The sequence below is a fragment of the Vibrio cidicii genome (assembly GCF_009665415.1).
Classification (GTDB): Bacteria; Pseudomonadota; Gammaproteobacteria; order Enterobacterales; family Vibrionaceae; genus Vibrio; species Vibrio cidicii.
On record NZ_CP035921.1, the window covers coordinates 1,323,606 to 1,381,276 of the forward strand.

At 49.9% G+C, this 57,671-nt stretch carries 43 protein-coding genes, 4 tRNA genes and 6 rRNA genes (2 of these 53 cut by a window edge); 12 read left to right on the forward strand and 41 right to left on the reverse strand.

Annotated features, from left to right (window positions below; translation table 11 throughout):
• The 3 genes from EWA64_RS07025 to EWA64_RS07035 all read left to right on the forward strand — a co-directional run.
• Positions 1–1,102 carry the 3' portion of a cation:proton antiporter gene (locus EWA64_RS07025; protein ID WP_061894901.1) on the forward strand. Its footprint begins 179 nt before the window's first position, so the window shows 1,102 of its 1,281 coding nt (coding positions 180–1,281); the start codon falls outside the window, past its left edge; its stop codon occupies positions 1,100–1,102.
• A 175-nt stretch (positions 1,103–1,277) separates the two neighbouring features.
• The gene (locus tag EWA64_RS07030) at positions 1,278–2,450 is read left to right on the forward strand and encodes a GGDEF domain-containing protein (RefSeq protein WP_061894902.1); all 1,173 of its coding nucleotides are present in this window, start codon (positions 1,278–1,280) and stop codon (positions 2,448–2,450) included.
• A 261-nt stretch (positions 2,451–2,711) separates the two neighbouring features.
• Positions 2,712–2,915: a transposase gene (locus tag EWA64_RS07035; protein WP_439655063.1), complete on the forward strand. Its 204-nt coding sequence runs from the start codon at positions 2,712–2,714 to the stop codon at positions 2,913–2,915.
• Between the two features lie 68 nt (positions 2,916–2,983).
• On the opposite strand, the gene EWA64_RS07040 is transcribed toward EWA64_RS07035, so the two are convergent.
• The 17 genes from EWA64_RS07040 to dusA all read right to left on the reverse strand — a co-directional run bounded on the left by EWA64_RS07040 (position 2,984) and on the right by dusA (position 21,320).
• Positions 2,984–3,060, reverse strand: a tRNA-Asp gene (locus EWA64_RS07040).
• A 58-nt stretch (positions 3,061–3,118) separates the two neighbouring features.
• A 5S ribosomal RNA gene (rrf, locus tag EWA64_RS07045) occupies positions 3,119–3,234 on the reverse strand.
• A gap of 106 nt (positions 3,235–3,340) precedes the next feature.
• Positions 3,341–6,226 (reverse strand): 23S ribosomal RNA (locus tag EWA64_RS07050).
• 346 nt (positions 6,227–6,572) lie between these two features.
• A tRNA-Val gene (locus EWA64_RS07055) sits at positions 6,573–6,648 on the reverse strand.
• A gap of 63 nt (positions 6,649–6,711) precedes the next feature.
• Positions 6,712–6,787: transfer RNA gene (locus EWA64_RS07060), tRNA-Lys, on the reverse strand.
• A gap of 1 nt (position 6,788) precedes the next feature.
• Positions 6,789–6,864: transfer RNA gene (locus tag EWA64_RS07065), tRNA-Glu, on the reverse strand.
• A gap of 67 nt (positions 6,865–6,931) precedes the next feature.
• Positions 6,932–8,476, reverse strand: a 16S ribosomal RNA gene (locus EWA64_RS07070).
• A gap of 362 nt (positions 8,477–8,838) precedes the next feature.
• Positions 8,839–8,954, reverse strand: a 5S ribosomal RNA gene (gene rrf, locus EWA64_RS07075).
• A 106-nt stretch (positions 8,955–9,060) separates the two neighbouring features.
• Positions 9,061–11,947 (reverse strand): 23S ribosomal RNA (locus EWA64_RS07080).
• A 299-nt stretch (positions 11,948–12,246) separates the two neighbouring features.
• Positions 12,247–13,789, reverse strand: a 16S ribosomal RNA gene (locus EWA64_RS07085).
• Together the 16S, 23S and 5S rRNA genes with 4 tRNA genes alongside form the textbook arrangement of a ribosomal RNA operon.
• 580 nt (positions 13,790–14,369) lie before the next feature.
• Positions 14,370–15,143, reverse strand: a complete 774-nt coding sequence (locus EWA64_RS07090; protein WP_061895847.1) for a phosphoadenylyl-sulfate reductase — start codon at positions 15,141–15,143, stop codon at positions 14,370–14,372.
• Positions 15,136–16,869: an assimilatory sulfite reductase (NADPH) hemoprotein subunit gene (cysI, locus tag EWA64_RS07095; protein WP_061895846.1), complete on the reverse strand. Its 1,734-nt coding sequence runs from the start codon at positions 16,867–16,869 to the stop codon at positions 15,136–15,138. The genes EWA64_RS07090 and cysI overlap by 8 nt, the downstream gene beginning before the upstream one ends.
• Positions 16,869–18,722: an assimilatory sulfite reductase (NADPH) flavoprotein subunit gene (locus tag EWA64_RS07100; RefSeq protein ID WP_170320365.1), complete on the reverse strand. Its 1,854-nt coding sequence runs from the start codon at positions 18,720–18,722 to the stop codon at positions 16,869–16,871. The genes cysI and EWA64_RS07100 overlap by 1 nt, the downstream gene beginning before the upstream one ends.
• A gap of 90 nt (positions 18,723–18,812) precedes the next feature.
• A complete protein-coding gene (locus EWA64_RS07105) occupies positions 18,813–19,043 on the reverse strand; it encodes a hypothetical protein (protein ID WP_039423273.1) in 231 nt (76 codons plus the stop codon).
• 158 nt (positions 19,044–19,201) lie between these two features.
• Positions 19,202–19,864, reverse strand: a complete 663-nt coding sequence (locus tag EWA64_RS07110; protein WP_061895844.1) for a TIGR04219 family outer membrane beta-barrel protein — start codon at positions 19,862–19,864, stop codon at positions 19,202–19,204.
• 98 nt (positions 19,865–19,962) lie between these two features.
• Positions 19,963–20,181: an envelope stress response protein PspG gene (gene pspG / locus EWA64_RS07115; RefSeq protein WP_045569742.1), complete on the reverse strand. Its 219-nt coding sequence runs from the start codon at positions 20,179–20,181 to the stop codon at positions 19,963–19,965.
• A gap of 158 nt (positions 20,182–20,339) precedes the next feature.
• Positions 20,340–21,320: a tRNA dihydrouridine(20/20a) synthase DusA gene (gene dusA, locus EWA64_RS07120; protein WP_061895843.1), complete on the reverse strand. Its 981-nt coding sequence runs from the start codon at positions 21,318–21,320 to the stop codon at positions 20,340–20,342.
• A 302-nt stretch (positions 21,321–21,622) separates the two neighbouring features.
• On the opposite strand from dusA, the gene zur reads away from it, so the two are divergent.
• Complete coding sequence (gene zur, locus EWA64_RS07125; RefSeq protein ID WP_061895842.1) at positions 21,623–22,072, forward strand: zinc uptake transcriptional repressor Zur; 450 nt, start codon at positions 21,623–21,625, stop codon at positions 22,070–22,072.
• 25 nt (positions 22,073–22,097) lie between these two features.
• The gene (locus EWA64_RS07130) at positions 22,098–22,559 is read left to right on the forward strand and encodes a chemotaxis protein CheX (protein ID WP_045569744.1); all 462 of its coding nucleotides are present in this window, start codon (positions 22,098–22,100) and stop codon (positions 22,557–22,559) included.
• 116 nt (positions 22,560–22,675) lie between these two features.
• On the opposite strand, the gene pgi is transcribed toward EWA64_RS07130, so the two are convergent.
• Positions 22,676–24,328, reverse strand: a complete 1,653-nt coding sequence (gene pgi, locus EWA64_RS07135; protein ID WP_061895841.1) for a glucose-6-phosphate isomerase — start codon at positions 24,326–24,328, stop codon at positions 22,676–22,678.
• A gap of 314 nt (positions 24,329–24,642) precedes the next feature.
• Between pgi and EWA64_RS07140 the strand changes: the two genes are divergently transcribed.
• On the forward strand, positions 24,643–25,071 hold the full coding sequence (locus EWA64_RS07140) for a secondary thiamine-phosphate synthase enzyme YjbQ (RefSeq protein ID WP_061895840.1): 429 nt from the start codon (positions 24,643–24,645) through the stop codon (positions 25,069–25,071).
• Between the two features lie 18 nt (positions 25,072–25,089).
• On the opposite strand, the gene EWA64_RS07145 is transcribed toward EWA64_RS07140, so the two are convergent.
• From EWA64_RS07145 to EWA64_RS07155, 3 genes are read right to left on the reverse strand one after another with little or no spacing between them, the layout of a single operon-like run.
• Positions 25,090–26,313, reverse strand: a complete 1,224-nt coding sequence (locus EWA64_RS07145; protein WP_065860348.1) for a BamA/TamA family outer membrane protein — start codon at positions 26,311–26,313, stop codon at positions 25,090–25,092.
• 2 nt (positions 26,314–26,315) lie between these two features.
• On the reverse strand, positions 26,316–27,401 hold the full coding sequence (gene alr / locus EWA64_RS07150; protein WP_197467450.1) for an alanine racemase: 1,086 nt from the start codon (positions 27,399–27,401) through the stop codon (positions 26,316–26,318).
• A gap of 4 nt (positions 27,402–27,405) precedes the next feature.
• The gene (locus EWA64_RS07155; protein ID WP_061895839.1) at positions 27,406–28,800 is read right to left on the reverse strand and encodes a replicative DNA helicase; all 1,395 of its coding nucleotides are present in this window, start codon (positions 28,798–28,800) and stop codon (positions 27,406–27,408) included.
• 173 nt (positions 28,801–28,973) lie between these two features.
• Here EWA64_RS07155 and EWA64_RS07160 point away from each other — a divergent pair, with 173 nt between their 5' ends.
• Positions 28,974–29,732: a DUF481 domain-containing protein gene (locus EWA64_RS07160; RefSeq protein WP_061895838.1), complete on the forward strand. Its 759-nt coding sequence runs from the start codon at positions 28,974–28,976 to the stop codon at positions 29,730–29,732.
• Between the two features lie 100 nt (positions 29,733–29,832).
• Here EWA64_RS07160 and rplI read toward each other — a convergent pair whose 3' ends face one another.
• From rplI to pilM, 13 genes are all read right to left on the reverse strand, one after another.
• On the reverse strand, positions 29,833–30,285 hold the full coding sequence (gene rplI / locus EWA64_RS07165; RefSeq protein ID WP_061895837.1) for a 50S ribosomal protein L9: 453 nt from the start codon (positions 30,283–30,285) through the stop codon (positions 29,833–29,835).
• A gap of 33 nt (positions 30,286–30,318) precedes the next feature.
• A complete protein-coding gene (gene rpsR, locus EWA64_RS07170) occupies positions 30,319–30,546 on the reverse strand; it encodes a 30S ribosomal protein S18 (protein ID WP_000090472.1) in 228 nt (75 codons plus the stop codon).
• 296 nt (positions 30,547–30,842) lie between these two features.
• On the reverse strand, positions 30,843–31,214 hold the full coding sequence (gene rpsF / locus EWA64_RS07180) for a 30S ribosomal protein S6 (RefSeq protein ID WP_061895836.1): 372 nt from the start codon (positions 31,212–31,214) through the stop codon (positions 30,843–30,845).
• A 542-nt stretch (positions 31,215–31,756) separates the two neighbouring features.
• Complete coding sequence (gene rpe, locus EWA64_RS07185) at positions 31,757–32,425, reverse strand: ribulose-phosphate 3-epimerase (protein WP_039423032.1); 669 nt, start codon at positions 32,423–32,425, stop codon at positions 31,757–31,759.
• Positions 32,426–32,538: 113 nt separating this feature from the next.
• Complete coding sequence (locus EWA64_RS07190) at positions 32,539–33,366, reverse strand: Dam family site-specific DNA-(adenine-N6)-methyltransferase (RefSeq protein ID WP_061895835.1); 828 nt, start codon at positions 33,364–33,366, stop codon at positions 32,539–32,541.
• A gap of 79 nt (positions 33,367–33,445) precedes the next feature.
• Positions 33,446–34,951, reverse strand: a complete 1,506-nt coding sequence (locus EWA64_RS07195; protein ID WP_061895834.1) for an AAA family ATPase — start codon at positions 34,949–34,951, stop codon at positions 33,446–33,448.
• 51 nt (positions 34,952–35,002) lie between these two features.
• Positions 35,003–36,094: a 3-dehydroquinate synthase gene (gene aroB, locus EWA64_RS07200; RefSeq protein WP_061895833.1), complete on the reverse strand. Its 1,092-nt coding sequence runs from the start codon at positions 36,092–36,094 to the stop codon at positions 35,003–35,005.
• A gap of 32 nt (positions 36,095–36,126) precedes the next feature.
• On the reverse strand, positions 36,127–36,645 hold the full coding sequence (gene aroK, locus EWA64_RS07205) for a shikimate kinase AroK (RefSeq protein ID WP_039423021.1): 519 nt from the start codon (positions 36,643–36,645) through the stop codon (positions 36,127–36,129).
• A gap of 209 nt (positions 36,646–36,854) precedes the next feature.
• Positions 36,855–38,612, reverse strand: coding sequence for a type IV pilus secretin PilQ (locus EWA64_RS07210; RefSeq protein WP_425315143.1), 1,758 nt, complete (start codon positions 38,610–38,612; stop codon positions 36,855–36,857).
• 48 nt (positions 38,613–38,660) lie between these two features.
• The gene (locus EWA64_RS07215; RefSeq protein ID WP_039438951.1) at positions 38,661–39,173 is read right to left on the reverse strand and encodes a pilus assembly protein PilP; all 513 of its coding nucleotides are present in this window, start codon (positions 39,171–39,173) and stop codon (positions 38,661–38,663) included.
• Positions 39,163–39,753 (reverse strand): type IV pilus inner membrane component PilO, encoded by a 591-nt coding sequence (locus tag EWA64_RS07220; protein ID WP_061895831.1) that lies wholly within the window; start codon positions 39,751–39,753, stop codon positions 39,163–39,165. Before EWA64_RS07220 ends, EWA64_RS07215 begins: the two co-directional genes overlap by 11 nt.
• Positions 39,746–40,333: a PilN domain-containing protein gene (locus EWA64_RS07225; RefSeq protein ID WP_061895830.1), complete on the reverse strand. Its 588-nt coding sequence runs from the start codon at positions 40,331–40,333 to the stop codon at positions 39,746–39,748. The genes EWA64_RS07220 and EWA64_RS07225 overlap by 8 nt, the downstream gene beginning before the upstream one ends.
• The gene (gene pilM, locus EWA64_RS07230; RefSeq protein WP_061895829.1) at positions 40,317–41,336 is read right to left on the reverse strand and encodes a type IV pilus biogenesis protein PilM; all 1,020 of its coding nucleotides are present in this window, start codon (positions 41,334–41,336) and stop codon (positions 40,317–40,319) included. Before pilM ends, EWA64_RS07225 begins: the two co-directional genes overlap by 17 nt.
• Before the next feature lie 138 nt (positions 41,337–41,474).
• Here pilM and EWA64_RS07235 point away from each other — a divergent pair, with 138 nt between their 5' ends.
• On the forward strand, positions 41,475–43,991 hold the full coding sequence (locus tag EWA64_RS07235; RefSeq protein ID WP_061895828.1) for a penicillin-binding protein 1A: 2,517 nt from the start codon (positions 41,475–41,477) through the stop codon (positions 43,989–43,991).
• Positions 43,992–44,064: 73 nt separating this feature from the next.
• Here the strand turns inward: EWA64_RS07235 and oxyR are convergent, their stop codons facing one another.
• Complete coding sequence (gene oxyR, locus EWA64_RS07240) at positions 44,065–44,958, reverse strand: DNA-binding transcriptional regulator OxyR (protein ID WP_039436568.1); 894 nt, start codon at positions 44,956–44,958, stop codon at positions 44,065–44,067.
• A gap of 170 nt (positions 44,959–45,128) precedes the next feature.
• Here oxyR and EWA64_RS07245 point away from each other — a divergent pair, with 170 nt between their 5' ends.
• Complete coding sequence (locus EWA64_RS07245) at positions 45,129–45,386, forward strand: DUF3624 domain-containing protein (protein WP_061895827.1); 258 nt, start codon at positions 45,129–45,131, stop codon at positions 45,384–45,386.
• A 160-nt stretch (positions 45,387–45,546) separates the two neighbouring features.
• Here the strand turns inward: EWA64_RS07245 and argH are convergent, their stop codons facing one another.
• The 4 genes from argH to argC form a co-directional block, all read right to left on the reverse strand.
• Entirely contained in the window at positions 45,547–47,421 is a 1,875-nt protein-coding gene (gene argH / locus EWA64_RS07250) for an argininosuccinate lyase (RefSeq protein WP_039462497.1), read from the reverse strand.
• Positions 47,422–47,731: 310 nt separating this feature from the next.
• Positions 47,732–48,946 carry an argininosuccinate synthase gene (locus EWA64_RS07255; RefSeq protein WP_045569765.1) on the reverse strand — a complete coding sequence of 405 codons (1,215 nt, stop codon included), beginning with the start codon at positions 48,944–48,946 and terminating at the stop codon, positions 47,732–47,734.
• A gap of 89 nt (positions 48,947–49,035) precedes the next feature.
• A complete protein-coding gene (gene argB, locus EWA64_RS07260; protein WP_061895826.1) occupies positions 49,036–49,824 on the reverse strand; it encodes an acetylglutamate kinase in 789 nt (262 codons plus the stop codon).
• Positions 49,825–49,846: 22 nt separating this feature from the next.
• Positions 49,847–50,851: an N-acetyl-gamma-glutamyl-phosphate reductase gene (gene argC, locus EWA64_RS07265; RefSeq protein WP_061895825.1), complete on the reverse strand. Its 1,005-nt coding sequence runs from the start codon at positions 50,849–50,851 to the stop codon at positions 49,847–49,849.
• A 148-nt stretch (positions 50,852–50,999) separates the two neighbouring features.
• Here argC and argE point away from each other — a divergent pair, with 148 nt between their 5' ends.
• From argE to EWA64_RS07280, 3 genes are all read left to right on the forward strand, one after another.
• A complete protein-coding gene (argE, locus tag EWA64_RS07270; protein ID WP_061895824.1) occupies positions 51,000–52,136 on the forward strand; it encodes an acetylornithine deacetylase in 1,137 nt (378 codons plus the stop codon).
• Positions 52,137–52,365: 229 nt separating this feature from the next.
• Complete coding sequence (gene ppc, locus EWA64_RS07275; protein ID WP_061895823.1) at positions 52,366–54,999, forward strand: phosphoenolpyruvate carboxylase; 2,634 nt, start codon at positions 52,366–52,368, stop codon at positions 54,997–54,999.
• A gap of 521 nt (positions 55,000–55,520) precedes the next feature.
• Complete coding sequence (locus tag EWA64_RS07280) at positions 55,521–56,060, forward strand: PadR family transcriptional regulator (RefSeq protein ID WP_039440771.1); 540 nt, start codon at positions 55,521–55,523, stop codon at positions 56,058–56,060.
• Positions 56,061–56,241: 181 nt separating this feature from the next.
• Here EWA64_RS07280 and metF read toward each other — a convergent pair whose 3' ends face one another.
• Complete coding sequence (gene metF / locus EWA64_RS07285; RefSeq protein WP_039440769.1) at positions 56,242–57,135, reverse strand: methylenetetrahydrofolate reductase; 894 nt, start codon at positions 57,133–57,135, stop codon at positions 56,242–56,244.
• A 232-nt stretch (positions 57,136–57,367) separates the two neighbouring features.
• Positions 57,368–57,671 carry the 3' portion of a bifunctional aspartate kinase/homoserine dehydrogenase II gene (locus EWA64_RS07290; protein ID WP_061895822.1) on the reverse strand. 2,108 nt of this gene lie beyond the right edge of the window, so the window shows 304 of its 2,412 coding nt (coding positions 2,109–2,412); its start codon lies off the right edge, out of view — the gene reads right to left on this strand; the stop codon is at positions 57,368–57,370.

The window sequence follows — 57,671 nt, forward strand, 5'->3', positions numbered from 1 at the left end:
TCAAACGGTATCGAGCATCAACTTTGAAGATTTCCTGCTCAAGGGGATCCTCGGTTTCCTTCTGTTTGCTGGCGGGCTAGGCATTAAGCTTCCCAACCTCAAAGATCAGAAATGGGAAATTACCGTACTGGCTTTAGGTGCAACGCTGTTTTCTACCTTCTTTATTGGCTTTGTACTTTACGGAACGTGCCAGTTAATCGGTATCCAATTTGACCTGATCTACTGCTTACTCTTTGGCGCTCTGATTTCCCCAACCGACCCCATTGCTGTACTGGCGATCGTCAAAAAGCTGAACGCACCAAAACGCATTTCGACGCAAATTGAAGGCGAATCGCTGTTTAACGACGGCTTTGGTCTGGTAATTTTCGTTACACTGTTCACCATCGCTTTCGGCAGCGAAGCACCAACTGTCGGCAGCGTGACCATGCTGTTTATCCAAGAGGCGATCGGCGGAATCGTCTACGGCTTCGCTTTGGGTCTGCTGTTCCACTATCTGATCTGCGCGACCGATGACCATTCGATGGAACTGCTACTGACTATCGGCGTCCCCACCGCAGGCTATGCCTTTGCTGAAGTAATCCACGTTTCGGGTCCACTGGCAATGGTGGTCTCCGGCATAATGATGGGCAACTGGACACGATTCATCGGCTTTTCTAAAGAGAGTGAAGACCACTTGGATCACTTCTGGGAACTGGTGGACGAGTTCTTAAATGGGGTGTTGTTTCTGCTGATCGGCATGTCGATGTTGCTGTTTAAGTTCCATCAGGAAGACTGGATCATGATGGCGATTGCGGTGCCTTTGGTATTGCTCGCACGTTATTTGAGTGTCTTTATCTCATACATTGGCTTTAAACGCTTTCGAACCTACAATCCTTGGTCAATTCGTATTTTGACCTGGGGTGGCTTGCGCGGCGGCCTAGCGCTGGCCATGGCGCTTTCAATCCCAAGTGGCATCTGGGTGATTGAAGACAAGCTGATTGACGTTAAAGAGTTTATTCTTGTTATGACTTATGCGGTTGTGGTTTTCTCCATTTTAGTCCAAGGGTCAACCATCACCCCTATGATTGAAAAAGCCAAGAAAGTAGATGCAGATTACCAATAAAAGCATCCAAAATACGTAGACAACAAAATGCCAATCGCTAAATATCTATCATTGATATGATGCTATTGGCATTTTGATAGATTTGTCTTGTTCTTTTGCATAAAGCTGGGTAAAACTCAGTGTTGCTATCAGCCAATGCGATGGCTTTTGAACAGAACAAAGTCTAGGTAATGGAATGGAAAGCCTCACTTTAGATATCAGAACGTTAAACATCATTATTGTGCTCTTTTCATTGCTTTATGCAGTCGGACTTTTCATTTACCAAACCACTCAACAAAAATCGTCTGGCCTTAAACCACTTGCAGCGGGCATTTTTCTTATCGGTGTCGGACCTTTTCTCATAGTCTTTCGCGGAATCGCTCCAGACTGGTTAACCATTGTCGTTGCCAATAGTTTTATCCACCTTGGATTTCTCTGTACATTCTACGGCATCAGCCTGATACGTAACTTCAAAAGTCACATCATCCACGTGCTTCTGCTTGGCTTTGTTATCAGTGTTGGCGCGCTGTACTTTTTCACCTACCCGATACCCTCGATCAATTTCAGAATCGCCATTGTCAGTGCCTACATGAGCGCAACCTCGTTCGCTACCTTTTGGGCCTTAATCAAAGGCAAGCATGACGATGCCAAACTACCAGTTCTATTGATGGCTATTCCTTTTCTCAGCCTCAGTATCATGATGTTCGTACGGATATTTTATGGCTTATATGAACCTCAATTAACGAACTATCTGATGGCAGGAAAGATGCACGCATTCAGTTATGTTCATGTGTTAATTCTTTTGGTCAGCATTAGCCTCAGCATGCTGTGGCTGTTTAATTCAAGACTGGTTAAATCGATTCACCACCTATCGCTCAAAGATCCGCTAACTGGCTTGTATAATCGACGAGTCATGGACAACGTGATACCGAATTTAGTTGCTAGAGCTAAAGAACGTAAAAACTCTGTCAGTTTGATTATGACCGACATAGACAATTTCAAAGCGATTAACGATGAATTCGGCCATATCGTTGGTGACGATACAATCGAAAAAGTCGCCAAAGTGCTCACACAGTCTGCAGCGAATTCCGAGAACATCTATATTGTCCGCTTCGGTGGTGATGAATTCATGATTTTACTCCTCGAAAGCGACATCAATAACGCATATGAGTACGCTGAAAATCTTCGCAAGCAACTTCTCTCCGATGTTTCCGTCAGTCTTAACGGACACCCTTGTACTATGAGCTTTGGCGTCGCAGAGCTTGGGCTGGACGATAATCTTGATGAGCTGCTGGAAAATGCAGATAGCGCGCTCTATCAAGCGAAAAATCTCGGTCGTAACCAAGTTGTCTCCAACTCTTCCATGTAGCACTTTGTCGCAATTTAATGATAAATACAGATTGTTTGACAACGAAGAAAGATTGAAGGGACAAATATCGATTGCTGATATAAATAAAAATAGCTCTCGAAGAGTCTATTATGACGACATTGCATAGAAAGTGCCTCTTGCATGGAATCGCTTTTTGAAACGTACCGATAGAATGAAAACAATATGCTCAACAAAACACAACAACACGATTATGGCCAGAGAAAGGGACACGTCTCAGAGCCGTGAAGCAATGTCTGTATCATCAAGCTCCCGCCTTATTCACCAGAGCTCAACCCGCTAGAACAAGTGTGGAGTTGGCTCAGACAACACTGTCTTGCCAATCAGAGTTTTACCGATGATGACGATATCGTGGAGAAAGTGTGCAAGGCTTGGAACCGATTCTTGGACAGTACAGATAGGGTTAGAAAAATGTGCACAAGGGACTGGATTAACCTGACCAGTTAATTTTACAGATTGGTATAATACAACAGATACAAAAAGACCCCAGCATTTCTGCTGAGGTCTTAAATAAGTGGCGGAGCGGACGGGACTCGAACCCGCGACCCCCGGCGTGACAGGCCGGTATTCTAACCAACTGAACTACCGCTCCACACGGTGTCTATTTTAAGTCTTACCTTTTCAGCGCTTCAAATAAACGGATGTTCAAAGCCTGGCGATGTTCTACTCTCACATGGGGAAGCCCCACACTACCATCGACGCTGTTTCGTTTCACTTCTGAGTTCGGGATGGAATCAGGTGGGTCCAAAACGCTATGGTCGCCAAGCAAATTCTTTCTCTCTATTTCTAGAGAATAATCTGGAAAGCTGTTTTCTGTTCTCTACACATTCAATGTTCTTACATCGAGTCCACCAAAACCCTTTGGGTGTTGTATGGTTAAGCCTCACGGGCAATTAGTACAGGTTAGCTCAACGCCTCACAGCGCTTACACACCCTGCCTATCAACGTTCTAGTCTCGAACAACCCTTTAGGACAGTTAAACTGTCAGGGAAGACTCATCTCAGGGCTCGCTTCCCGCTTAGATGCTTTCAGCGGTTATCGATTCCGAACTTAGCTACCGGGCAATGCGTCTGGCGACACAACCCGAACACCAGAGGTTCGTCCACTCCGGTCCTCTCGTACTAGGAGCAGCCCCCTTCAATCTTCCAACGCCCACGGCAGATAGGGACCGAACTGTCTCACGACGTTCTAAACCCAGCTCGCGTACCACTTTAAATGGCGAACAGCCATACCCTTGGGACCGACTTCAGCCCCAGGATGTGATGAGCCGACATCGAGGTGCCAAACACCGCCGTCGATATGAACTCTTGGGCGGTATCAGCCTGTTATCCCCGGAGTACCTTTTATCCGTTGAGCGATGGCCCTTCCATTCAGAACCACCGGATCACTATGACCTGCTTTCGCACCTGCTCGAACCGTCATTCTCGCAGTTAAGCGGGCTTATGCCATTGCACTAACCTCACGATGTCCAACCGTGATTAGCCCACCTTCGTGCTCCTCCGTTACTCTTTGGGAGGAGACCGCCCCAGTCAAACTACCCACCAGGCACTGTCCGCGACCCCGATAAGGGGCCAACGTTAGAACATCAAACATACAAGGGTGGTATTTCAAGGACGGCTCCAACGCAACTGGCGTCACGTCTTCAAAGCCTCCCACCTATCCTACACATGTAGGTTCAATGTTCAGTGCCAAGCTGTAGTAAAGGTTCACGGGGTCTTTCCGTCTAGCCGCGGGTACACTGCATCTTCACAGCGATTTCAATTTCACTGAGTCTCGGGTGGAGACAGCGTGGCCATCATTACGCCATTCGTGCAGGTCGGAACTTACCCGACAAGGAATTTCGCTACCTTAGGACCGTTATAGTTACGGCCGCCGTTTACCGGGGCTTCGATCAAGAGCTTCGCTTACGCTAACCCCATCAATTAACCTTCCGGCACCGGGCAGGCGTCACACCGTATACGTCATCTTACGATTTTGCACAGTGCTGTGTTTTTAATAAACAGTTGCAGCCACCTGGTATCTGCGACTCTCGTCAGCTCCATCCGCAAGGGACTTCACCATCAAGAGCGTACCTTCTCCCGAAGTTACGGTACCATTTTGCCTAGTTCCTTCACCCGAGTTCTCTCAAGCGCCTTGGTATTCTCTACCCGACCACCTGTGTCGGTTTGGGGTACGATTCCATCAAATCTGAAGCTTAGAGGCTTTTCCTGGAAGCATGGCATCAATGACTTCACTACCGTAGTAGCTCGACGTCGTGTCTCAGCCTTAGAAAGAGCCGGATTTACCTAACTCTTAAGCCTACGCACTTGAACCTGGACAACCGTCGCCAGGCCCACCTAGCCTTCTCCGTCCCCCCATCGCAATTTGATCGAGTACGGGAATATTAACCCGTTTCCCATCGACTACGCCTTTCGGCCTCGCCTTAGGGGTCGACTCACCCTGCCCCGATTAACGTTGGACAGGAACCCTTGGTCTTCCGGCGGGGAGGTTTTTCACCCCCCTTGTCGTTACTCATGTCAGCATTCGCACTTCTGATACCTCCAGCATGCTTTACAACACACCTTCAACGGCTTACAGAACGCTCCCCTACCCAATGTTCAAAGAACATTGCCGCAGCTTCGGTTTACAACTTAGCCCCGTTACATCTTCCGCGCAGGCCGACTCGACTAGTGAGCTATTACGCTTTCTTTAAATGATGGCTGCTTCTAAGCCAACATCCTAGCTGTCTAAGCCTTCCCACATCGTTTCCCACTTAGCTGTAATTTGGGACCTTAGCTGGCGGTCTGGGTTGTTTCCCTCTCCACGACGGACGTTAGCACCCGCCGTGTGTCTCCCGGATAGTACTTACTGGTATTCGGAGTTTGCAAAGGGTTGGTAAGTCGGGATGACCCCCTAGCCTTAACAGTGCTCTACCCCAGTAGTATTCGTCCGAGGCGCTACCTAAATAGCTTTCGGGGAGAACCAGCTATCTCCGAGTTTGATTGGCCTTTCACCCCTAGCCACAAGTCATCCGCTAATTTTTCAACATTAGTCGGTTCGGTCCTCCAGTTGATGTTACTCAACCTTCAACCTGCCCATGGCTAGATCACTCGGTTTCGGGTCTAATGCTAGCAACTATACGCCCAGTTAAGACTCGGTTTCCCTACGGCTCCCCTAGATGGTTAACCTTGCTACTAACATTAAGTCGCTGACCCATTATACAAAAGGTACGCAGTCACACCACGAAGGTGCTCCTACTGCTTGTACGTACACGGTTTCAGGTTCTATTTCACTCCCCTCACAGGGGTTCTTTTCGCCTTTCCCTCACGGTACTGGTTCACTATCGGTCAGTCAGGAGTATTTAGCCTTGGAGGATGGTCCCCCCATATTCAGACAGGATAACACGTGTCCCGCCCTACTCGATTTCACTGAACATGCGCCTATAACTACGGGACTATCACCCGGTATCGTTGGCCTTTCCAGACCATTCGTCTAACGCATGTAAAGCTTAAGGGCTAATCCAATTTCGCTCGCCGCTACTTTCGGAATCTCGGTTGATTTCTTTTCCTCGGGGTACTTAGATGTTTCAGTTCTCCCGGTTCGCTTCGCTGCACTATGTATTCATGCAGCGATACTGGCTTATGCCAGTGGGTTTCCCCATTCGGAAATCGGTGACTCAAGTGGCTCTTACTGCCTCATCACCGCTTATCGCAAGTTAGTACGTCCTTCATCGCCTCTGACTGCCAAGGCATCCACCGTGTACGCTTAGTCACTTAACCATACAACCCGAAAGGGTCTTTACGTTAAACAACCAAGGTTGCTATCTCATTATTTGAATGAGCGAGATAGCTTTGATTTGCCGGACTCAATTTTGAATCGTCACTGTAAGTGACATTCCCAAGAACACTTGAATGTGTTTTGTTGGTGCTTGTCTTAAAGACAAACATTGAGAACTTTACAAGCAATCTATCCATAAAGATAAATTACTTTGTCAGCTTTCCAAATTGTTAAAGAGCAATGTCATTTCTCGATGAGAAACCACTTTTTAAAGACTTTCAGCGTCGGAAAATCGACCATCCACATGAAGGGGAGGCTGAATTAAGTAACACAAAAATATTTAAAGAGTGGTGGGCGATACCGGGTTCGAACCAGTGACCCCCTGCTTGTAAGGCAGGTGCTCTCCCAACTGAGCTAATCGCCCACAGTTTGTTTGTCTCCACTTTTGAAAAAGCAGAAGCAAAACAAGATTCCCTGTGGTAGGAAATGGTGGGTCGTGCAGGATTCGAACCTGCGACCAATTGATTAAAAGTCAACTGCTCTACCGACTGAGCTAACGACCCGTGGTATCCCGTAGGGGAGTCGAACCCCTGTTACCGCCGTGAAAGGGCGGTGTCCTAGGCCTCTAGACGAACGGGACACTAAGATACTCTAAACTTTCTAAACCATATCAATCTGTGTGAACACTCATCGCAATAATCATCATATAAGGAGGTGATCCAGCGCCAGGTTCCCCTAGCGCTACCTTGTTACGACTTCACCCCAGTCATGAACCACAAAGTGGTGAGCGTCCTCCCCGAAAGGTTAAACTACCCACTTCTTTTGCAGCCCACTCCCATGGTGTGACGGGCGGTGTGTACAAGGCCCGGGAACGTATTCACCGTGGCATTCTGATCCACGATTACTAGCGATTCCGACTTCATGGAGTCGAGTTGCAGACTCCAATCCGGACTACGACGCACTTTTTGGGATTCGCTCACTTTCGCAAGTTGGCCGCCCTCTGTATGCGCCATTGTAGCACGTGTGTAGCCCTACTCGTAAGGGCCATGATGACTTGACGTCGTCCCCACCTTCCTCCGGTTTATCACCGGCAGTCTCCCTGGAGTTCCCACCATTACGTGCTGGCAAACAAGGATAAGGGTTGCGCTCGTTGCGGGACTTAACCCAACATTTCACAACACGAGCTGACGACAGCCATGCAGCACCTGTCTCAGAGCTCCCGAAGGCACTCCAGCGTCTCCGCCAGATTCTCTGGATGTCAAGAGTAGGTAAGGTTCTTCGCGTTGCATCGAATTAAACCACATGCTCCACCGCTTGTGCGGGCCCCCGTCAATTCATTTGAGTTTTAATCTTGCGACCGTACTCCCCAGGCGGTCTACTTAACGCGTTAGCTCCGAAAGCCACGGCTCAAGGCCACAACCTCCAAGTAGACATCGTTTACGGCGTGGACTACCAGGGTATCTAATCCTGTTTGCTCCCCACGCTTTCGCATCTGAGTGTCAGTATCTGTCCAGGGGGCCGCCTTCGCCACCGGTATTCCTTCAGATCTCTACGCATTTCACCGCTACACCTGAAATTCTACCCCCCTCTACAGTACTCTAGTCTGCCAGTTTCAAATGCAATTCCCAGGTTGAGCCCGGGGCTTTCACATCTGACTTAACAAACCACCTGCATGCGCTTTACGCCCAGTAATTCCGATTAACGCTCGCACCCTCCGTATTACCGCGGCTGCTGGCACGGAGTTAGCCGGTGCTTCTTCTGTAGGTAACGTCAAATGATAGCGCTATTAACACTACCACCTTCCTCCCTACTGAAAGTGCTTTACAACCCGAAGGCCTTCTTCACACACGCGGCATGGCTGCATCAGGCTTGCGCCCATTGTGCAATATTCCCCACTGCTGCCTCCCGTAGGAGTCTGGACCGTGTCTCAGTTCCAGTGTGGCTGATCATCCTCTCAGACCAGCTAGGGATCGTCGCCTTGGTGAGCCCTTACCTCACCAACTAGCTAATCCCACCTGGGCATATCCTGACGCGAGAGGCCCGAAGGTCCCCCTCTTTGGCCCGTAGGCATCATGCGGTATTAGCCATCGTTTCCAATGGTTATCCCCCACATCAGGGCAATTTCCCAGGCATTACTCACCCGTCCGCCGCTCGCCACCCGAGAAACAAGTTTCTCTGTGCTGCCGCTCGACTTGCATGTGTTAGGCCTGCCGCCAGCGTTCAATCTGAGCCATGATCAAACTCTTCAATTAAAAGTTTTTTGAAGCTTTCGCTTCGGCTCAATGAATACTGATAAGTTTCTAGTCCCTAGAAGCTAGTTACTAGAAAACTTGAATTGACTGTGCTCGATACCGAAGTATCAAATTGGTCACTCAGTTCATTGATAAATCTTTTGCGATTATCATCAACGAGTGCCCACACAGATTGATAGGTTTATATTGTTAAAGAGCTTTGCCTTCAGCGCCTTAGCACTTAAGCAGGACGCGTATAATACGCGACTGACTTTGTAAGTCAACATAAAACTCTAATTTTTTAGAACTTTATGGTGACTCGTCTATTGCTAGACCAGTCGGACCTTTTGTCTTCACTTTTAAAAAAGTGAAAATAAATAGGAGCCTGGCGATGTTCTACTCTCACATGGGGAAGCCCCACACTACCATCGACGCTGTTTCGTTTCACTTCTGAGTTCGGGATGGAATCAGGTGGGTCCAAAACGCTATGGTCGCCAAGCAAATTCTTTCTCTCTATTTCTAGAGAATAATCTGGAAAGCTGTTTTCTGTTCTCTACACATTCAATGTTCTTACATCGAGTCCACCAAAACCCTTTGGGTGTTGTATGGTTAAGCCTCACGGGCAATTAGTACAGGTTAGCTCAACGCCTCACAGCGCTTACACACCCTGCCTATCAACGTTCTAGTCTCGAACAACCCTTTAGGACAGTTAAACTGCCAGGGAAGACTCATCTCAGGGCTCGCTTCCCGCTTAGATGCTTTCAGCGGTTATCGATTCCGAACTTAGCTACCGGGCAATGCGTCTGGCGACACAACCCGAACACCAGAGGTTCGTCCACTCCGGTCCTCTCGTACTAGGAGCAGCCCCCTTCAATCTTCCAACGCCCACGGCAGATAGGGACCGAACTGTCTCACGACGTTCTAAACCCAGCTCGCGTACCACTTTAAATGGCGAACAGCCATACCCTTGGGACCGACTTCAGCCCCAGGATGTGATGAGCCGACATCGAGGTGCCAAACACCGCCGTCGATATGAACTCTTGGGCGGTATCAGCCTGTTATCCCCGGAGTACCTTTTATCCGTTGAGCGATGGCCCTTCCATTCAGAACCACCGGATCACTATGACCTGCTTTCGCACCTGCTCGAACCGTCATTCTCGCAGTTAAGCGGGCTTATGCCATTGCACTAACCTCACGATGTCCAACCGTGATTAGCCCACCTTCGTGCTCCTCCGTTACTCTTTGGGAGGAGACCGCCCCAGTCAAACTACCCACCAGGCACTGTCCGCGACCCCGATAAGGGGCCAACGTTAGAACATCAAACATACAAGGGTGGTATTTCAAGGACGGCTCCAACGCAACTGGCGTCACGTCTTCAAAGCCTCCCACCTATCCTACACATGTAGGTTCAATGTTCAGTGCCAAGCTGTAGTAAAGGTTCACGGGGTCTTTCCGTCTAGCCGCGGGTACACTGCATCTTCACAGCGATTTCAATTTCACTGAGTCTCGGGTGGAGACAGCGTGGCCATCATTACGCCATTCGTGCAGGTCGGAACTTACCCGACAAGGAATTTCGCTACCTTAGGACCGTTATAGTTACGGCCGCCGTTTACCGGGGCTTCGATCAAGAGCTTCGCTTACGCTAACCCCATCAATTAACCTTCCGGCACCGGGCAGGCGTCACACCGTATACGTCATCTTACGATTTTGCACAGTGCTGTGTTTTTAATAAACAGTTGCAGCCACCTGGTATCTGCGACTCTCGTCAGCTCCATCCGCGAGGGACTTCACCATCAAGAGCGTACCTTCTCCCGAAGTTACGGTACCATTTTGCCTAGTTCCTTCACCCGAGTTCTCTCAAGCGCCTTGGTATTCTCTACCCGACCACCTGTGTCGGTTTGGGGTACGATTCCATCAAATCTGAAGCTTAGAGGCTTTTCCTGGAAGCATGGCATCAATGACTTCACTGCCGTAGCAGCTCGACGTCGTGTCTCAGCCTATCGAGTGTCCGGATTTACCTAAACACTCAGCCTACGCACTTGAACCAGGACAACCGTCGCCTGGCCCACCTAGCCTTCTCCGTCCCCCCATCGCAATTTGATCGAGTACGGGAATATTAACCCGTTTCCCATCGACTACGCCTTTCGGCCTCGCCTTAGGGGTCGACTCACCCTGCCCCGATTAACGTTGGACAGGAACCCTTGGTCTTCCGGCGGGGAGGTTTTTCACCCCCCTTGTCGTTACTCATGTCAGCATTCGCACTTCTGATACCTCCAGCATGCTTTACAACACACCTTCAACGGCTTACAGAACGCTCCCCTACCCAATGTTCAAAGAACATTGCCGCAGCTTCGGTTTACAACTTAGCCCCGTTACATCTTCCGCGCAGGCCGACTCGACTAGTGAGCTATTACGCTTTCTTTAAATGATGGCTGCTTCTAAGCCAACATCCTAGCTGTCTAAGCCTTCCCACATCGTTTCCCACTTAGCTGTAATTTGGGACCTTAGCTGGCGGTCTGGGTTGTTTCCCTCTCCACGACGGACGTTAGCACCCGCCGTGTGTCTCCCGGATAGTACTTACTGGTATTCGGAGTTTGCAAAGGGTTGGTAAGTCGGGATGACCCCCTAGCCTTAACAGTGCTCTACCCCCAGTAGTATTCGTCCGAGGCGCTACCTAAATAGCTTTCGGGGAGAACCAGCTATCTCCGAGTTTGATTGGCCTTTCACCCCTAGCCACAAGTCATCCGCTAATTTTTCAACATTAGTCGGTTCGGTCCTCCAGTTGATGTTACTCAACCTTCAACCTGCCCATGGCTAGATCACTCGGTTTCGGGTCTAATGCTAGCAACTATACGCCCAGTTAAGACTCGGTTTCCCTACGGCTCCCCTAGATGGTTAACCTTGCTACTAACATTAAGTCGCTGACCCATTATACAAAAGGTACGCAGTCACACCACGAAGGTGCTCCTACTGCTTGTACGTACACGGTTTCAGGTTCTATTTCACTCCCCTCACAGGGGTTCTTTTCGCCTTTCCCTCACGGTACTGGTTCACTATCGGTCAGTCAGGAGTATTTAGCCTTGGAGGATGGTCCCCCCATATTCAGACAGGATAACACGTGTCCCGCCCTACTCGATTTCACTGAACATGCGCCTATAACTACGGGACTATCACCCGGTATCGTTGGCCTTTCCAGACCATTCGTCTAACGCATGTAAAGCTTAAGGGCTAATCCAATTTCGCTCGCCGCTACTTTCGGAATCTCGGTTGATTTCTTTTCCTCGGGGTACTTAGATGTTTCAGTTCTCCCGGTTCGCTTCGCTGCACTATGTATTCATGCAGCGATACTGGCTTATGCCAGTGGGTTTCCCCATTCGGAAATCGGTGACTCAAGTGGCTCTTACTGCCTCATCACCGCTTATCGCAAGTTAGTACGTCCTTCATCGCCTCTGACTGCCAAGGCATCCACCGTGTACGCTTAGTCACTTAACCATACAACCCGAAAGGGTCTTTACGTTAAACAACCAAGGTTGCTATCTCATTATTTGAATGAGCGAGATAGCTTTGATTTGCCGGACTCAATTTTGAATCGTCACTTAAAAGTGACATTCCCAAGAACACTTGAATGTGTTTTGTTGGTGCTTGTCTTAAAGACAAACATTGAGAACTTTACAAACAACAATAAATTGTTGTTTTGTCAGCTTTCCAAATTGTTAAAGAGCAATAATAGCTCGAAGCATTTGCTTCAAAACCATCAATCTGTGTGAACACTCATCGCAATAATCATCGTATAAGGAGGTGATCCAGCGCCAGGTTCCCCTAGCGCTACCTTGTTACGACTTCACCCCAGTCATGAACCACAAAGTGGTGAGCGTCCTCCCGAAGGTTAAACTACCCACTTCTTTTGCAGCCCACTCCCATGGTGTGACGGGCGGTGTGTACAAGGCCCGGGAACGTATTCACCGTGGCATTCTGATCCACGATTACTAGCGATTCCGACTTCATGGAGTCGAGTTGCAGACTCCAATCCGGACTACGACGCACTTTTTGGGATTCGCTCACTTTCGCAAGTTGGCCGCCCTCTGTATGCGCCATTGTAGCACGTGTGTAGCCCTACTCGTAAGGGCCATGATGACTTGACGTCGTCCCCACCTTCCTCCGGTTTATCACCGGCAGTCTCCCTGGAGTTCCCACCATTACGTGCTGGCAAACAAGGATAAGGGTTGCGCTCGTTGCGGGACTTAACCCAACATTTCACAACACGAGCTGACGACAGCCATGCAGCACCTGTCTCAGAGCTCCCGAAGGCACTCCAGCGTCTCCGCTAGATTCTCTGGATGTCAAGAGTAGGTAAGGTTCTTCGCGTTGCATCGAATTAAACCACATGCTCCACCGCTTGTGCGGGCCCCCGTCAATTCATTTGAGTTTTAATCTTGCGACCGTACTCCCCAGGCGGTCTACTTAACGCGTTAGCTCCGAAAGCCACGGCTCAAGGCCACAACCTCCAAGTAGACATCGTTTACGGCGTGGACTACCAGGGTATCTAATCCTGTTTGCTCCCCACGCTTTCGCATCTGAGTGTCAGTATCTGTCCAGGGGGCCGCCTTCGCCACCGGTATTCCTTCAGATCTCTACGCATTTCACCGCTACACCTGAAATTCTACCCCCCTCTACAGTACTCTAGTTTGCCAGTTTCAAATGCAATTCCCAGGTTGAGCCCGGGGCTTTCACATCTGACTTAACAAACCACCTGCATGCGCTTTACGCCCAGTAATTCCGATTAACGCTCGCACCCTCCGTATTACCGCGGCTGCTGGCACGGAGTTAGCCGGTGCTTCTTCTGTAGGTAACGTCAAATGATAGCGCTATTAACACTACCACCTTCCTCCCTACTGAAAGTGCTTTACAACCCGAAGGCCTTCTTCACACACGCGGCATGGCTGCATCAGGCTTGCGCCCATTGTGCAATATTCCCCACTGCTGCCTCCCGTAGGAGTCTGGACCGTGTCTCAGTTCCAGTGTGGCTGATCATCCTCTCAGACCAGCTAGGGATCGTCGCCTTGGTGAGCCCTTACCTCACCAACTAGCTAATCCCACCTGGGCATATCCTGACGCGAGAGGCCCGAAGGTCCCCCTCTTTGGCCCGTAGGCATCATGCGGTATTAGCCATCGTTTCCAATGGTTATCCCCCACATCAGGGCAATTTCCCAGGCATTACTCACCCGTCCGCCGCTCGCCACCCGAGAAACAAGTTTCTCTGTGCTGCCGCTCGACTTGCATGTGTTAGGCCTGCCGCCAGCGTTCAATCTGAGCCATGATCAAACTCTTCAATTAAAAGTTTTTTGAAGCTTTCGCTTCGGCTCAATGAATACTGATAAGTTTCTAGTCCCTAGAAGCTAGTTACTAGAAAACTTGAATTGACTGTGCTCGATACCGAAGTATCAAATTGGTCACTCAGTTCATTGATAAATCTTTTGCGATTATCATCAACGAGTGCCCACACAGATTGATAGGTTTATATTTTTAAAGAGCTCTCTTCCTACTTCAGTGACTGAGTCACCGTGGAAGAGGCGGCCATTTTAGCGAGATAATTTTTAGTGTCAAACACTTTTTTCAAATCATTTCGTTTTTCTTTTTGGCCTGTCTGACTGGCTTTGAAACCTTGTGAGCCCTTGCCCTGTCGACAAGGCGGCATTATAGAGATCAGAATTACACTGGCAAGTACTTTTTATGAAAAAATGCAAAAATAACACTTAAGTGATGAATTAACGCTCAAAGCCTTATTTATCCAATTTTACCCCAAAGATTCGTACAGCTTATCCACAGAGTTATTCTTTTTAGCCCTTCGATCGCGGTGAGTCCACCCTTATATATAGAAGAAGCCGCTAGAGCGGCTTCTTCTATATTAGGCAGATTAGATACCTGACCCATCTTGCTCAGGAGACTCTTCATGCAGCCCACATTCGCGCTTCAAACCAAAGAATCGCGTTTCTTCTTCACTCATTCCCGGTTCCCACTTACGCGTGGTATGGGTATCACCAACCGACAGGTAGCCCTGATCCCAAAGCGGGTGATAAGGCAGATCGTTGTCTTTCAGGTAATAGTGGACATCTTTATTGGTCCAGTCGATCACCGGAAGGAATTTGAAGACGCCATTTTGTACCGCAAGAATCGGTAAGGTAGCCCGCGATTTCGACTGCTCACGGCGTAATCCCGAGAACCAAGTGCCGACTTCAAGCTCCTGCAGCGCACGGCGCATCGGTTCGACTTTATTAAGGCGATTATATTGCTCAATCCCCGTCACACCCTGTTCCCACAACTTACCAAAGCGCGCTTCCTGCCACGCTGACGATATTTCTGCACAATAGATCTTGAGATTCAGATCCAAACGCTCCGTCAGTTGGTCAATAAACTGGTAGGTTTCTGGAAACAGATAGCCCGTGTCGGTCAGGACCACAGGGACGTCCTTGTTGACTGACGTCACCAAATGCAGCATCACTGCCGCCTGAATGCCAAAGCTGGATGATACCGCATGAGTACCCGGAAGGTTTTCCAGCGCCCAAACGACACGCTCTTGCGCCGTGAGCGTTTCTAGATAAGCGTTAACCTCGGCCAAGCGGAGCGTTTGCTCCACCTTAGTCAATGTTAGCAACTCCGCCAGATTCGGAGCTGAGACGATCTCAGGCATAAAAATCCCTCTTAGACACGATCACTTCCTCAATGATGCCGCTGCGAATTGTAAAGTCACCAAACCCTTCACCCTCCTCACGCTCTTTAGCCCAACGGCCCACCAGCGTATCAATTTCTTCCAGGATCTGTTTGTCGGTGATGTTCTCTTTATACATCTTCGGCACACGAGTTCCTGCGCGGTTGCCACCGAGGTGCAAGTTGTAGCGGCCAGGCGCTTTACCCACGAGACCTATTTCAGCCAGCATCGCGCGTCCACAACCGTTCGGACAGCCAGTGACACGTAAAATGATGTTCTCTTCTTTGGGCAGCGCATGTTTTTCTAAAATGCCTTCGACCTGAGTGACAAACTCCGGCAGGAAGCGTTCAGCTTCAGCCATCGCCAGTGGGCAGGTTGGGAACGCCACACACGCCATCGAATTCTTACGCTGCTCGCTAACACTGCTGTCCATTAAGCCATGCGAGACTGCCAATGCTTCGATCGCGGCTTTTTGGTCGGCAGGCACACCAGCAATGATCAAATTCTGGTTTGCCGTCATACGGAAATCGCCTTGGTGAATCTTAGCAATTTCCGCCACGCCAGTTTTAAGCGGCTTACCCGGAAAATCTAACAGACGGCCGTTTTCAATGAACAACGTCAGGTGATGCTTACCATCAATGCCTTCTACCCAGCCGATGCGATCCCCGCGTTCGGTGAACTCGTATGGACGGCTTTCAGCAAAAGTGACGCCTGCGCGTTTTTCCACTTCCGCCTTAAAGACATCCACGCCAACACGATCCAGAGTGTATTTGGTTTTCGCATTCTTACGGTTTGAACGGTTACCCCAATCGCGTTGTGTTGTGACCACGGCAGCAGCCACGTCTAACGTTTTCTCCAGTGGAATAAAACCGAAGTCATCCGCGCGACGCGGATAAGTCGAGGTGTCACCATGCGTCATCGCCAGACCACCGCCCACCAGCACGTTAAAGCCAACCAGCTTGCCGTTGTCCGCAATCGCCACGAAGTTAAGATCGTTAGCATGCACGTCCACGTCATTTTGTGGCGGGATCACCACGGTCGTTTTGAATTTACGTGGTAAATAGTTGCTGCCCAGAATCGGTTCTTCATCGGTAGCTTCAACTTTCTCACCATCCAACCAGATTTCGGCATAAGCGCGCGTTTTTGGCAGCAGATGCTCACTGATTTTTTTTGCCCACTCGTACGCTTCTTGGTGCAGCTCAGATTCCACCGGGTTTGAGGTACATAGTACGTTACGGTTTACGTCACCCGCGGTCGCAATCGAATCGATACCGATGCTGTTGAGTGTCTGGTGCATCAGTTTAATGTTCGGTTTCAGAACGCCATGGAACTGAAACGTCTGGCGGGTCGTCAGACGGATACTGCCATACAGCGAGTGTTCGGTCGCAAACTTGTCGATCGCCAGCCACTGTTTGGGCTGGATGATGCCGCCCGGCATACGAGCACGCAGCATCACATTGTGCAGCGGCTCCAGTTTTTGTTTGGTACGTTCGTTGCGAATGTCACGGTCATCCTGCTGATACATGCCATGGAAGCGGATCAGTTGGAAGTTATCAGCGGTAAATCCGCCCGTGATGCGATCTTGCAGATCTTGTTCGATCGTACCACGTAGGAAATTACTTTCGCGCTTGAGACGTTCATTATCAGAAAGCGAGCCGAGTACTTCGCCAAGGACTTCCTGTACGTTGTTTTCAATCTTGCTGCTCATTAGTACACATCCCTCAGGTAACGTTTCGCTTTACGAAGCTCATTGAAATATTCTTCTGCTTTTTCACGTGTCAGGCCGCCTTGTTGCTGCGCGACGACGAGAAGCGCTTCATGGACATCTTTCGCCATGCGTGTGGCATCACCACAGATATAAACGTAGGCGTCATCTTGCAGCCATTGCCATACCTGCTCGGCCTGTTCCAACACACGGTGTTGCACGTACACTTTTTCATGTTGGTCACGGCTGAAGGCGACGTCCAAGCGAGTCAGCGCGCCCGACTTCAGGTATTTCTGCCATTCCACTTGGTAAAGGAAATCTTGGGTGAAGGTGCGATCGCCAAAGAACAACCAGCTCTTACCATCCGCTCCGCGGTTATCACGCTCTTGGATAAAGCTGCGGAACGGCGCAATACCAGTACCCGGGCCAATCATGATCACTGGCGTTGAATCATCTTGCGGCAGTTTGAAGTTGTTGTTGTGCTCGATGAACACTTTCACCGACTCACCTTCCTCCAAACGCTGCCCCAAAAAGCTGGACGCGCCGCCCTGACGCACTTCGCCATCCACATCGTATTCCACGATGCCAACCGTCAAGTGTACTTCTTCATCCACTTCCGACTGGCTGGATGCGATAGAGTACAGACGTGGCGTGAGGCGACGCAGCAGAGAAATCAACTGTTCCGCCGAGAGCTTGGTTTTCTTTTCTTTTAATACATCGACAATTTGCGTGTTCGCCGCGTATTCGCGTAGCTTGTCTTTGTCTTCCACCAGCTTTTGCAGTTTCTTACTGCCAGAGAGCTCGGCAAACTTAGTGACGAACTGCGGATTCGCCCCGGTAATTTCGTATTTGCTCACCAGTGCGCTATGCAGCGATAAACTCTCACCGTCAACTTCGACGCTTTCAACACCAGACAGCCCTGCCGCCGCCAACACAGCATTCGCCAGTTCTGCACTATTTTCATACCATACGCCCAACGCATCGCCCGGTTGATAAGTCAGACCCGAGTCTGCCAAATCGATTTCGATATGACGCACGTCCTTGCCCGAATCGCGGCCAGTGATTTTCTGGCTGGTCAGCAATGTCGCAGTGTAAGGATTTTGTTTGTTGTATTGAGAATGAGAAGTCGCAGCGTGACCAACAGGAAGCTGAACCACTTGAGCTTGACTGCTCACCAAGGCTTCTTTGACGCTTTCTAATGCTTTAGCGCGCCATTCGGCAGCAGGCGCATCGTAGTCCACATCACAATCTACGCGATCGATAAAGCGTGTCGCGCCCAGTTTTTCAAGGAAAGCATCGAAGTCTTTACCGGTTTGACAGAAGAACTCATAGCTCGAGTCACCCAAGCCAATCACACCGTATTGCAGGTTGGGCAGTTTTGGGGCTTTTTTCGATTGCAGGAATTCATGCAGTTCCAGCGCGTTGTCCGGCGCTTCGCCTTCACCATTGGTTGAAGCGACAAAGATCACATGCGTTTCTTTCGCCAGATCTTTACCTTTGTAATCACTGGCATCAAACAGTTGCACCGCGATACCAGCCGCCTGAGCTTCCTGCTCTAATGCTTCGGCCACACCTTTAGCGTTACCGGTTTGCGAAGCAAAGATAATGGTCAGCTTACCTGCAGGTTTTGCGGCGGTCAGTGCAGCCGCCTGAGTCAAAGGTGCTGAAGCGCCCGGAGTCTGAGACTGGCTTAGCCCCCAGAAATAACCACTCACCCAAGCCATTTGCTGAGGTGAGAGTTGTGAAATCGTTTGTTGCAGCTGGTTTAGCTGCGAGTCGTTGAGTGGGCTTGCAAGCCCAGCTAGCTCTTTTGGTATGGTATTTCCTGAAGACATTGTCACGACTTCCTTATTCATTGCGTGACGATAGATTAACCACTCCTTTTAATAACAAGAAAGAATAGATGAGCATGTTTTATAACTTTTTGGAAGTAAGAAAATGAGAAGCTAGCGGCCTTCGACTCTGACTTGCTGAAAGCCAACCGCGAGAGCGGATTTGGAAGCTTCATCTAAATCATCATAAAGACACTCACCACCATGGCTATCGGTGAGCAAGACAAAACCACCGCGAGCATGGCGAAACTCCACTACCCACGTACCTTCCTGAATTGATGGCTCGATAATCGCCTCCACCAATTGCTTTTCTCTGAATAAATTCCGTAGCTCAGTAATGGTCATCTTTGCCCCTGTCTGACTATGAATTAGTTTCTCAATAAGCATGGATGAGATTGGCCGTTATGCGAGGGAAATCGCTAGAGTTATAAAAAACAGATATAAAAAAAGGCCCCTTATAATTAGGTGGCCTCATTTGTCATCCATTCATTCACTAAAAGGCATTAAAAATGGTATTGCGCGCCTAGAAACCAACCGTTGGCAAAAATGAACGATTTCCCCAGAGACGAAGCAAACGTGTCCGATTCCAAATCAATCACGCGATACCCGGCACGCAGAGTCAACTGAGATTGCTCAAGCGGCATTTTGTACTGCATACCCGCCATCAAGTCGGTGCTCTTGATCCCTTTGCTGTCGCCAAAGTTCATTTCACCGATCACATCAAATTGAGTGTCTGGTACCGTGATTTCAGCGTAGCCGTACCAAGCCCAAATCAGTTCATCAAACGATTTTGCCCTAGCCCCAACCGTAGCTGCGTCTAAATATTTGCTGTTACTCAAATCGCTCACCGTGATACCCGCATCAAAATGCAATAAATCATGAGCCAGTACTTGGTAGTAAAACGTCGCTTCCAACTTATCAAAGGCCATGTAGTCAGCGTTCACCGACGAGAAGCGCAAACGCGCATTCGGCAAGTACTTGATTGGGTGTTCTAACGAAGCATACACAGTGCCAGTTACCACCGTATCGCGCTTCACTTCATTTACCTTGGTGCTGACGCTCCAAAACTCAGCGCCGGCGGTAAAATCAAGATCCGAGTCCGCAAGCGAAGGAAAGCTGAGAGACAAGGTGCAGGCTGCGGCCGATATTGCCAAGGTTCTAAGCATGAAACTGATACTCCGGTATAGCTAGATAAATGAGAGATAACGCTGAGGGCGGATCCTATCACACTCTCAGCGCACACTCCGCATAAAATCACCGGACCTTACGATTTACACTTTGGTGAGGCAACCACATGCTTAAAAAACCAAATACCTACTGCTATCACAATCAACCAAGGCAATAGTTTCAAGACAAATCCGAGCATGCCCAAAAGTAGCATCACCACCAGTGCTATCGCTGTTGCGGCAAAGACAGTCATCATTGTAATGCCTGTTACTAATAAGGTTGCCGCAAAGACCAGAATAAAAATCAACTCGAACATAGCCATTCTCCTTTGTTTTTATTCATCAGAGCAGGTTCCGTACCAAGTTTCAAAAAAATACAAGCTATTGATATAAAATAAAAAGCCAACCTAAAAATTGGAAACTTTCGGTTGGCTTTTTGAGAGAGATGGTGATATTTACCTGCTAGTGGTCAATTTTACACATCCAATTCCTGAGGGATCTTCGCCAGTGCTTGCTGAAGAACTTCAATACCTGAACCCGGTTTATGCGCATTTTCACTGATGTGACGACGCCATTGGCGTGCGCCCGGCATATTTTGGAACAACCCCAGCATGTGACGAGTCATGTGACCCAAGTACGCACCTTGAGCTAATTGCTGCTCAATGTAAGGGTACATCTCTTGCACGATCTGACGACGTTTCTTGATCGGCGCGTTAGAACCAAACAGCGCTTGATCTACCGAGGCTAGCAGATAAGGGCTTTGATAGGCTTCACGCCCAATCATCACGCCATCCAAATGTTGCAAATGCTCTTTGGCCTCTTCCAGCGACTTGACGCCACCATTGATGGCAATAGTCAAATGCGGGAAATCTTGCTTCAGTTGATACGCGCGAGGGTAATCCAATGGCGGGATTTCGCGATTCTCTTTCGGGCTCAAACCGCTGAGCCACGCTTTGCGTGCATGAATAGTGAACTGCTCACAACCACCTTTTTCTGCCACTATTGACACAAAATCGGTGAGAAACTGATAAGAGTCTTGATCATCGATACCAATACGGGTTTTCACCGTCACCGGAATATCCACCACCTCTTTCATCGCTGCAACGCAGTCTGCCACCAATTGCGGCTCAGCCATTAAGCACGCACCAAAACGACCATTTTGTACTCGATCAGATGGGCATCCAACGTTAAGGTTCACCTCATCATAGCCACGCTCTTGCGCCAACTTGGCACAAGTCGCGAGATCTTGTGGGTTTGAACCCCCCAACTGCAATGCAACCGGATGCTCTTCCTCGTTATATGCTAAAAAATCGCCTTTACCATGAATGATCGCACCCGTCGTCACCATTTCGGTGTAGAGTAGGGTCTCTTTGGTCATCAAACGGTGAAAATAACGGCAATGACGATCGGTCCAATCGAGCATGGGCGCGACAGAAAGGCGACAGGAGTGGGTCATGAGAGTTAATCCTACTAGTTCACAAAAGCTGGCCAATCAGAATAAGTAACGGCGCATCATCAAAGTGGTTGCACGGTTACGTATACCGATTGACTGAATATCAAATTTTGGGCCGATATTGTACTGGTTCACCGCAGCTTGTGCCACACTCGCTTTACCTGACGTGCTTTTCCATTTATCGTTGCAGCAGGTGGACGTTGCGAAAACGATTTGTGAGATTGACTAAGCGTTATTAGCAATTTTATTGGTTTCTCAACGATCTTCGTATAGAAATAGTTTATTATTAAGAAAGTCCAATTAATATGGTGAAAGATTTGGACCACACACTACTTGAGCAAATAGAAGGCCTGTGTTCGGCAAGAGGAGTCCGCCTGACTCCGCAACGTAAAAGAGTCTTTGAGCTGATCTGTTCAAATTCGAAAGCGTCCAGCGCCTATGACCTGCTGGAGCAATTAAAAGAGAGTGAACCTCAAGCCAAACCTCCAACCGTCTATCGCGCTTTAGATTTTTTAATGGAGCAGGGTTTTATTCATCGGGTTGAGTCAACCAACAGTTTTATCTCCTGCTGCTCATGCAACACGAAACAACATTTTTTCCAGCTACTAATTTGTGATAAATGTGGTGACGTCGTTGAACTTCAGGATGAGACACTGATATCCTTGTTGGCCAATAATGCTGAAAAGTATGGCTTTAAGCTGACCAATCAAGTGATTGAAACTCATGGTATCTGTAAAGCCTGTGCCTCACAGTGAAAGAAAAAGATTATAGAAGAACGTTATGCGCGCTGAATTTGTAAACCCGTTTTTAGCTTCTTTGATGAATGTTCTAAAAACGATGGCTTCACTGGAATTGAAGCCTCAGAAACCACGTATCAAAAAAGACGAAATCGCTCGTGGCGATGTTTCTGGCCTTATCGGAATGGTGGGGCAGCAAACTCGCGGCTCAATGTCGATTACGTTTGATGAATCTCTCGCGTTAGAGATCATGCAAAACATGCTGGGTGAGCGCCCCAACGGATTGAATGAAGAAGTGACCGACATGGTAGGCGAGATTACCAACATGGTGACTGGTGGCGCAAAACGTATTCTGGCAGAAAGCGGCTTTGACTTTGAGATGGCAACACCGATAGTGGTCTCTGGTAAAGGGCATACCATTCGTCACAAATGCGAAGGGTCGATCATCATCATGCCATTTGTCTCCCAATGGGGTAATGCCTTTATCGAAATCTGCTTTGAGTAAATGCAGATGATAAAAAATGAAAGGTTGATGTTTTTGACATCAACCTTTTTTGTGCACTTTATTTTTTCCTTACTGCACAGAGAAGACCAACATTGGCCTTCTCTCTTGCATCACACTTAGGCTTTAAACGCTTTGAATGCGTTGATTAAGCCGTTTGTTGAGCTGTCGTGTGAACTGATTTGAGACGCATCTGCAAGCTCAGGTAGGATTTGGTTAGCCAGTTGTTTACCTAGCTCCACGCCCCATTGGTCAAAGCTGAAGATGTTCCAGATAACACCCTGTACGAAGATTTTGTGTTCGTACATTGCGATCAAGTTACCCAGTGTACGAGGCGTAATTTGCTTCACTAGGATGGAGTTTGTTGGGCGGTTACCTTCAAACACTTTGAAAGGCGCAATCGCTGCCACTTCTTCAGCGTTCTTACCTGCTTTCACCAACTCTTCTTTCACGGTCTCTTCACTCTTACCAAACGCTAGTGCTTCAGTTTGCGCAAAGAAGTTCGACATCAGTTTTTGGTGATGATCGCTAGCTGGGTTGTGGCTGATGGCAGGTGCAATGAAGTCACATGGGATCAGTTTAGTGCCTTGGTGAATCAGTTGGTAAAACGCGTGCTGACCGTTGGTGCCAGGTTCGCCCCAAATAATAGGGCCAGTTTGGTAAGTCACCGCATTACCTTCACGGTCAACGTATTTACCGTTTGATTCCATGTTACCTTGCTGGAAGTACGCCGCGAAACGGTGCATGTACTGATCGTAAGGTAGAATAGCTTCTGATTCCGCACCGTGGAAGTTGTTGTACCAAATACCGATAAGCGCCAGGATCACAGGAATGTTGTTTTCAAGCTCGCTCGAAACAAAGTGCTTGTCCATCTCGTGAGCGCCATCCAGCAGCTCAACGAAGTTGTCATAACCTACCGCTAGCGCAATGGATAGACCGATCGCAGACCATAGTGAGTAACGACCACCCACCCAGTCCCAGAATTCGAACATATTCGCGGTATCAATACCGAACTCAGACACGGCTGTCGCGTTGGTGGAAAGCGCAGCAAAGTGCTTAGCCACGTGAGCTTGATCGCCTGCTGACTCTAAGAACCAATCACGAGCAGTGTGCGCGTTAGTCATGGTTTCTTGCGTGGTGAACGTCTTAGATGCGATCAAGAATAGCGTCGTTTCTGGATTCACTTTCTTCAACGTTTCAACGATGTGAGTGCCATCGACGTTAGAGACGAAGTGAAGGTTTAGATGATTTTTGTATGGTGCTAGAGCTTCCGTCACCATATAAGGGCCAAGGTCAGAACCACCGATACCGATGTTCACGATATCTGTAATTGCTTTACCTGTGTAACCTTTCCACTCACCGCCGATAACGCGATCGGTGAATGATTTCATTTTTTCTAGAACCGCGTTCACTGCTGGCATGACGTCTTCACCGTCTACCATGACTGGTGTATTAGCGCGGTTACGTAGTGCCGTGTGAAGAACAGCACGACCTTCAGTTTGGTTAATCGCTTCACCACTAAACATCGCGTCAATGGCCGACTTCAATTCGGTCTCTTTCGCCAAAGCAAACAGGTGCTTTAACGTTTCCTCATTGATAAGGTTCTTTGAGTAATCGACGAGGATGTCGGAGCCAAAGCGTGCAGAGTATTTGCCAAAACGCTCCGCGTCTTGAGCAAACAACGCTTTCAGGTCCATATCTTGTGCAGATTCGAAATGCGCGGTAAGCGCTTTCCACGCTTGTGTTTGCGTTGGATTGATATTTTTCAACATGGTCTCTATCCCGATGTTACAGTAGGTTCTATTCCTGACAGTCTAGCGAAAACTGTGGAATCCCCAATTTAGCAAAAAAGTTTTAGTGATTGTCCACCGCACAAGGCCGCATGACAATCTTGAATTGTAATTTTATTTCAGCATGCAATTATGACTGACTCTGCGTGCACCCACCTTGAGTTAAGTCACGTAAAGCAATATCAACCTGATGACGCCGAGGATTGACCAGCAACGGCGTGCTCTTGTGGTTTGCTTTTGCCAACAAAGATAGCCCTGAAAGCACTAATTGCCAAATAGAATATAAAGGAAGCACTATGTGGTTACAGAAAAGCATAACAATCAGCGCGAAAAAACGCGGCTTTCATCTGATCACTGATGAAATTGAACAACAAATGCCGCAGATATCATCTATCTCCGTTGGTTTGTTACATGTTTTCATTCAGCACACGTCGGCCAGTCTGACCATCAATGAGAATGCTGATCCAACGGTAAGAATGGACATGGAAAGCCACTTTAATCAGTTTGTCCCCGAACGAGCCCCTTATTATCGCCACGACTACGAAGGGGACGATGATATGCCTGCGCACATCAAAGCTTCCGTCTTGGGGAGCAGCGTGACGATTCCGATCCAACATGGCAGGCTCGCGTTGGGCACTTGGCAAGGCATCTATCTGGGAGAACATCGCGATCATGCTGGAGCGCGAACGTTGATTGTCACTTTGCACGGAGAAGAAGAGAAGTAAGCTTCTGGACAGGTGCGTTTAAAAAGGTTGATTCACCATCAGACGCAGTTGGCTTCCCTCACCACCCCAAGCCATTTCAGCTCGAACGATCAAGCCTTCGAGCTGCATGCGCACGCCGCCACCAGCACTCCACTTGAGACTATTGTGCAGCTCAAACAGATCCAGCTCATCACTACTCACTCGCCCCAGATCGACAAAGGCTACCCATTGCCACCATGGAATACTGTAACTATTGAGGAGTGACACCTCGCTCAGCGGTTGCCAATTGGGTAAAACCCGATATTCCGCGCTGTAATGGATCGCCGAGCGGCCGTGGAAACGCCCTGCAGGAAAACTTCTCAGCCGCTGCAAACCGCCTAAGCTGACCTGATCCAACTCGGGTGGGCGTTCACAGACAAACCGCTCATTACACTCGAACCACGTCGGCGTATCGGCAAAATAGAAATCGACCGCCAGTACCTGCTTTTCAAACGTCTCCTCCCATGAGCCCAGATCCCAAAACGCGTTGGCTTGATACTCATACTTCAACCAGCGATTATCGTTACCCCAATTTTCGTCGGCATAGCTGACCGCCACATTGGTGCGATAGCCATCAGAAGGGTCACGAACATCGTTGCGATTATCCCACTCCAATTGTACTTTGAGCCCGGTAGAATCGCTGTCACGGCTTGACATATTTTGCACCGATCGCGAGGTTTGAAACGGCTGAAAATCGAGGGAGGTAATGCCACTGCGGGCAGGAGAATGGCCTTTGATTTGGCGGCTGGGCTCAAAAGCGGCACGAGCACCGCGAAAAGCGGCGTGTCCCCACGGCACGATATAGCGAATCGACAAGCGATTGTTCGACTCCTCACCAGTTGCAATCGCTCGCTCATCACGGCTGGAATCATTGTCGCCAGCGCGGCGAAAGTAGTATTCGTTGTCGACGTATTTGCCTTGATACAACTCTGCACCGAGTAGCCAGTAATCACCAAACTGATAGTTGCTCGCCGCCAGATAGGTGAAGTAGCTGCCTCTGTCTGAGTAGGCTACGGCGCCAAACAGTGCAGCGTTCGACTGACCGAAATGTTTGACAGCGCCTGCCACACCGAGGGTATTTCCCATCCCTTCACTGGTGTAATAAAAAGGCGCAGCCGATGTATTCGGTAACCAGCCTGGCCAGCCGTCAGCCCAACTCACATTGGATATGGGCAGCACAAGAGGGAACAAAAACAAAAAATTCCGTTTCAGAGTTGTCATCATGATTATTCGCTGTAAGACATCTCCACACGAGACGTCAGTTTGGTCACCAGTTCATAGGCGATGGTGCCGATGTGTTGTGCCACCGCTTCTGAGGGCAAATCGGCCCCCCAAAGAATGGCTTCATCGCCCACTTCGTCAGCCGCATCAGGCCCTAAATCAACGGTCAACATGTCCATAGAGACTCGACCGGCGATCGGCACCTGGCGACCATTCACCAGCACGGGCGTACCATTGGGTGCGGTGCGCGGGTAGCCATCACCATAACCAATCGCAATCACGCCGACTTTGGTGTCGCGCGCGCTGGTCCAAGTCGCCCCATACCCCACCGACTCGCCCGCTTTCACTTCTCGCACCGCAATCAAATGCGACTTGAGAGTCATCACTGGTTTAAAGCCTAGCTCAGCGGCCGACTTATCGCCAAACGGCGACACGCCGTACATGATGATCCCGGGGCGCACCCATTCAAGCTGACTCTCTTGCCAAGCCAGCAGCCCAGCGGAAGCGGCCAATGAGCGCTCGCCATGACAGCCTTGAGTTAACGCCATAAACAGTTCAATTTGGTTACGCGTAGTCGCATTGTCCAACTCATCGGCGCAGCCAAAGTGGCTCATGTAACGCAGCGGTTTTGCCACATTCGGGCATTGATGCAAACGGGTGACAAAATCCTGATACTGCTCGGGGCGCACGCCAAGGCGATGCATGCCGCTGTCGATTTTGAGCCACACCACCACAGGTGTTTCCAGCTCAGCCGTTTCCAAGTCGCGCAACTGCTCTTCACAGTGCACCACGGTTTGAATGTTATTGGTGACTAACACAGGCAAATCGCCAGACGAGTAGAACCCTTCCAGCAGTAAGATCGGCTTCACCACCCCACACGCGCGCAGTTGCAACGCTTCTTCGATGCGCGCCACACCAAAGGCATCGGCACCAATGGCATGCTTAGCCACATGACGTAAACCGTGTCCATAGCCATTGGCCTTGACCACCGCCATCACTTTACTGTGAGGCGCAAGCTGTTTGATGCGCTGAAGATTGTGCTGTAGCGCGCTTAAATCGATGCACGCGGTAGCGGCTTTCATGTAGTTCATGGCGTTACTCTTCATCAAATACCGGGCCTGCGTAGTTATCAAAGCGCGACCACTGTCCTTGGAAAGTCAAACGCACTGAACCGATTGGACCGTTACGCTGTTTACCGATAATGATTTCAGCGGTGCCTTTGAGCGCACTGTCTGGGTGGTACACTTCGTCACGGTAGATAAACATGATCAAGTCAGCGTCCTGCTCGATAGAGCCGGATTCACGCAGATCCGAGTTGACTGGGCGTTTGTCGGCACGCTGCTCTAGCGAGCGGTTAAGCTGCGACAGCGCGACCACAGGAACGTTGAGCTCTTTGGCCAACGCTTTGAGTGAGCGGGAAATCTCGGCGATTTCCAAAGTACGGTTATCCGACAGCGCTGGCACACGCATCAACTGCAGGTAGTCGACCATGATCATCGACAAACCGCCGTGTTCACGCGCCACCCGACGTGCACGCGAGCGCACTTCGGTTGGCGTCAGAGCGGAGCTGTCATCGATGTACATGTTTTTCTTCTCCATCAAAATGCCCATGGTCGAAGAAATGCGAGCCCAATCTTCGTCATCCAGTTGCCCGGTACGAATTTTGGTTTGGTCGACGCGAGAGAGTGACGCCAGCATACGCATCATGATCTGTTCCGCTGGCATCTCCAGCGAGAAGATCAGCACGGGTTTCTCTTGCTTCATCGCTGCGTTTTCACACAAGTTCATCGCAAAGGTGGTTTTACCCATCGACGGACGCGCCGCGACAATGATCAGATCCGAACCTTGCAGGCCCGCGGTTTTCTTGTTGAGGTCGGTAAAACCGGTATCAACCCCAGTGACACCATCCTGCGGCGTTTTGTACAACAGCTCGATACGTTCAAGTGTTTTTTCTAGGATGGAATCGACGTTCTGTGGCCCTTCGTTTTCGCTGGTGCGCTCTTCGGCAATCGCGAATACTTTACTTTCGGCGAGATCGAGCAGATCTTCTGAACTGCGACCTTGCGGATCATAACCCGCGTCAGCAATCTCATTTGCCACGCCGATCAAATTACGAATTAACGCACGTTCTGCAACGATGTCAGCATAAGCATTGATGTTCGCCGCACTTGGGGTATTTTTGGCCAAATCGGCTAAATAAGCGAAGCCGCCCACGTCGTCGAGCTGTTCGCGACGCTCCAAATATTCAGACAGCGTAATCAAATCGAGCGGCTTACTCTCTTCTAAAATGCTTTTTATCGCATCAAAGATCAGCCGGTGCGGTCGGCTGTAAAAATCTTTACTCACGACACGCTCGGCCACCGTATCCCAGCGTTCATTATCCAGCAGTAAGCCACCCAGCACCGATTGCTCGGCTTCCAACGAGTGGGGAGGGACTTTTATTGCATCAACTTGGCTATCTACGATTTTACGAGTTCGATTCTCCGCCATGACTACACTCAACAACTTATATTTACCGCCATTATACTCAAAATGGCCTGAGATGCTCGTTTCACACGATAGAGTTTACCGTTCAAACAACAAGTTTTGACTTAGATCTGACGCAGTTTTCCCGTCCTCTTCGTACTATCCCGGCTGCCTGTTTTTCTACTTATGAGGTCTTTGTGTCCACACGCTGGTTTTATTGCCTAAGCTTGCTCGCAAGCCTGTCAGCTTATGCTGAAGAAAATCCGGATAAGGACATCGACATTCCCTCTCCTTTCAAAACTGAAGTGGAGTTTGGTTATCAAGCACACTCGGGAAATACCGACTCGCAGGCGCTCAACGCCCGATTAAATGGTGAATACACCTCAGGACGACATCGTTCCAACGGCGAATGGAAGTTTTATAACCTATATAAAAACGGGAAAGAGGATAAACGTACATCAACCTACAGTGCGCAGACCGACTATAAGCTCGGCCCTAAAACCTACCTATACGGCAGTTTTAAAGGGGTTGATTCACGCTACAGCGCCTACTTTAAGGATTACACCCTCTCCGGCGGTTTGGGTTATCAATTTGCTAGCACCGACACGTTTGTTTTGGAATTGGAGATTGGCCCCGGCTTTCGCTATCAGGAACCCAATTTGGATGAGATTGACGATGACGACATTATCTTCCCTGATATCGTCGAAGAGGGTATTTTCCGTGGCAATATGAAGACCAGTTGGCAAGCGCTAGACAATCTTCGTTTCGCTGCCGATATCACCGTGGTGACAGGCCGCAGCAATACCCGCACCGATAGTGAGCTGAGTTTGACCAACAACATCACCGAAGCCATCGCACTTAAGATTGCCCACTCCCGCCAGTATCACGATAAAGTGCCTGAAGGACTCAACAAAGCCGACAGCGTATTGTCGATTAATTTGTTGTTTGTATTCTAAGGTATTGAACCCATGCCGAGTTTTATGCCTTTGAGCCAAAACCGAAGTATAAAAAAAGCACCTGCGAGCAGGTGCTTTTAAAATCGTCTTGATACTGAAATTAGTCAGCAGCAACAACTTGTAGTTTAACGGTCGCGAACACTTCAGAGTGAAGTTGAACGCTGATCTCGAACTCACCAGTTGTACGTAGTGCACCTTCAGGAAGGCGAACTTCGCTCTTAGCAACTTCAACGCCAGCTGCAGTGATTGCATCAGCGATGTCACGAGTACCGATAGAACCGAACAGTTTGCCTTCGTCACCCGCTTTAGATGCGATAACAACCGCTTCTAGAGCTTCAACTTTCTCAGCGCGTGCTTGTGCAGCAGCTAGTTGCTCAGCAACTTTCGCTTCAAGTTCAGCACGACGTGCTTCGAACATTTCAACGTTGCCTTTAGTAGCCATAACTGCTTTACCCTGTGGGATAAGGAAGTTACGAGCGTAACCAGACTTAACGCTTACTGTGTCGCCCAGGCTGCCTAGGTTACCGATTTTATCAAGTAGAATAACTTGCATTGCTTAATCCTCTTTCTTAATAAACGGTACCGATTACTGATGTTTGTCAGTGTACGGTAGCAGAGCCAGGTAACGAGAACGCTTGATCGCGCGAGCTAGTTGACGCTGATACTTAGCGCTAGTACCAGTGATACGGCTTGGTACGATTTTACCAGCTTCAGTGATGTAGTTTTTAAGAGTTGCTACGTCTTTGTAATCAATCTCTTGTACGCCTTCTGCAGTGAAACGGCAGAATTTACGACGACGGAAGAAACGAGCCATGGGCTATCTCCTGATCTTAAATATGAATGATGTCATCGGCATGTAACACTAATTTTCTGATGCCATGTTGGCCAGTTTGATAAGCAACAAAGCCGCTTATCTTAATGTTACTGCCTAAAACGAGTTGTTGAGTTTTCTCATGAGCCCCTTAACCACTGCTAGCCACTAGTATTCGACAATAAATTGCCTTACTCGGCTTGCTTCCCCGCGAGGAATGATGCCCTAAGCAGAGATGGTTTCGAACGAATCGTGAACGACGATGCCGCTCGGTTTCATTCGATGGGTCAGACAATCAATTACTCAGCAGCTGCTTCTCTCGCTTCAGCGTCGCGACGAGGAGCACGCTCTTCTTTCTGCTTAAGCATGATTGAAGGCTCAGTGATAGCCGCTTTAGTACGCATGATCATGTTGCGTAGTACTGCATCGTTGAAACGGAAAGCAGTTTCCAGTTCATCGATAACAGCTTGGTCAGCTTCCACGTTCATTAGAACGTAGTGAGCTTTGTGAAGCTTGTTGATTGGGTAAGCCAGTTGACGACGGCCCCAGTCTTCTAGACGGTGAACTTGACCGCCAGCTTCAGTGATTGAACCAGTGTAACGCTCGATCATGCCTGCAACTTGCTCGCTTTGATCAGGGTGCACCATGAATACGATTTCGTAATGACGCATTTATTGCTCCTTACGGATTATTAGCTTCCACGTTTGGCCCGGTCGTCCAGAGGAAGCAAGGAACTAAGGGTTATTGACCGAGTTTTAAGGATGGCAGATGGTACAGAAAGAGCACAAATTACGCAAGGGGTATTTTTCAACCGCAGCGAAGGAGGAAGCTAGGTTCTAGGTTCTAGGTTCTAGGTTCTAGGTTCTAGGTTCTAGGAAACTAGGGAACTAGGGAACTAGGGAACTAGGAAACTAGGAAACTAGGAAACTAGGAAACTAGGAAACTAGGAAACTAGGAAACTAGGAAACTAGGAAACTAGGAAACTAGGAAACTAGGAAACTAGCAAACTAGCAAACTAGCAAACTAGCAAACTAGCAAACTAGCAAACTAGCAAACTAGCAAACTAGCAAACTAGCAAACTAGCAAACTAGCAAACTAGCAAACTAGCAAACTAGCAAACTAGCAAACTAGCAAACTAGCAAACTAGAAAACTAGAAAACTAGAAAACTAGAAAACTAGAAAACTAGAAAACTAGCCACCTCGCTTCTCGCATTTACGCTTTGGCTAATTCAGCGCGCATCTCATTGATCACCGCTTGATAATCTGGCTGACCGAAAATCGCAGAACCGGCAACAAACATATCTGCACCTGCCTCGGCAATTTCACGAATATTCTCGACTTTTACCCCGCCGTCGATTTCCAGACGGATGTTGCGTCCAGACTCGTTGATACGCTGGCGTACAGCACGCAGTTTATCTAAGGTGTGCGGGATAAACGACTGACCGCCAAAGCCCGGGTTGACGGACATCAGCAAGATCAAGTCTACTTTATCCATGATGTAATCGAGGCAAGACAGGGGCGTCGCAGGGTTGAGCACCACGCCAGCCTGACAGCCGTGCTCTTTGATCAGTTGCAAGGTGCGATCGACATGCTCAGACGCTTCTACATGAAAGGTGATCATCGTAGCGCCCGCTTTAGCGAAATCCGGAATGATGCGATCGACTGGTTTTACCATCAAATGCACATCAATCGGCGCGGTAATGCCGTAGTCACGCAACGCTTTACAGATGGGTGCACCAAACGTCAGGTTAGGCACGTAGTGGTTGTCCATTACATCGAAATGCACCACATCGGCGCCTGCCGCCAGCACTTTTTCAACATCTTCCCCTAAGCGGGCAAAATCAGCAGACAAAATCGATGGAGCAATAAGAAAATCTTTCATACCTGACCTCAGTAGTAGCAAGCAAATCTAATTGCGCGCAATTTTACCGAAGCCAGTGCACAGATCCACTACTAGAGTGTAATAGTGTGAGAGTTATGGATTGCGACGAGTGGTTAGTCGTTTTGTTCGGCGTGAAACAGCGCCAGCAGCTCATCAACTTTGCTGCGACCGCCGCCATTACGACTAATGGTACGTTTGACTTTGACCACGCTCAGTTCAGCGCCATGATACAAGCGCCTTGTTAAGGTGGTGTCGTGGTTGGAAATCAGTACCGGAATGCCGCGCTCTTTGGCCGCTTTTTCTGCCACATCGGCTAGAGCGGCTTGGTCATCCAGGCTAAAGCCGTTGCCCGCGTATGAGGTAAAATTGGCGGTGTTGGAGAGCGGCGCATACGGTGGATCGCAGTAAATCACACAGCCTTTGCGCGCGCGGCGAAATGTCTCTTGGTAGCTCTCACATACAAACGTCGCTTTTTGCGCTTTTTCAGCGAAGAACTCCAACTCAGCCTCTGGGAAATAGGGCTTTTTGTACGAGCCAAACGGCACATTGAAGCCGCCTTTTTTGTTGTAACGGCATAAGCCATTAAAACCAAAACGGTTCATATAGAGAAAAGCCAACGAGCGGTACATCACTTCGTCTGATTTGTTAAATTCAGAACGAATATGCAAATACGCCTCTTTGCGGTTATTTTCCGCAACAAACCAGCGTTTTGCTTCGCTAATGTATGTCTGCGGCTGCTCTTTGAGCAGGTTGTAGAGATTGATAAGATCGGGGTTGATATCAGCGAGCAGATAGTGATCGTAATCCGTGTTGAGAAACACCGAACCTGCACCGACGAATGGCTCAACCAGTTTACGAGCCTCGGGCAAATGTCTCTGGATATCGTCTACCAGGCCATATTTGCCTCCGGCCCATTTTAAAAAGGCACGCTGCTTTTTCATCGACTGCTCTTTAACCGCTCTATCTATCAACCCACATCAAGGCTGCGGAATGTAACATATTTTGCTGTGAAGCTCAGGATTATTTCACCCGATCAATCTCACGCTGTACCTGACTTAACGATTTTGCCCAAGGACCGAGCGATTGCAGCGACGCAGGCAAGCTTTCTACCGCATCGCGAGCCATCTGAATGGTCGGGTAATCCTGATAGGTCACAATGTACCACTCGGTATCATTACGCAGTGTCGGGTAAATGCGTACCGCGTTATGCAACTGGTGCTTATCCAAAAATGCCTGCACATCGGGCATGGACGTCATTGCAGCAAGCTGCAAGGTGTAACTGCGAGGTGAGAGCGCTTTCAGCTCTTCGCGGGCGAATGAGAAAGAGACGGTTGGTGGCGCTTGCTCGGCAACGGGTGCCGTCACGGCTTCTGCATCCACTTCATTTGGCGTCTCGACAGGCGCTTCAACCATGGAATCGGCCACCACAGCATCGATCTTACTGGTATCCGCCTGCTCGGGTTTATTTTCCAGCAGCGCATCGACTACGTCTGATTCAATGATGACCCGTTGCTGATCTTGATCGCTGATGCCGACACTGGCAGCGCTGGTCATCACCGGTGGAGGAAGCGACGCTGAGTCATCCGCCGCATCTTTAAACTGCTCACTCTCTATGCTGTCTTGAGCGGTTTCGGCCACGGACTCTGTCGTTTGGCTGGCGTCTGATGTCTCTGCGCTGGGCTCTAAGGTCGGGATCGCCGTCTGTTCCATGGTACGCGTGATAAGCTCCGCTTGCTCATCGGCAGAAGGTTGGCTGAACACCCACCAATACCCGGCAGCGGCGAGCAGCAGTAAAATCAACGCGGTTAACGCCATATTGATTGGCGAGGCGACAATAGAACGTATCACAACCCTTTTTTCCACCTTAATCTCTCCTAATGCCATGATCGCCCCCGGTGTCGGGCTGGTTTTCTTAAAGGCGGCGCGCACTTTTTTCTCTGCATCGTCAGCCACATATCGCACCACCATCTGTTCAAAAAAGCGCAGCGCTTCGGTTTCGCTCAGCATCTCGATGTCGAGATCAATCGGTTTATGCTCTTGTCCATAGCCCAGTCGGGTCAGCAGCGGCTCCATGGTGCCAGCTTCACTAAACAGCAACACGTTGACCGACCAATGCGGATTCGACTGCGCTTCCAGCACCAACATCCACAGCTCAGAGACTAAGGTTTCGCTAAGCAAATGGGCATCGTCAATCACGATGGCGACATCGCATCCCTGCCCTTCCAGCAAACGCTCCAAGCTTTCAAGCAAGGAATCATGCTGATTAAACATCGGCTCGCTCACCAGTTGACTTAAGATCAAACTCCGATGCTGGCCGTCATTTTGGTTGGGATGGCAAAGCAATAAACATTGATTTTTCTCTTGCGCGTACTGTTCAAGGTAGCGCTGAGCCAGCCACGATTTACCATGGCCTTTGGCACCGTGAATGGTGACTAAATTGGAGCCAAAATTGGTCAGCAACTCGAGGCGTTCGAGCAGTTCTGTTTGCGAATCTAATTCAAGTACATGAGGCTGTGCGAAACTCATGGGCATTTTCCCTAATAAAATAGCCCCAATCGGAGCTACTCAAAGGCCAGTTTAACGACTTGTGCGGCACTCTTCGATGGCCTGACGGATCACTTCCTGAGGTACATCGGCCACCACATCGGCGGTGCCGATCCCAGTAGGGAGAACCAGACGTAGTTTTCCGGACAATACTTTTTTATCACGCATCATATGCGTCATAAAGTCTTCAAATGACATGCTTTCTGGCGTGTGCACTGGCAGCTTAGCTCGTTTAAGTATAGAGAGTATTTGCTCAAACTGCGCCTCAGTGATCATGCCTTGCAGTTGTGCCGTGCGCGCCGCCATTACCGTGCCAGCCGCGACGGCTTCGCCATGCAGCCAGTTACCATAGCCCATTTCCGCTTCGATGGCGTGACCAAAGGTGTGACCAAGATTGAGCAAGGCGCGAATGCCGGACTCTTTTTCGTCCTGCGCCACCACTTCGGCTTTGATCTCGCAGCAGCGGGCAATCGCGTAGGTAAGGGCTTGCTCGTCGAGCGCGTAGAGTTTGTCGAGGTTTTCATCCAGCCAAGTGAAGAATGCCGCATCGTAAATAATGCCGTATTTGATCACTTCCGCCATACCTGCCGCAAATTCGCGCTCTGGGAGCGAGCTAAGGCAATCGGTATCGATAATCACCGCTTTGGGTTGGTAAAAAGCGCCGATCATATTTTTACCCAGCGGATGGTTGACGGCGGTTTTGCCCCCCACCGAAGAGTCCACTTGGGAAAGTAAGGTGGTAGGGATCTGGATAAAGTCAACGCCACGCTGGTAACACGCCGAGGCGAAACCGACCAAATCACCAATTACGCCGCCCCCCAATGCCACAACAACCACATCACGGCTGAAGTTGCCTTGCAGTAAAAAGCTCATCACTTGGTTGAACGTTTCTAGCGTTTTGTACTGTTCACCGTCGGGTAGTTCGAGTAGTGAGGCTTGGCAGCCGAGTTGACCTAATAAGGAGAGGATTTTGTCCGCATAGAGAGGTGCGACGGTAACGTTGGTGATCACCACCACTTTCTGACCAGAGGATAAGAAAGAAAGGTACGCCGGGTCTGAAAATAACCCGGCGCCGATAGAGATTGGGTAGCTACGCTCAGCAAGGTTGACCGTAATCCGTTCCATGGTTGCACTCCACTTAAAAAGAAATAATTGATTTATCTCTCTTCTAGCATTTTTACGATCTGGTTGGCTACCACTTTTGCGCTTTGATCATCAGTGCGCACTGTGTAATCTGCGATTTCCTCATAGAGAGGGTTGCGCTCCTCGGCCAGTGCTTCCAGCACTTCACGTGGATTGTCCGTCTGCAGTAGAGGACGTTTTTTGTCGCGGTTGGTACGAGCGAGCTGTTTCTCGATCGTAGTTTCTAGGTAAACAACAATACCGCGAGCAGAAAGGCGATTGCGGTTTTCTTTGCTCTTTACCGAGCCACCGCCCGTTGCCAGTACGATACCTTGTTCCAGTGTCAGGTCGTTAAGAACCGTTTCTTCACGTTTGCGAAAACCTTCTTCGCCCTCAACATCAAATACCCAAGCGATATCTGCACCCGTACGTTCTTCGATAACCGTGTCGGAATCTAGAAATTCCATATGGAGTTGTTGAGCCAGGTAGCGACCAATTGTGCTTTTGCCAGCGCCCATCGGGCCAACAAGGAAAATATTACGTTTCTCAGCCATGTTTAGCAGTAATTTACAACGTTAATTCAATGACATCGCCACAAGAATGGTTCAGCGTAATGCTGATATTTCAAGGCTTGTGGCACCAATTCCTCACAGACATTCGTGATAAGACCCGAAATTATCAAGGTATGGTGACACTATTGCAACTTTATTTTTGATCTAATTACGCTCCCCTGACCCTATCTACGGTCAGGGGAGCGAGACAACTATTGAATAACCACCTTTGGCGTCACAAAGATCAACAGTTCCCGTTTACCGATATTTTCATAGCTGCGGCGAAACAGCGCGCCAAGCAGTGGCAGATCGCCCAGCAAAGGCACTTTGTCGACCGTACTGGTGACGCTATGTTGGAAAATGCCGCCGAGAACCACGGTTTCACCATTGTTAACCAACACCTGAGTGCCGATACGTTGGGTGTCAATCGCCACCGCTTCACCCGTACCGGTTTTCACCACTTCACCCGGCCTGTCTTGTGTAACGCTAAGATCAAGCACCAAGCGGTTATCCGGGGTGATCTGCGGCGTGACTTTCAAACTCAGTACCGCTTTTTTGAACGAAACGGTGGTCGCGCCACTGGAGGACGATTCCAGATAGGGAATTTCGGTCCCTTGTTCGATGTAGGCTGGCTTTTTATTGGTGGTAATCAGACGCGGGCTGGAAATGATCTCCGCTTTTGACTCACGCTGCAGCGCCGACAGCTCTAGATCAAGCAGTAGATCCGAGCCCAGCTTGGCGACTTGGAAAGCGATGCTTGATGCGTTGCCGGAGGTCGCCCCCAGATTGACGTTGAGAAAATCGTCGATGCTGCTGGAGCCGCCACCGCTATCGCCTCCTGAGCCAGAACCGCCACCAGCCGCGTTGTACAAACCGACGCTCGCCAAGTTGTTCTCGATCGAACCGCCCACCGTGTGGCTGCCGTTGACCGAGGTAAAACCCCAACGCACGCCCAACTCATCCAAATTGCCTTCATTGACGGTGACAATGCGTGCTTCAATTTGCACCTGTTTGACCGGAATATCGAGCGAATTGACAATCTCACGAATCACCGCAATGTTTTCCGGAAGCTCTCGTAACAGTAAGGAGTTCGTACGTTCATCAATCGCGATGCTACCGCGCTCAGACAGCATGCTGACCGACTCGGTGCCGCTGATCATCTCGGCAATGTCGGACGCTTTGGCAAAGTTCACCTTGATAATTTCCGATTTGAGTGAGCCTAACTCTTCCGCCAAACGCTGCTTTTCCAGATGCTGCTTCTCACGCAAGTCCAACTCTTCTTTTGGCGCGATCAGCACCACATTGCCTTCCACCCGCTTGTCTAGCCCTTTGACTTGCAAAATGATGTCGAGCACTTGCTGCCACGGCACGCCATCCAAGCGCAAGGTCAGATTGCCCGTGACGGAATCGGAGACCACTAGGTTAAAACCGTTGTAGTCCGCTATCAGTTGCAACACGTTTCTCACCGGAATGTCTTGGAAGTTGATCGAGATAAGCTTGCCCTCTTTTTCTAGGATGCTTTTCTCCTCGACTTGCTGCGGGGTTTCTATACGACTGACCGTCACTTCCAAATAGCGCCCTGTCAAACGATATTCATGACGAAACTCCCCCGAGACAGACGCCAGCAAACGCGTCGTTGACACATCACGGAACACTTCAACACTTTCAACTGGCGTTGAGAAGTCTTTAACGTCTAATAGATAGAGCTGTTCGTCGCTGACGCGGGTGTTGAGCAGCTCAATGCTAAGCCCCTCCTGCACAGGTTTAAGGTCCACCACCGCGGCAGGCGAAACCAACTCGACAATGATCACCGCGGCTTTATTCTGGTTGGTTCTAAAATCAATGCTTTTCAGCGCATTCTCACTCGCTGACTGACTGTTATTCTCTGGCTGCGCGTTTGCAAACGCGGCAAAGAGGCAGAGAGCAAACAGGCACATTAATTGGCGTAGCGGAGCCTGTAATCGAATCATTCCTTTCTTCATGGTCATTTCTCAAATCACTTCTAGTGGTATCTTTGCCTATCTCAATGCCAGCTTGACTTTACGCTGCTGCCAACAACCTAGCCCATCGGGTAAGGTTTCATTGATCATTAAATACGAGGGGGTAATCAGCGTTACTTTGCCGTTGTTCTGCCCAATGTATTGCCCCGCGAGTACCCGTTCGACCGTTCCTTGCGGGGTTTGCACTAAGCCGGAAACGGAGTTACCGCTGCCCATGATGCCTTTTAAACGCAGTTGGCTGAGCGGGTAGCGCTCTAGGCGTCCGGAGCGGGCGCGTTCAGCCGGTTGCCAGCACTCTTTTTTCACCACCGGCTGGGTGGCTATCACCGCTTCTTTGGGCAGTTCAAAGGGCAAACGCAGCGCCGCCGAGGCGTACGATGTCGCGACATATTCCTGCTCTGGTTTGAGCTTGGCGACCTCTTGGCGAGCCTGTGATTCCACCTGACGCAAAAAGTCATCCAAAGAGTCACTGTTGGCGCGACAGCCTGCCAACAGCAATACAACCGAGAACATCCACCAGCTACTTTTCATGGGCCACCTCCGGCTTAAACTGGTACGTGTTGGCTTTAACGCGAAAATGCAGTGTGCTGCTCTCCAAACTGACCCGCTGCCAAGTAACGTCGCTAAAGTTAATGATGCGCGGCAGCTCGGCGATCGCTTGGGAAAACTGGCCGATGTCGTTGTAATCCCCGGTCAGTTCAATGTTGAGAGGAAGCTGATAGAGGAAATCCTTGCTCAGTTTTTCCCCCCAATCGATGCGGGTAAAGGTGAGATCGTTTTCCAACCCAAGTTCATTGACCGACGCGAGCAAGGTCGCCAGCTCTTTTTGCGCAGGCAGTTGCTGGAGCAAATAGTCGTAACGATTTGATAATTCATCCAACTGAGACTGAAGCTGAGGCAAGGCGGCCGCTTTGTTGGCTTTGATGCGCAGTGCGACTTTGAGGTTTTGCTCCTCCTCCACCGCCCGTTGCAACGCCTCTTGCTCTGGTTGCAGATAGAACCAGTAGCCAAAGCCTTGAATGATCATCATCAGTAGCAGCACCACCAAGCTTTGTGGCAACAATGGCCACTCCGCAATTTCGTCGATATCAAGATCCTGCCAATCAACCATGATTTGCCTCCGCCACTGCCTGCACGGATTGTGGCTTCACGCCAAACATAAAAGAGACAGTGAAGGTCTGAAACGCTTTACCAAATCGCTCTTTGCCATGCACGATGGAGTGCATCTCAACGTCGTAAATCGCCTCCGAGCGCTCAAGATTGTCCAACATGGTGGCAAGGCGCGCCGTGCTGTCACTGATACCCGCCATTTCCACTTCCTGGTCGCTCATTTTGATCTTGTCGACGTAAACCCCTTCAGGAATGACATTGGGCATAATATTCATCAGTTCCGTGGTGTTATTACGCTGCGCTTGCAGTGACTCCACCACCTTCAGACGCGCTAAGATCTGTCCGTGTTCTTCTTTAGCGATCTTCATCGCTTGAATGCGCTGATCCAACTGGGCGATGTAGTGGTTTAGGTAGTTGAGGCGATCTTGCTGTAAGCGCTGCTGATAACTAACGTATTGGCCAATCCCCCACTGAATCGCCACAGCGATCAGCACGCCTAAAATCAGTACCCCAACAAAACGGCGTCGATGCTCCTCTCGCTGATATTCGCGCCACGGCAGAAGATTAATGGTGTGCTTCATGTTTGTTCTCCAACCATTGAATCCCACCGATGGCTAATCCAGCGGCAACCGAAAAGTGGTGCCAGTCAACACTGCGACGTTTTTTGCGCGCCACTTTCATCTCAAACAGGCCGAGCGGATTGAGCAGTTCACACTCCAACGACAAACGACGAGAGAGCGCTTCGAGTAACAGGGGAGTCGCCGCGCCCTCGCCACACAACCAAAGACCTTGTGGCTTGTCTTGACTATTGATGGACTGAAAGAGCTGCAACTGTCGCGCGACGCGATCCACCATCTCCACAATAAAGCGCTCGGTCTTCTCCTGCGCATCATGGGCACTGAACTCATCACCGATCGCGGCGTTCAAATGCTCAACGCCGTACGCGAACTCTTTGATAAAGTGCGTTTTCTCGCGCTGATGAATTATCAGCGAAGTGGTTTGCGCACCCACATCCAACAAACAAAAAGCACTTTTGTCTGGGTAGCGCTGCGCCGCCAGTTCTCGCAGGTTAAACAAGCAGTGGGCGTGCATGTCCACCAACACCGGTTTCAACCTCACCGCCTGCGCGGCGCGCACCCGACTCTCGACCACCTCTTTCTTAGTGGCAAAGATCTGCACGCTCTGACTGGCGCTTTTGCTCTGCGCGGGTTCATGCAAACGCACATAATCCATATTCAGCTCATCGACCGGAAACGGCGATTGATGGGAAAAAGCCTGCAAAATGGCGATTTCACACTCTTTCTCATCTTCTATCGGTTCAATTTGCAATTGCTTGCTGATCACGGCACTATCCGGCACGGCCAGCGCCACCTGACGACGGAAACGCGGCAACTCTTTATTCAGGACTTTAAGCGTATTGACAATTTCCTGATGATTCAGAGTGTGGTTTTCGGCGACAATAGCGCGCTCAAATACAATTTCTTTATATCCCAGCAAGGCATAGCTATTTCCTGCGGGTTTCAGAATGACAGCCTTGAGGCTACGATGACCAATATCAATCCCGGTAACTAAGGGTTTACCCATCTCCAACTGCTCCCATTTTCTTAGCTCAAAAGGTTGTTATTAGCCGTCAAATGAGAGTTAATAACGCAAGAGCTAAATTTTTAGCCTAGAGTACAAGGGTTTGCCGTCATACAGCCTCAACTAAACAGGGATTCTCCGGTGAAGTTCATAAAGCGTTTACTTATCTTTGCATTGGTTTGCATAATTCTTGGAGTCACTACAATATTTGGGTTTTATCAATACGTTAAACCCGACCTACCAGATGTGGCGGCGTTAAAAAATGTGGAATTGCAGACCCCGATGCAGGTCTTCAGCCAAGATGGCAAGTTGATCGCACAATTTGGTGAAAAACGCCGAATTCCGGTTACCTACGAACAGATTCCTCGTCAGTTGATTAACGCACTGATCGCCACGGAAGACAGCCGCTTTTATGATCACTACGGCATCGACCCGATTGGTATCACCCGAGCGGCGCTGGTCGTGGCCATGTCAGGCTCCGCCAAACAAGGGGCGAGTACCATTACCCAACAGTTGGCACGTAACTTCTTCCTCTCCAATGAGAAGAAGTTGATGCGCAAAGTGAAAGAGATCTTTATTGCTATCCACATTGAGCAACTGCTGAGCAAGCAGGAGATCATGGAGCTGTACGTCAACAAAATCTTCCTTGGTTACCGCTCGTATGGCTTTGGCGCAGCGGCACGCGTCTACTTTGGTAAAGATCTGCACGATTTGACGCTGGGTGAAATCGCCACGCTGGCGGGTATGCCGAAAGCCCCTTCGACCCTCAACCCACTTTATTCCCTTGAACGCGCAACCAACCGTCGCAATGTGGTGTTGATGCGTATGTTGGATGAAAAGTACATCAGCCAAGAAGAGTATGACGCGGCACGTTCAGAGCCTTTGATCGCGCAATATCACGGCGCAGAGATTGAACTCAATGCTCCGTATGTGGCTGAGCTGGCACGCGCGTGGATGGTGCAGCAGTATGGCGAAGAGAAAGCTTACACCTCGGGCATGAATGTCTACATGACCGTCGATTCCAAGCTGCAAGAAGCCGCCAATCACTCGGCAATCAACAATCTGCTGGCTTACGATGAGCGTCATGGCTATCGCGGCGCAGAAAGCGTACTGTGGAAAGCAGACCAAACGCCTTGGGATAGCGAGAAGATGGATAGCCATCTCAATGACCAGCCGACCTATGGCGAACTGGTTCCTGCGATTGTGACTAAAGTGAGTGGTAAACAAGCCACGGTTTGGGTCAAACGTCAGCAGCAACAAACCATTGCTTGGGAAGGCATGAGCTGGGCACGACGCTTCTTAACCGATGAGCGTCAGGGCGATGACCCGAAAAGCGCCAGCGATATTTTAGCCCCTGGGGAACAAATATGGGTGCGTCAAATCACTCAGCACAGTGAGCAAGGAGAAACCAGCACCAGTTGGCACCTAAGCCAAGTGCCGAATGCCAACACCGCCTTTGTTGCAATGAACCCGGAAAATGGCGCGGTGCTTTCTTTGGTCGGCGGTTTTAACTTTGTGCATAACAAGTTTAACCGCGCCACCATGTCGGTTCGTCAGGTTGGTTCGAGCATCAAGCCTTTCATCTATTCCGCGGCGATCGACAAAGGGATGACCTTAGCGACCTTGATAAACGATGCACCGATCAACAAATGGGATCAAAGTCAAGGCACTGCATGGCGACCAAAAAATTCTCCGCCGACCTATTCTGGCCCAACGCGAGTGCGAATTGGTCTTGCCACATCGAAAAACGTCATGGCGGTAAGAACACTGCGTGAAGTCGGTTTAGATGAAGCGCGACAGTATCTGACCCGCTTTGGTTTTGAACTGGATCAGCTTCCTCGCTCTGAAACTATTGCTCTTGGTGCAGGCAGTTTGACACCAATGAAAATGGCGCAAGGTTTCTCGGTATTCGCCAACGGCGGCTATTACGTCGAACCTTTTTACATCAGCCGTATTGACGACGCCTATGGCAATACGGTTATTGAGTCTCAGCCCAAAACCATCTGCCGCGATGCGTGCCAAACGCAAAACCGCGATCCGCTCGCCGAGCAGTTTAACGAGCAGGACGAAGATGATTTGCACGCGCCGCAGGTGATCAGTGAGCAGAACGCCTTTATTCTGCGCGAAATGATGTACAGCAACATTTGGGGCGGCGGTAACTGGCGTGAAGGCACAGGGTGGAATGGCACAGGCTGGCGCGCTCAAACCCTCAACCGCCGTGATATTGGCGGTAAAACCGGAACAACCAACGATTCAAAAGACGCGTGGTACAACGGTTATGGCCCTGGTTTAGTGGCGATTGCTTGGGTCGGTTTTGATGATCACAGCCGTGCGCTGGGCAGAACTACTTTAAACCGCAACCTCGGCAAAGATGTCATTTCGGGCGCGGAATCGGGCGCTAAAACCGCACAACCGGCGTGGATCGATTTTATGCAGCAAGCGCTTGATGGTGTGCCAGCACAAGAAAAAGTCGTTCCAGCCGATATCGTTCGCGTGCGCATTGATCGCGATACCGGCCTTTTGACCCATAAAGTGGATGAGAGCTCGATGTTCGAGTACTTTATCAAAGGCACAGAGCCGACGCAGTACGTTACCGAGCACAGTGAAGAGAGCATCTATTCCAGCTCCGGCGATGGCGGTGATAACGGGCTGTTCTAAGCCAACTGACAAAAAATAAAGTAAAAAGGTTGCTGGCGAAGCAACCTTTTTTATCTGACCTTCAAGCGCACCGTTAAGTTCTGTGGGTAAGAATATCGCTAATGGTTTTCGCTAACTGTTCAAAGCGCGCCCTCAGTGGCGAACCTGGACGATAAGCCAAAACAATCTTGCGCGACGGCACCGGGTTGACCGCTTTGACATAGCAGACACCATCTTTCTCTTTCTCTTTTGGTAAGGAGAGCTCCGGCAACAATGTAATCCCAGCGCCCGCCGCAACCATATTACGCAGCGTTTCTAAACTGGTGGCCTTAAAACGCTCATCATCACGCGCACCCGCTGCAAAGCAGAAACCGAGCGCCTGATCGCGCAGGCAGTGGCCATCCCCCAGCGCCAACACCGTTTTGCCATTCAGCTCTAACATATCCAACTGCTCTTGTTTGGCCCACTCATGATTGAGTGGCACGGCGATACTCAGCGGCTCATGATAGATATCGATCTCTTTAAACGGCTCAGTTTCGGCGACCGACGCCAAGATAAGACAGTCTAACTTGCCCGCTTCAAGTTGGTTGACCAATTGCTGCGTTTGCGCTTCATGCAGAAACAGCTCTAGCTCAGGGTAACGTTCTTTCAATTGGGGAATAATGCGTGGCAATAAATAGGGCCCCAAAGTGGGAATAAAGCCGATGTGCATCGGACCACTCATTTCGCCATTTTGTCCACTGGCCATCTCTTTGAAGGTTTTCACCTCACGCAGAATGACTTTCGCCTGATCGACCAGTTGCAAACCCGCATCGGTAAACAGCACTCGGCGGCTACTGCGCTCTAATAAAATGGTGCCAATTTCTTCTTCTAACTTACGGATCTGACCACTCAGCGTTGGCTGGCTGACAAAACAGGCTTCCGCCGCTTTACGAAAATGTTTGTGCTCCGCCAATGACACCAGATATTCCAAGTCTCGGATATTCATCACAACTCCAATCGAATTTGACTATCAAAACCATAACATCAAACGATTAGAGCTATCAAATATTTTTACCCAAATGAACAGCCACACTCAAAAGCAAGCCATATTTGGCCAAGATTCGGTTCTCTGCCCTTTTTGTTTATACTGGATCCCATAGCGCTAGGGAGAAAGCAATGAGCTGTAATAGATGTGATGGACATTGGTTCTGGAAAAAAATTGGGCGATGCAAGCGCTGCATGGATCAGCTTACTGTTTTGTCTGTGCTGTGCTGGATCGTTTGGTGGCTGGCGTTTCGGGAGCAACCGACCTCTATTGAGTCGATCGCGCTGATTGTGGCGGGGTTTGCATTTAACGCTCTGCTCTTCCTGCATTTATGGATGAAATATGTGATCTTGCCTTGGCGAGCGAGACAAAACGATGCGCGCAAATAAAAAAAGCCCCGAAACCAATTTCGGTTTCGGGGCCTTCTTAGATTCGTTCTAAGAAAAAGCAGTGGTACTAAATAGACCATGCTGCTTTACGTTGGTTCCGCAAAAAGTCGTATTTTTTGACTTTTTTATAAGAAACTTGAAATAGTCAGTAAAAACAGAGCTATGCAACATGCGCTCGTGCAATCACTTGCTCAAAAAGATTCACTTCCAGCGCTACTTCATCACACGCATGCTGACGCGGGCATTGGTCACAATCTTTTAGTACCTTCTCAGGCAACAGCGATTTAGACGTCGGAATAAAGCTCTGCTTCATAAAAAATTCCGGGGTGCGGGTAAGCACAAACACTTTTTTGATCGCCATTTGCCGCGCTTTCGCCAGCAAATAGTGCACAATCGCGGTTCCTTGCCCTTGTCCTTGCCAACCCGCTTCAATGCCCAGCGAGCGAATTTCTGCTAAGCCCGAATCATACACATACAGAGAGGCACAACCGGTCACTTCGCCTTGATGCTCTGCCACGGCAAACGAGCCAATGTCGCGCACCAGTTCATTGCGTGAACGCGGCAAGTTTTCCCCCATATTGGCCCAGTAAGCGACCATGCTTTCCAGCGCTTCAATGTCGGTCAAACGTGCCGGACGCACTTTGACCGCTGACGCATCACGCTGCGCTAAGCGCTTGTCGGCTTGCTCCACCGCATAAGCCACTTGCTTGGGTGATACACCGCCAAGGGCGCTGCGTTTTTCCAAGCACGATTCGATGGTGAGGATCTGATAGACATCTTGCTCAATCACTGGCGAGAAGGCTTTCAGCTCATCAAGCGAGAGCTCTTCCAGCGCGCAGCCTTTGGCAATCGCGCCAACCACAGTCACCCCGACAATATGGTGCGCTTCACGGAACGGAATGCCTTTGGCGACCAGATAATCCGCCAATTCGGTTGAGTTGGCATAGCCCTGCTTAGCCGCTTCCAGCGTGCGTTCGCCGTTTACTTTGATGCCATCAAAACAGAGCGCCGCCATCTCCATACAATCGTTCCACGTGTCGAGCGCGTCAAACAGCCCTTCTTTGTCTTCCTGCATGTCTTTGTTGTACGCCAGTGGCAAAGCTTTGACTGTCATCATCATGCCCGCCAATGCACCATAAACTCGGCCTGTTTTGCCACGAATCAGCTCCAGTGCATCCGGGTTTTTCTTCTGTGGCATCAAGGAAGAACCAGAAGTAACGGTATCGGCTAACTCAATAAAACCGGACTCACCAGAGTTATAGAAGATCATATCTTCCGCGAGGCGAGAGAGGTGTAGCATCGAGATCGACGCCACCGACATCAGTTCCATCACGTGGTCGCGATCAGACACCGAATCGAGCGAGTTGCGCGTCGCACGGCGAAAACCGAGATTGTGCGCCAACTGCTCGCGATCAATCGGATAAGCGGTCCCTGCCAGCGCGCCCGAGCCAAGCGGGCAAGTGTCCAAACGCTGCAGGGCATCACTCAGGCGTGAATAGTCGCGCTCAAACATCTCAACGTATGCCAAGCACCAGTGTGCAAAGGTTACAGGTTGTGCACGTTGCAAATGCGTGTAGCCGGGTAATACCGTAGCTTGATGCTGTTTCGCCACGCTGACCATTTGTGTTTGCAGCCGATCGAGCGCCAGCAACAGTTGTTGACCTTGCTGACGGCACCACAGTTTCAGATCGGTTGCCACTTGGTCATTGCGCGAACGGCCAGTGTGCAGCTTTTTACCCAGATCGCCCACTTTGCCGATCAACTGCTGCTCGACCCAAGAGTGAATGTCTTCTGCATCCGAGCGCAAAATCTGGTGCGGATCTTCCATCACTTCGAGCTTAAGCTCGTTGAGCGCCAGTTCCAGCTTTTGCTGCTCTTCTTGGCTAAGCACATTGACCGACAGCAGCGCCTTCGACCAGGCAATCGAGCCCACAATGTCTTGCTCGGCCAATCGGTAATCAAAGCGCAATGAATCGTTAAACTCTTTGAACCTGGTATCTGCCGCCTGGGTAAATCTTCCGCCCCATAATGCCATTGTGTCTCTCCTGATGACTATTGCTTACTGTGGTGTTGTTAACAAGTGTTAGCCAAAATGCAGGCAATTTGCTCACTTTTTCTTATGTGCCAACGTTACGGCAATTCCAACAAAAAATAAAGTATTAATTCATTATTTCTACATATTTATTCATGGAAAATAAAGTGTTTTACTTGCTGTTTGGTCGTGAGTGTCGCTGAGAACGAAAAAGCCTGTCGATCACTCGACAGGCCTTGGATATTGTTACCTTAACTGAAGAATCTTTTTCTTCAGAGGGCTTATTTTTCAGAGGGCTTATTTTTCAGAGAGTTTATTTTTTCAGATTGTTCAACGCACGGATACGGCTTGAAAGCGAGTAAAGACGAATAAAACCGCCTGCGTGGCTGTGATCATACACCTCGTCGGCACCAAAGGTGGCAAACTCTTCTGAGTAGAGGCTGTTCTCTGAGCGTTTTTGCGTCACCGTCGCTTGACCTTTATACAGTTTCACAACCACTTCACCGTTGACATCTTGCGCCAGCTCGTCCGCCGCCGCCATGATGGATTTACGCAGCGGCGTGAACCAGCGGCCATCGTACACTAAGTGTGAGGCTTTCACGCCCAGCTCTTCACGGAACTCAAACGAAGTTTTATCCAGTACCAGTTGCTCAACCGCACGCAGAGCTTCCATCATGATGGTGCCCCCTGGGGTTTCATAGCAGCCACGTGATTTCATGCCAACCAGACGGTTTTCCACGATATCAATACGACCCACACCATGTTTCGCGCCTTTCTCGTTGAGGTAAACCAGCGCGTTGTATGGCGTCATCGGTTCGCCATCGACACCAACTACTTCGCCTTTTTCCACTTGCACGGTAACGTACTCTGGCTCATTCGGCGCTTGTTCAGGATCGACAGTCCATACCCAGCAATCTTCGTTGGGCGCATTCCAAGTACTTTCTAGCACGCCACCTTCGGTTGAGATGTGCCATGCGTTGGCATCACGCGAATAAATTTTGGTGAGTGACGCGGCACACGGAATATTGCGCTCAGCCAAATAATCCAGACACTGCTCGCGGCTGACTAGATCCCATTCACGCCACGGCGCAATCACTTTGAGATCTGGCGCAAGCGCAGCAAACGCTCCTTCAAAACGCACTTGGTCGTTGCCCTTACCGGTACAGCCGTGGCACAACGCATCTGCGCCCACTTTACGTGCGATTTCCACTTGCGCTTTGGCAATCACCGGGCGCGCCATTGAGGTACCTAGTAGGTATTTGCCTTCGTAGTACGCACCGGTTTTCAGCGTTGGGTAGATATAATCGGCCACCAACTCCTCTTTTAGATCGACCACGTAGCACTCAGAGGCGCCCGACGCTTTGGCTTTCTCTTCAATGCCCACCAGCTCTTCTTCGCCTTGGCCGACATCGGCAACAAACGCCACCACTTCGCAGTCGTAGTTCTCTTTTAGCCAAGGGATGATGACTGAAGTATCCAATCCGCCTGAGTACGCGACGACCACTTTATTTACATTTAACTTGCTCATTTTAATTCTCCGTTGATGTGGCGCTGCACTCGGCGGTCAGTGCCATACTCATTCATTCTGTGTCTGATAAGGCTTACAAAAATTTCCGCTTAAGCGGGGACAAACTGTGTACCGATGCTTTCACCGGCAAACAGCCTTGCCAATTTATCTGGGTAGCGCCAGGTCGCGACTTCAATCGCCCGGCCCAAATCGTTGGCCGCTTCCAAGGCCGCTTTCACTTTGACGATCATACCGTCGGTGATCACTTTGCCGGCGATCAGCGCATCGGCTTCGGCTTCGGTCAAACTCTTGATTAAGTGACCTTTGCCATCCAGCACGCCGCTGACGTCAGAAAGCAGAACCAACTCCGCGTCCAGCGCCCCGGCAACTGCCACCGCCGCTTGGTCGGCGTTGACATTCATCAGTTGACCACTCGCTGTAAGGCCGATTGAGCTGATGATCGGCAGCGCGCCTGTGGCTAAAATCGCGCCAAGCAAGGTGGCATCGCCCGGTGTGGCTTTACCTACCGCGCCAAGCTCGGCGTCAAGCTCTGCCACTTGGCACAGACCGCCGTCGGCTAAGCTCAAGCCAACCGCGTTCAGACCATCGGCAATGGCTTGGCCTTGCAGCAGTTTGTTCGCCGTCCCAGCCAGTGCGCCAGCAATGATCGGGATCTGATCGTAAGGCGTTACGCGTAGGCCATTTTTCTTCACCGTCGGCAACTGAAGTTTTTCCATCAGTTCATCCACCAGATAACCGCCACCATGGACGATAACGATCTGTCGCTGCGCTTTTTGCTGATAGGCTGCAATCGCTCCAAAGAGCTGACTTAATGTCTTTGTGCAGGAAAGCGCTGCACCGCCTAATTTGATCACAAGTGGATTGAGAGACTGAGTCATGGTTCTTTCCTTACTCCGGCTACTACAGCAAGGCTGTCAGTGGTGAAAAACCGTAATGAATATTCAGGCATTGCATCGCCTGACTGGATGCGCCTTTCAGCAGATTGTCGATCGCTGAAATGACAATGATATGTTCGCCTTGCACCTTCCATCCGAGGTCGCAAAACGGCGTCATTTCCACCTCTTGTAAGCGAGGCAGCACGTCGCCTTTTAAACGCACCGCAGGTTTGCCAGCATAAGCGGCTTCAAACGCGGCGTTGACTTGTTCTAAAGTGACACCCGCTTTGAGTTTCATGGTCACCGTAGCAAGAATGCCCCGTTTGAAATTGCCAAGATGCGGGGTAAAGATCACCTCACAACCTAGATGGTTGGCGATTTCTGGCTGATGTCTGTGGTTGAATACGCCGTAAGCTTGTAAGCTCACTTCGCAAAAACTGTTGGTCATGGAGGCTTTACGCCCCGCACCAGAAACGCCACTGGTGGCGTTGATCACTGGCCACTGCGCGGTATCGAGCAACTCTTTCGCCAGCAGTGGTTTGATCGCCAGTTGCGATGCGGTTGGGTAACAGCCAGCGACTGCAATCAGCTGACTTTGCGCAATCGCGCTCTCGTTCCACTCCGCTAAGCCATACGCCGCTTTGTCCAGCCAACTGACGTGCTGGTGTTCAAACCCATAGTAAGTAGGGTAAAAATCGTCGCCTTTGACGCGAAACGCGCCAGAAAGATCAAAAACCTGACAGCCTTGTTCGAGAAAGATCGGCGCTAAGTCGTGGCTGACTTCGTGCGCGGTGGCAAGAAACACCACATCACACTGCTCGGCCACGGCTTGAGGATCACTCAACGGTAGAACGTCCATCTCTACCACGCCCGCCAATTTCCCGTGCAATTGAGAAATACACTTACCGGCGTCCGCGCTATTGGCGGAGACATACAAACCTGCTAGCGTGAGCTCAGGATGTTTTTGCACCATCAGAGCCAATTCCGCACCGGTGTAGCCGCTGGCGCCTATAATTGTTGTCTTTAACATCTCAATACATCCGTAAAGCAAAAGGGAAACAAAAGTGACTATTCATATCTAATTTTTGCTTTATATTGATTTTTTATTCATTAAATATGAGTTAATATGTGTTTTACCTTTTTGTTACCCAACTGTCAACAGGGGAAGTGAAGAATCTATGCAATTACCAAGTTTTCTTGAGGTTTACCGCGGCTTGATCGCGACACCATCCATCAGTTCCAGCGACCCGAGTTGGGATCAAGGTAACCGTGAGGTGATCGCCAAACTGGCCGATTGGTTTAGCGCGTTGGGTTTTGCAGTCGAAGTTGTCGAAGTGGAGCCTGGCAAATTCAATATGCTGGCCAAAAAGGGCCAAGGAGAAGGCGGCCTGCTACTGGCCGGACACAGTGATACTGTCCCCTTTGATCAAGGGCGCTGGAGTTTCGACCCACATCAACTCACCGAGAAAGACAACAAGTTTTACGGCCTAGGCACCGCCGATATGAAAGGCTTTTTCGCCTTTATTTATGAAGCGGCCAAGCGCATGGACTGGACAGGGCAGAGTAAGCCGCTGTACGTACTCGCGACCTGCGATGAAGAAACCACCATGCTTGGCGCACGACACTTTAGCGCCAACACCCCTTACAAACCGGATTACTGCATCATCGGTGAGCCAACCAGCTTAGTACCCGTACGTGGACACAAAGGCCATGTGGCCAACGTGGTGCGCGTGACGGGAAAATCGGGCCACTCGTCAGATCCTTCGCTCGGCGTCAATGCCATCGAAATCATGCATGAAGTGCTGTTTGCACTGATGCAACTGCGCGATCGCCTCATTAAGGAGTACCACAACCCGGGATTCGCCATTCCCGGCCCGACACTCAACCTCGGCCACATCCACGGCGGCGACAGTGCCAACCGCATTTGTGGCTGCTGTGAACTGCATTACGATGTGCGCCCACTGCCCGGCATCAGCCTTGATGGCCTCAACAATCTGCTGCGCGGCGCGCTCAAAGAGGTGGAAGCCAAATGGCCGGGGCGGATTGACATCGTACCACTGCATGACCCCATCCCGGGCTATGAATGCCAACACGACCACCCTTTTATTCACGGAGTCGAAAAGCTGTGCGGCAGCGAGTCACAAACCGTCAACTACTGCACCGAAGCGCCATTTTTGCAGCAACTGTGTCCAACCTTAGTGCTTGGTCCGGGTTCGATTGATCAAGCCCATCAGCCCGATGAGTTTCTCTCTTTTGACTTTATTGAGCCGACCACGGATATTTTGCGCAAAGCGATGCGCCAGTACTGTTTTTGAGTAGAGGGAGATGACAACGGCCGTGGCTGTTGCACTAATCCGTCACGGCTGAGCTGTAATTAACTTTCAGTATCGTTTATTCATTAAGGCATAATTTGCGTTAAATCAGCACTGCGAAGGAATATTTGCAAACTAAGTCTGCTTTATTTGACTAGTTACAACAAATTTCGCTAGATTGTGACCTTAACAAGGAACATTGGATGTAATTTTTTTACGAGGCAGGACGACAATGAACGAGAAATACGCCGCTCTCAGGAGTAATGTCAGCATGTTGGGGCACTTGTTGGGCAACACCATACAAGAAGCACACGGTGACGAAATCTTAGAGAAGGTGGAGACGATTCGTAAACTCTCCAAATCTGCCCGCGCTGGCAATCAGGCGGACCGCGACAACCTGATTGAAGAAATTAAAAATCTGCCAGACGAGCAACTAACGCCGGTGGCCCGTGCGTTCAACCAGTTTCTGAACCTGACCAATATCGCCGAGCAATACCACACCATTTCACGCCATTGCGATTCGTACGTCTGCGAACCGGATGCGATCAACACCTTGTTTGCCAAGCTAAGCCAAAACGGTGTCAGCAAACTCGATACCGCGCAGGCGCTGCGTGAACTGAACATTGAACTGGTTCTGACCGCGCACCCGACGGAAATCACCCGTCGCACCATGATCAACAAACTGGTCAAGATCAACGAGTGTTTGTCGAAGCTGGAACTGGGCGATCTCTCCTCCAAAGAGCGTCACAAAACCGAACAACGCCTAGAGCAGTTGATCGCTCAAGGTTGGCACTCAGATGTGATCCGCAAGCAGCGCCCAACCCCGCTGGATGAAGCCAAGTGGGGCTTTGCCGTGGTGGAAAACTCACTGTGGGAAGCGGTACCCGATTTTCTGCGTGAGCTGGATGAGCGCCTGAAAGAGTATCTGGGTGAAGGGCTGCCGATTGATGCCCGCCCGGTACATTTCTCCTCTTGGATGGGCGGCGATCGCGATGGTAACCCGTTTGTCACCCACAGCGTGACGCGCGAAGTCCTGCTGCTGTCTCGCTGGAAAGCCGCCGATCTCTATCTTCAAGACATCAATGAGTTGATCAGCGAACTGTCGATGACCAAGTGTAACGACACCGTGCGTCAACTCGCTGGCGAAGAAGAACACGAACCGTATCGCGCGGTGCTCAAGCAGCTACGCACTCTGCTGTCTGAAACCAAAGAAATCTTAGATGCTAAGATCAACGGCCAAAAACTAGCAGTCAAAGCCCCGCTGCAACACATCGATCAACTTTGGCAACCCTTGCTGGCCTGTTACCAGTCACTACGCGAGTGCGGCATGAGCATGATTGCCGACGGCTCGCTGCTCGACGCACTGCGCCGCGTCAAAGCCTTTGGCGTGCATCTGGTGCGCCTCGACGTGCGCCAAGAGAGCACCCGTCATGCCGATGTGCTGTCGGAGTTGACTCGCTATCTCGGCATTGGCGATTACAATCACTGGAGCGAGCAAGATAAGCTGGCTTTCTTAACCAACGAACTGGCGTCCAAACGCCCGCTTCTGCCACGTGATTGGCAACCAAGCGAACCGGTTAAGGAAGTGCTGGACACCTGCAAAATCATTGCTGCACAACCGCGTGAAGCGTTTGGCGCCTATGTGATCTCCATGGCACGTACCGCGTCGGACGTGCTAGCCGTTCACCTGCTGCTGCAAGAATCTGGCTGTCCGTATCGCATGGACGTTTGCCCGCTGTTTGAAACCCTCGACGACCTCAACAACGCCGAAGCGGTGATCAAACAGCTAATGAGCATCGATCTCTACCGTGGCTTTATCCAAAATCATCAGATGGTGATGATCGGTTATTCCGACTCGGCCAAAGACGCCGGTGTAATGGCGGCGGGCTGGGCGCAATACCACGCAATGGAATCGCTGGTGAAAGTCGCCGAGCAGGAAGGCATTGAGCTAACCCTGTTCCACGGCCGCGGCGGTACAATTGGCCGTGGCGGTGCACCGGCTCACGCCGCACTGCTTTCTCAGCCACCGAAGAGCCTAAAAGGCGGCCTACGCGTGACCGAGCAAGGCGAGATGATCCGCTTTAAACTTGGCTTGCCTGAAGTGGCGGTCAACAGTTTTAACATGTACGCCAGCGCGATTCTTGAAGCGAACCTGCTGCCACCACCAGAGCCAAAGCAAGAGTGGCGCGATTTGATGACCGTACTCTCTGAGGTGAGCTGCGAAGCCTATCGCAGCGTAGTGCGCGGCGAGCCGGATTTCGTCCCTTATTTCCGCCAAGCGACCCCGGAGCTGGAACTTGGCAAGTTGCCACTCGGTTCTCGCCCGGCGAAGCGCAACCCCAATGGCGGAGTGGAAAGCTTACGGGCGATTCCGTGGATCTTCTCTTGGAGCCAAAACCGCTTGCTGCTGCCAGCGTGGCTTGGTGCGGGTGAAGCGATTCAATACTCGATCGACAAAGGGCATCAAGCGCTGCTGGAAGAGATGTGTCGCGAATGGCCGTTCTTCTCCACTCGTCTTGGCATGCTGGAGATGGTGTACTCGAAGTGCAACATCGAGATCTCGCGTTACTATGATGAACGCTTGGCGGATGAATCCCTGCTACCGCTTGGCGATAAACTGCGGGCACAGTTGCAACGCGACATCAAAACCGTGCTGAACGTGGAAAACAATGAGAACTTGATGCAAAGCGATCCGTGGGGACAGGAGTCGATCCGTTTGCGCAATATCTACATTGAGCCACTCAACATGCTGCAAGCTGAACTTTTATACCGCACACGTCAAACGCAAGAAGCGGCAGAAGAGTTGGAAGAAGCCCTGATGGTAACCATCGCTGGCATTGCGGCGGGTATGCGTAACACAGGCTAATCACAGCGCAATATGAGCTAACATCATGACCGTGAAGGCTGCGTGAAAACGCAGCTTTTTTACAATACTCACTCACCAACTTTGCGCGGTGTACGCCCGTAAGCCAACACAAAAATTTAATAATTGGTGATCTAGATCTCAATTAAGAATGTAAGCAAGGCAACAACAAAGCAGTATTTTAAACTACAAAAAGGACAATTAATAAACAGTCATTGCAGAGCATGGTCATGATGTGCAGCTTATTTAGTATTTTATTAGTTTTTTAAGCAAAACCACTCATGTATTCTACTTTATGCTTATATTTAGATATACTACTCGTCCGCTGTGAATTAACTATCAAACCATCATTTTCACAGCTTGATGGAAAATTCCATCCACCCTAGGTGATAAACGGCTTTTAAGGTGACAGGACCAACACAGTGTTGGTGCTGACTGTACATAAAACAAATTGCATCAAAAATAAGAGTGCAAACGCAGTACAGCCAGCTTGTTAACAGTTTATTGACCATTTGGATGAAGACATGTCATTACCACACGTTATTCTGACCGTTTTAAGCACACGTGATGCTACCGGTTACGACATCACGAAAGAATTCTCAGCCAGTATCGGCTACTTCTGGAAAGCGAGCCACCAACAGGTTTACCGCGAGCTCAACAAAATGGCTGAGCAGGAACTGGTGACTTGTGTACTGGAACCACAGGAAGGCAAACCGGATCGTAAAGTGTACTCCATTACCGACGCAGGCCGTGCGGCGCTGGGTGATTGGTTTGATCAACCGACCGCACACCCAACGGTACGTGACGAATTCTCTGCCAAGCTGATGGCTTGTTCAGTGCAACCGTCTGCGCCATACCGCCATCAATTGGCGCAATTAGTCGAAGAGTCTCGCAAGCTGGTCGCTCACTACAAAGAGATTGAAGCGGCTTACTACGCCACACCATCGACCCTCGACAAACAAGGTCGCCTAGAGCGTTTGACGCTGCGTCGCAACCTGATGCTACGTGAAACGTGGATCAACTGGGCAGACGAAGTGTTGGCGGAATTGGAAGCTCTCGGCTAACTCTTCGCGCACATCACACTCGTTAATTAACGAGAGAAACAAATAAGGCTGGTTTGATACCAGCCTTTTTATTGGCCTCTATTTGCTCAAAGCAAAAGAGTGCGCCCAATAAAAAGCGACACTCTTTGCGCCGCTTTTACTCTTCAACCTATCTTCTACTCTTCAAACTATCTTCAAACCGCTACGCTTGCTTGGGACGTACGCCCAGCGTATGACACAATGCGTAAGTCATTTCGGCGCGGTTTAGCGTGTAGAAGTGGAAATCCTTCACCCCTTCTCGGCTTAAAATACGCACCATATCAATTGCCTGGCTTGCACCGACTAGCTGACGAGTCACAGGATCGTCATCCAACCCTTCAAACTGTTTCGCCATCCAACCGGGCACTTTAACGTTGTTCTGCGCTGCAAAACGCGACGCCTGCTTAAAGTTCGATACCGGCAAAATACCCGGGACGATTTCCACGTCGATCCCGGCCGCTACGCAGCGGTCACGAAAACGCAAGTAGCTTTCCACATCGAAAAAGAACTGCGTGATGGCACGGTTCGCACCTGCATCCACTTTTCGTTTGAGGTTAAGCAGATCCGCTTGAGCACTTTTCGCTTCAGGGTGGACTTCAGGAAACGCCGCCACCGAAATATCAAAATCGTGCAGCGATTTCAGCAGAGTCACCAGATCAGAGGCGTACATCTCTGGCGCGCCACCGCCCGGAGGAATATCACCGCGCAGCGCAACAATATTTTTGATGCCATTCGCCCAGTAGTCGTTGGCAATGTTGATAAGCTCGTCACGGCTGGCATCAATACAAGTAAGGTGCGGCGCAGCCACGAGGCCAGTTTGCGCTTTGATCTCTTTGATGATCGAGTGGGTACGGTCACGCTCACCAGAGTTGGCCCCGTAAGTCACCGAGACAAACTTGGGTTGCAGAGTTTTTAGGCGCTGTACTGAGCTCCACAACGTCTCTTCCATTTGCGGCGTACTGGGCGGAAAAAACTCAAACGACACATTGATGTTGTCTGAAAGCTCAGCGATATTCTGGTTTAAAGCGTCAATATGACTTGCGTGTGTATAGCCCATGTTCCTCTCCCTGTGACCACCCGCCACAAACGTGCAAACTGTTGCGAACTGACGTTTGGACGTCTATATGGCTACAGAATGAATTGAATACGATTTAATGTCAACAGCGCGATTATGAATATTTCTCAAGTTCATAATGAGCATAGTTCAAGTAGAAATAACAAGGGGCCGATTGGCCCCTTGGATAAGATGTGTACCGATAGCCACGACGCTTTAAAGCACGCTATCCTCTTTAAAACAGGCCCGCTAGACGATTGAGATCCGACTGAATCGCCCCCGCCGTCACTTCTCGCCCGGCACCCGGCCCACGAATCACCAATGGGTTGTCTCGATACCACTTACTTTCGATGGCAAAAATGTTGTCACACGGCAGCAAATTGGCTAACGCATGCTCACGCGACAGTGCTTCAACACTCACCCGCGCCTTGCCGTTTTTCTCCAAACGCGCCACGTATCTCAACACCTGATCTTGGCGCTGCGCTTTGGCCAGACGCTCTTGCAAACGTTCACTGAGCAGATGCGCTTTATCAAAAAAC

What these genes read in the sequence shown, in the direction of transcription:
- EWA64_RS07030 (WP_061894902.1), top strand. Translation starts at nt 1,278, where the DNA reads ATGGAAAGCCTCACTTTAGATATCAGAACGTTAAACATCATTATTGTG.
- EWA64_RS07090 (WP_061895847.1), bottom strand. Translation starts at nt 15,143, where the DNA reads ATGCCTGAGATCGTCTCAGCTCCGAATCTGGCGGAGTTGCTAACATTG.
- cysI (WP_061895846.1), bottom strand. Translation starts at nt 16,869, where the DNA reads ATGAGCAGCAAGATTGAAAACAACGTACAGGAAGTCCTTGGCGAAGTA.
- EWA64_RS07100 (WP_170320365.1), bottom strand. Translation starts at nt 18,722, where the DNA reads ATGAATAAGGAAGTCGTGACAATGTCTTCAGGAAATACCATACCAAAA.
- EWA64_RS07105 (WP_039423273.1), bottom strand. Translation starts at nt 19,043, where the DNA reads ATGACCATTACTGAGCTACGGAATTTATTCAGAGAAAAGCAATTGGTG.
- EWA64_RS07110 (WP_061895844.1), bottom strand. Translation starts at nt 19,864, where the DNA reads ATGCTTAGAACCTTGGCAATATCGGCCGCAGCCTGCACCTTGTCTCTC.
- pspG (WP_045569742.1), bottom strand. Translation starts at nt 20,181, where the DNA reads ATGTTCGAGTTGATTTTTATTCTGGTCTTTGCGGCAACCTTATTAGTA.
- dusA (WP_061895843.1), bottom strand. Translation starts at nt 21,320, where the DNA reads ATGACCCACTCCTGTCGCCTTTCTGTCGCGCCCATGCTCGATTGGACC.
- zur (WP_061895842.1), top strand. Translation starts at nt 21,623, where the DNA reads ATGGTGAAAGATTTGGACCACACACTACTTGAGCAAATAGAAGGCCTG.
- EWA64_RS07130 (WP_045569744.1), top strand. Translation starts at nt 22,098, where the DNA reads ATGCGCGCTGAATTTGTAAACCCGTTTTTAGCTTCTTTGATGAATGTT.
- pgi (WP_061895841.1), bottom strand. Translation starts at nt 24,328, where the DNA reads ATGTTGAAAAATATCAATCCAACGCAAACACAAGCGTGGAAAGCGCTT.
- EWA64_RS07140 (WP_061895840.1), top strand. Translation starts at nt 24,643, where the DNA reads ATGTGGTTACAGAAAAGCATAACAATCAGCGCGAAAAAACGCGGCTTT.
- EWA64_RS07145 (WP_065860348.1), bottom strand. Translation starts at nt 26,313, where the DNA reads ATGATGACAACTCTGAAACGGAATTTTTTGTTTTTGTTCCCTCTTGTG.
- alr (WP_197467450.1), bottom strand. Translation starts at nt 27,401, where the DNA reads ATGAACTACATGAAAGCCGCTACCGCGTGCATCGATTTAAGCGCGCTA.
- EWA64_RS07155 (WP_061895839.1), bottom strand. Translation starts at nt 28,800, where the DNA reads ATGGCGGAGAATCGAACTCGTAAAATCGTAGATAGCCAAGTTGATGCA.
- rplI (WP_061895837.1), bottom strand. Translation starts at nt 30,285, where the DNA reads ATGCAAGTTATTCTACTTGATAAAATCGGTAACCTAGGCAGCCTGGGC.
- rpsR (WP_000090472.1), bottom strand. Translation starts at nt 30,546, where the DNA reads ATGGCTCGTTTCTTCCGTCGTCGTAAATTCTGCCGTTTCACTGCAGAA.
- rpsF (WP_061895836.1), bottom strand. Translation starts at nt 31,214, where the DNA reads ATGCGTCATTACGAAATCGTATTCATGGTGCACCCTGATCAAAGCGAG.
- rpe (WP_039423032.1), bottom strand. Translation starts at nt 32,425, where the DNA reads ATGAAAGATTTTCTTATTGCTCCATCGATTTTGTCTGCTGATTTTGCC.
- EWA64_RS07190 (WP_061895835.1), bottom strand. Translation starts at nt 33,366, where the DNA reads ATGAAAAAGCAGCGTGCCTTTTTAAAATGGGCCGGAGGCAAATATGGC.
- EWA64_RS07195 (WP_061895834.1), bottom strand. Translation starts at nt 34,951, where the DNA reads ATGAGTTTCGCACAGCCTCATGTACTTGAATTAGATTCGCAAACAGAA.
- aroB (WP_061895833.1), bottom strand. Translation starts at nt 36,094, where the DNA reads ATGGAACGGATTACGGTCAACCTTGCTGAGCGTAGCTACCCAATCTCT.
- aroK (WP_039423021.1), bottom strand. Translation starts at nt 36,645, where the DNA reads ATGGCTGAGAAACGTAATATTTTCCTTGTTGGCCCGATGGGCGCTGGC.
- EWA64_RS07210 (WP_425315143.1), bottom strand. Translation starts at nt 38,612, where the DNA reads ATGATTCGATTACAGGCTCCGCTACGCCAATTAATGTGCCTGTTTGCT.
- EWA64_RS07215 (WP_039438951.1), bottom strand. Translation starts at nt 39,173, where the DNA reads ATGAAAAGTAGCTGGTGGATGTTCTCGGTTGTATTGCTGTTGGCAGGC.
- EWA64_RS07220 (WP_061895831.1), bottom strand. Translation starts at nt 39,753, where the DNA reads ATGGTTGATTGGCAGGATCTTGATATCGACGAAATTGCGGAGTGGCCA.
- EWA64_RS07225 (WP_061895830.1), bottom strand. Translation starts at nt 40,333, where the DNA reads ATGAAGCACACCATTAATCTTCTGCCGTGGCGCGAATATCAGCGAGAG.
- pilM (WP_061895829.1), bottom strand. Translation starts at nt 41,336, where the DNA reads ATGGGTAAACCCTTAGTTACCGGGATTGATATTGGTCATCGTAGCCTC.
- oxyR (WP_039436568.1), bottom strand. Translation starts at nt 44,958, where the DNA reads ATGAATATCCGAGACTTGGAATATCTGGTGTCATTGGCGGAGCACAAA.
- EWA64_RS07245 (WP_061895827.1), top strand. Translation starts at nt 45,129, where the DNA reads ATGAGCTGTAATAGATGTGATGGACATTGGTTCTGGAAAAAAATTGGG.
- argH (WP_039462497.1), bottom strand. Translation starts at nt 47,421, where the DNA reads ATGGCATTATGGGGCGGAAGATTTACCCAGGCGGCAGATACCAGGTTC.
- EWA64_RS07255 (WP_045569765.1), bottom strand. Translation starts at nt 48,946, where the DNA reads ATGAGCAAGTTAAATGTAAATAAAGTGGTCGTCGCGTACTCAGGCGGA.
- argB (WP_061895826.1), bottom strand. Translation starts at nt 49,824, where the DNA reads ATGACTCAGTCTCTCAATCCACTTGTGATCAAATTAGGCGGTGCAGCG.
- argC (WP_061895825.1), bottom strand. Translation starts at nt 50,851, where the DNA reads ATGTTAAAGACAACAATTATAGGCGCCAGCGGCTACACCGGTGCGGAA.
- argE (WP_061895824.1), top strand. Translation starts at nt 51,000, where the DNA reads ATGCAATTACCAAGTTTTCTTGAGGTTTACCGCGGCTTGATCGCGACA.
- ppc (WP_061895823.1), top strand. Translation starts at nt 52,366, where the DNA reads ATGAACGAGAAATACGCCGCTCTCAGGAGTAATGTCAGCATGTTGGGG.
- EWA64_RS07280 (WP_039440771.1), top strand. Translation starts at nt 55,521, where the DNA reads ATGTCATTACCACACGTTATTCTGACCGTTTTAAGCACACGTGATGCT.
- metF (WP_039440769.1), bottom strand. Translation starts at nt 57,135, where the DNA reads ATGGGCTATACACACGCAAGTCATATTGACGCTTTAAACCAGAATATC.